The organism is Natronorubrum halalkaliphilum, from assembly GCF_009834785.1.
Lineage (GTDB): Archaea > Halobacteriota > Halobacteria > Halobacteriales > Natrialbaceae > Natronorubrum > Natronorubrum halalkaliphilum.
This window is the reverse complement of the sequence record NZ_WUYX01000027.1, coordinates 81,709-135,670: the sequence shown is the minus strand read 5'-3', so window position 1 is coordinate 135,670 and position 53,962 is coordinate 81,709. Positions and strand designations below refer to the sequence as shown.

66 protein-coding genes and 1 tRNA gene (3 of these 67 only partly in view) are annotated in these 53,962 nt (G+C 61.0%); 10 read left to right on the top strand and 57 right to left on the bottom strand.

Annotated elements, in window-relative coordinates; genetic code table 11:
• Positions 1-3 carry the start of a hypothetical protein gene (locus GS429_RS08525; RefSeq protein WP_160064559.1) on the bottom strand. The gene continues 330 nt to the left of window position 1, outside the view, so only the first 3 of its 333 coding nucleotides appear in the window; its start codon is at positions 1-3; the stop codon falls past the left edge of the window.
• Positions 1-392 carry the 5' portion of a hypothetical protein gene (locus GS429_RS08520; protein WP_160064557.1) on the bottom strand. It extends 1 nt beyond the left edge of the window, so only the first 392 of its 393 coding nucleotides appear in the window; its start codon is at positions 390-392; the stop codon is cut by the window's left edge — 2 of its three bases fall inside, at positions 1-2. Before GS429_RS08520 ends, GS429_RS08525 begins: the two co-directional genes overlap by 4 nt.
• The gene (locus GS429_RS08515; RefSeq protein ID WP_160064555.1) at positions 392-1,150 is read right to left on the bottom strand and encodes a hypothetical protein; all 759 of its coding nucleotides are present in this window, start codon (positions 1,148-1,150) and stop codon (positions 392-394) included. The genes GS429_RS08520 and GS429_RS08515 overlap by 1 nt, the downstream gene beginning before the upstream one ends.
• Entirely contained in the window at positions 1,147-1,542 is a 396-nt protein-coding gene (locus tag GS429_RS08510; protein WP_201293989.1) for a hypothetical protein, read from the bottom strand. The genes GS429_RS08515 and GS429_RS08510 overlap by 4 nt, the downstream gene beginning before the upstream one ends.
• Positions 1,539-2,951 (bottom strand): hypothetical protein, encoded by a 1,413-nt coding sequence (locus GS429_RS21805; protein WP_201293988.1) that lies wholly within the window; start codon positions 2,949-2,951, stop codon positions 1,539-1,541. Before GS429_RS21805 ends, GS429_RS08510 begins: the two co-directional genes overlap by 4 nt.
• Complete coding sequence (locus GS429_RS08500) at positions 2,951-3,172, bottom strand: hypothetical protein (RefSeq protein WP_160064553.1); 222 nt, start codon at positions 3,170-3,172, stop codon at positions 2,951-2,953. Before GS429_RS08500 ends, GS429_RS21805 begins: the two co-directional genes overlap by 1 nt.
• Before the next feature lie 335 nt (positions 3,173-3,507).
• Positions 3,508-3,690: a ribbon-helix-helix domain-containing protein gene (locus GS429_RS08495; RefSeq protein ID WP_235920774.1), complete on the bottom strand. Its 183-nt coding sequence runs from the start codon at positions 3,688-3,690 to the stop codon at positions 3,508-3,510.
• Positions 3,691-3,797: 107 nt separating this feature from the next.
• Here GS429_RS08495 and GS429_RS08490 point away from each other — a divergent pair, with 107 nt between their 5' ends.
• Entirely contained in the window at positions 3,798-3,989 is a 192-nt protein-coding gene (locus GS429_RS08490; RefSeq protein WP_160064549.1) for a plasmid mobilization protein, read from the top strand.
• Here GS429_RS08490 and GS429_RS08485 read toward each other — a convergent pair.
• On the bottom strand, positions 3,986-5,056 hold the full coding sequence (locus tag GS429_RS08485; protein WP_160064547.1) for a Cdc6/Cdc18 family protein: 1,071 nt from the start codon (positions 5,054-5,056) through the stop codon (positions 3,986-3,988). The two genes, GS429_RS08490 and GS429_RS08485, sit on opposite strands and share 4 nt — an antisense overlap.
• Positions 5,057-5,181: 125 nt before the next feature.
• Here GS429_RS08485 and GS429_RS08480 point away from each other — a divergent pair, with 125 nt between their 5' ends.
• Positions 5,182-5,961 (top strand): hypothetical protein, encoded by a 780-nt coding sequence (locus GS429_RS08480; RefSeq protein WP_160064545.1) that lies wholly within the window; start codon positions 5,182-5,184, stop codon positions 5,959-5,961.
• A 19-nt stretch (positions 5,962-5,980) separates the two neighbouring features.
• Here the strand turns inward: GS429_RS08480 and GS429_RS08475 are convergent, their stop codons facing one another.
• From GS429_RS08475 to GS429_RS08455, 5 genes are all read right to left on the bottom strand, one after another.
• Entirely contained in the window at positions 5,981-6,175 is a 195-nt protein-coding gene (locus GS429_RS08475) for a hypothetical protein (RefSeq protein ID WP_160064543.1), read from the bottom strand.
• 111 nt (positions 6,176-6,286) lie between these two features.
• Positions 6,287-6,607 (bottom strand): hypothetical protein, encoded by a 321-nt coding sequence (locus GS429_RS08470; protein ID WP_160064541.1) that lies wholly within the window; start codon positions 6,605-6,607, stop codon positions 6,287-6,289.
• Positions 6,607-7,209, bottom strand: coding sequence for a hypothetical protein (locus GS429_RS08465; RefSeq protein ID WP_160064539.1), 603 nt, complete (start codon positions 7,207-7,209; stop codon positions 6,607-6,609). Before GS429_RS08465 ends, GS429_RS08470 begins: the two co-directional genes overlap by 1 nt.
• Positions 7,209-7,658: a hypothetical protein gene (locus tag GS429_RS08460; RefSeq protein ID WP_160064537.1), complete on the bottom strand. Its 450-nt coding sequence runs from the start codon at positions 7,656-7,658 to the stop codon at positions 7,209-7,211. The genes GS429_RS08465 and GS429_RS08460 overlap by 1 nt, the downstream gene beginning before the upstream one ends.
• A complete protein-coding gene (locus GS429_RS08455) occupies positions 7,655-7,918 on the bottom strand; it encodes a hypothetical protein (protein WP_160064535.1) in 264 nt (87 codons plus the stop codon). Before GS429_RS08455 ends, GS429_RS08460 begins: the two co-directional genes overlap by 4 nt.
• A 164-nt stretch (positions 7,919-8,082) precedes the next feature.
• Here GS429_RS08455 and GS429_RS08450 point away from each other — a divergent pair, with 164 nt between their 5' ends.
• The 5 genes from GS429_RS08450 to GS429_RS08430 all read left to right on the top strand — a co-directional run bounded on the left by GS429_RS08450 (position 8,083) and on the right by GS429_RS08430 (position 11,905).
• A complete protein-coding gene (locus GS429_RS08450; RefSeq protein WP_328821302.1) occupies positions 8,083-8,337 on the top strand; it encodes a MarR family transcriptional regulator in 255 nt (84 codons plus the stop codon).
• Complete coding sequence (locus tag GS429_RS08445) at positions 8,330-8,503, top strand: hypothetical protein (RefSeq protein ID WP_160064533.1); 174 nt, start codon at positions 8,330-8,332, stop codon at positions 8,501-8,503. The genes GS429_RS08450 and GS429_RS08445 overlap by 8 nt, the downstream gene beginning before the upstream one ends.
• Positions 8,496-9,146 carry a J domain-containing protein gene (locus GS429_RS22140; RefSeq protein ID WP_160064531.1) on the top strand — a complete coding sequence of 217 codons (651 nt, stop codon included), beginning with the start codon at positions 8,496-8,498 and terminating at the stop codon, positions 9,144-9,146. The genes GS429_RS08445 and GS429_RS22140 overlap by 8 nt, the downstream gene beginning before the upstream one ends.
• Positions 9,147-10,822: 1,676 nt before the next feature.
• A complete protein-coding gene (locus GS429_RS08435) occupies positions 10,823-11,671 on the top strand; it encodes a hypothetical protein (RefSeq protein ID WP_160064529.1) in 849 nt (282 codons plus the stop codon).
• A 48-nt stretch (positions 11,672-11,719) separates the two neighbouring features.
• The gene (locus tag GS429_RS08430) at positions 11,720-11,905 is read left to right on the top strand and encodes a hypothetical protein (RefSeq protein ID WP_160064527.1); all 186 of its coding nucleotides are present in this window, start codon (positions 11,720-11,722) and stop codon (positions 11,903-11,905) included.
• Between the two features lie 15 nt (positions 11,906-11,920).
• Here the strand turns inward: GS429_RS08430 and GS429_RS08425 are convergent, their stop codons facing one another.
• Positions 11,921-12,904: a hypothetical protein gene (locus GS429_RS08425; protein WP_160064525.1), complete on the bottom strand. Its 984-nt coding sequence runs from the start codon at positions 12,902-12,904 to the stop codon at positions 11,921-11,923.
• Positions 12,905-13,136: 232 nt separating this feature from the next.
• On the opposite strand from GS429_RS08425, the gene GS429_RS08420 reads away from it, so the two are divergent.
• On the top strand, positions 13,137-14,738 hold the full coding sequence (locus tag GS429_RS08420; RefSeq protein ID WP_160064523.1) for a hypothetical protein: 1,602 nt from the start codon (positions 13,137-13,139) through the stop codon (positions 14,736-14,738).
• Between the two features lie 4 nt (positions 14,739-14,742).
• Here GS429_RS08420 and GS429_RS08415 read toward each other — a convergent pair whose 3' ends face one another.
• The 32 genes from GS429_RS08415 to GS429_RS08260 all read right to left on the bottom strand — a co-directional run bounded on the left by GS429_RS08415 (position 14,743) and on the right by GS429_RS08260 (position 41,319).
• Positions 14,743-18,045 carry a hypothetical protein gene (locus tag GS429_RS08415; RefSeq protein ID WP_160064521.1) on the bottom strand — a complete coding sequence of 1,101 codons (3,303 nt, stop codon included), beginning with the start codon at positions 18,043-18,045 and terminating at the stop codon, positions 14,743-14,745.
• Positions 18,046-18,373: 328 nt separating this feature from the next.
• Positions 18,374-19,036: a hypothetical protein gene (locus GS429_RS08410; RefSeq protein ID WP_160064519.1), complete on the bottom strand. Its 663-nt coding sequence runs from the start codon at positions 19,034-19,036 to the stop codon at positions 18,374-18,376.
• 17 nt (positions 19,037-19,053) lie between these two features.
• Positions 19,054-19,593 (bottom strand): hypothetical protein, encoded by a 540-nt coding sequence (locus GS429_RS08405; RefSeq protein WP_160064517.1) that lies wholly within the window; start codon positions 19,591-19,593, stop codon positions 19,054-19,056.
• Positions 19,594-19,598: 5 nt separating this feature from the next.
• A complete protein-coding gene (locus GS429_RS08400) occupies positions 19,599-20,105 on the bottom strand; it encodes a hypothetical protein (protein WP_160064515.1) in 507 nt (168 codons plus the stop codon).
• Positions 20,106-20,108: 3 nt separating this feature from the next.
• Entirely contained in the window at positions 20,109-21,968 is a 1,860-nt protein-coding gene (locus GS429_RS08395; protein WP_201293987.1) for a phage tail tape measure protein, read from the bottom strand.
• Positions 21,969-22,137: 169 nt separating this feature from the next.
• Positions 22,138-22,575, bottom strand: coding sequence for a hypothetical protein (locus GS429_RS08390; RefSeq protein WP_160064511.1), 438 nt, complete (start codon positions 22,573-22,575; stop codon positions 22,138-22,140).
• 2 nt (positions 22,576-22,577) lie between these two features.
• Positions 22,578-23,141: a hypothetical protein gene (locus GS429_RS08385; protein WP_160064509.1), complete on the bottom strand. Its 564-nt coding sequence runs from the start codon at positions 23,139-23,141 to the stop codon at positions 22,578-22,580.
• Between the two features lie 27 nt (positions 23,142-23,168).
• Positions 23,169-23,636 carry a hypothetical protein gene (locus GS429_RS08380; protein WP_160064507.1) on the bottom strand — a complete coding sequence of 156 codons (468 nt, stop codon included), beginning with the start codon at positions 23,634-23,636 and terminating at the stop codon, positions 23,169-23,171.
• Positions 23,633-23,995: an HK97 gp10 family phage protein gene (locus tag GS429_RS08375; RefSeq protein WP_160064505.1), complete on the bottom strand. Its 363-nt coding sequence runs from the start codon at positions 23,993-23,995 to the stop codon at positions 23,633-23,635. Before GS429_RS08375 ends, GS429_RS08380 begins: the two co-directional genes overlap by 4 nt.
• 1 nt (position 23,996) lies before the next feature.
• Positions 23,997-24,413 (bottom strand): hypothetical protein, encoded by a 417-nt coding sequence (locus GS429_RS08370; protein WP_160064503.1) that lies wholly within the window; start codon positions 24,411-24,413, stop codon positions 23,997-23,999.
• Positions 24,414-24,419: 6 nt separating this feature from the next.
• Positions 24,420-24,866 carry a hypothetical protein gene (locus tag GS429_RS08365; protein ID WP_160064501.1) on the bottom strand — a complete coding sequence of 149 codons (447 nt, stop codon included), beginning with the start codon at positions 24,864-24,866 and terminating at the stop codon, positions 24,420-24,422.
• Positions 24,867-24,956: 90 nt separating this feature from the next.
• Positions 24,957-25,118 carry a hypothetical protein gene (locus GS429_RS08360; RefSeq protein ID WP_160064499.1) on the bottom strand — a complete coding sequence of 54 codons (162 nt, stop codon included), beginning with the start codon at positions 25,116-25,118 and terminating at the stop codon, positions 24,957-24,959.
• A gap of 114 nt (positions 25,119-25,232) precedes the next feature.
• Positions 25,233-25,379, bottom strand: a complete 147-nt coding sequence (locus GS429_RS08355; RefSeq protein WP_160064497.1) for a hypothetical protein — start codon at positions 25,377-25,379, stop codon at positions 25,233-25,235.
• Positions 25,376-25,657, bottom strand: coding sequence for a hypothetical protein (locus GS429_RS08350; protein WP_160064495.1), 282 nt, complete (start codon positions 25,655-25,657; stop codon positions 25,376-25,378). The genes GS429_RS08355 and GS429_RS08350 overlap by 4 nt, the downstream gene beginning before the upstream one ends.
• Positions 25,658-25,660: 3 nt before the next feature.
• Positions 25,661-26,083 (bottom strand): hypothetical protein, encoded by a 423-nt coding sequence (locus GS429_RS08345; protein ID WP_160064493.1) that lies wholly within the window; start codon positions 26,081-26,083, stop codon positions 25,661-25,663.
• A 6-nt stretch (positions 26,084-26,089) separates the two neighbouring features.
• Complete coding sequence (locus GS429_RS08340) at positions 26,090-27,271, bottom strand: encapsulin (RefSeq protein ID WP_160064491.1); 1,182 nt, start codon at positions 27,269-27,271, stop codon at positions 26,090-26,092.
• Between the two features lies 1 nt (position 27,272).
• Positions 27,273-27,734, bottom strand: coding sequence for a hypothetical protein (locus GS429_RS08335; protein WP_160064489.1), 462 nt, complete (start codon positions 27,732-27,734; stop codon positions 27,273-27,275).
• Position 27,735: 1 nt separating this feature from the next.
• Entirely contained in the window at positions 27,736-29,451 is a 1,716-nt protein-coding gene (locus GS429_RS08330) for a DUF2213 domain-containing protein (protein ID WP_160064487.1), read from the bottom strand.
• Between the two features lie 2 nt (positions 29,452-29,453).
• Positions 29,454-30,368 carry a hypothetical protein gene (locus tag GS429_RS08325; protein WP_160064485.1) on the bottom strand — a complete coding sequence of 305 codons (915 nt, stop codon included), beginning with the start codon at positions 30,366-30,368 and terminating at the stop codon, positions 29,454-29,456.
• The gene (locus GS429_RS08320) at positions 30,361-31,881 is read right to left on the bottom strand and encodes an anti-CBASS protein Acb1 family protein (protein WP_160064483.1); all 1,521 of its coding nucleotides are present in this window, start codon (positions 31,879-31,881) and stop codon (positions 30,361-30,363) included. The genes GS429_RS08325 and GS429_RS08320 overlap by 8 nt, the downstream gene beginning before the upstream one ends.
• Before the next feature lie 6 nt (positions 31,882-31,887).
• The gene (locus GS429_RS08315) at positions 31,888-33,432 is read right to left on the bottom strand and encodes a hypothetical protein (protein WP_160064481.1); all 1,545 of its coding nucleotides are present in this window, start codon (positions 33,430-33,432) and stop codon (positions 31,888-31,890) included.
• On the bottom strand, positions 33,429-33,995 hold the full coding sequence (locus GS429_RS08310; protein ID WP_160064479.1) for a hypothetical protein: 567 nt from the start codon (positions 33,993-33,995) through the stop codon (positions 33,429-33,431). Before GS429_RS08310 ends, GS429_RS08315 begins: the two co-directional genes overlap by 4 nt.
• Positions 33,992-34,273, bottom strand: a complete 282-nt coding sequence (locus GS429_RS08305) for an HNH endonuclease signature motif containing protein (protein ID WP_160064477.1) — start codon at positions 34,271-34,273, stop codon at positions 33,992-33,994. Before GS429_RS08305 ends, GS429_RS08310 begins: the two co-directional genes overlap by 4 nt.
• Positions 34,273-34,458 carry a hypothetical protein gene (locus GS429_RS08300; RefSeq protein WP_160064475.1) on the bottom strand — a complete coding sequence of 62 codons (186 nt, stop codon included), beginning with the start codon at positions 34,456-34,458 and terminating at the stop codon, positions 34,273-34,275. The genes GS429_RS08305 and GS429_RS08300 overlap by 1 nt, the downstream gene beginning before the upstream one ends.
• 3 nt (positions 34,459-34,461) lie before the next feature.
• Complete coding sequence (locus GS429_RS08295) at positions 34,462-34,713, bottom strand: hypothetical protein (protein WP_235920773.1); 252 nt, start codon at positions 34,711-34,713, stop codon at positions 34,462-34,464.
• A gap of 83 nt (positions 34,714-34,796) precedes the next feature.
• Positions 34,797-35,231 carry a hypothetical protein gene (locus GS429_RS08290; RefSeq protein ID WP_160064471.1) on the bottom strand — a complete coding sequence of 145 codons (435 nt, stop codon included), beginning with the start codon at positions 35,229-35,231 and terminating at the stop codon, positions 34,797-34,799.
• A gap of 6 nt (positions 35,232-35,237) precedes the next feature.
• Positions 35,238-35,783 carry a hypothetical protein gene (locus GS429_RS08285; RefSeq protein ID WP_160064469.1) on the bottom strand — a complete coding sequence of 182 codons (546 nt, stop codon included), beginning with the start codon at positions 35,781-35,783 and terminating at the stop codon, positions 35,238-35,240.
• A 177-nt stretch (positions 35,784-35,960) separates the two neighbouring features.
• Positions 35,961-36,206 carry a MarR family transcriptional regulator gene (locus GS429_RS08280; protein WP_160064467.1) on the bottom strand — a complete coding sequence of 82 codons (246 nt, stop codon included), beginning with the start codon at positions 36,204-36,206 and terminating at the stop codon, positions 35,961-35,963.
• Positions 36,207-36,281: 75 nt separating this feature from the next.
• Positions 36,282-39,818, bottom strand: coding sequence for a hypothetical protein (locus GS429_RS08275; protein WP_328821301.1), 3,537 nt, complete (start codon positions 39,816-39,818; stop codon positions 36,282-36,284).
• Positions 39,815-40,045: a hypothetical protein gene (locus tag GS429_RS08270; RefSeq protein ID WP_160064465.1), complete on the bottom strand. Its 231-nt coding sequence runs from the start codon at positions 40,043-40,045 to the stop codon at positions 39,815-39,817. The genes GS429_RS08275 and GS429_RS08270 overlap by 4 nt, the downstream gene beginning before the upstream one ends.
• 135 nt (positions 40,046-40,180) lie before the next feature.
• Positions 40,181-40,254 (bottom strand) — tRNA-Thr (locus GS429_RS08265).
• Between the two features lie 84 nt (positions 40,255-40,338).
• The gene (locus GS429_RS08260) at positions 40,339-41,319 is read right to left on the bottom strand and encodes a class I SAM-dependent methyltransferase (RefSeq protein ID WP_160064463.1); all 981 of its coding nucleotides are present in this window, start codon (positions 41,317-41,319) and stop codon (positions 40,339-40,341) included.
• A 200-nt stretch (positions 41,320-41,519) separates the two neighbouring features.
• On the opposite strand from GS429_RS08260, the gene GS429_RS08255 reads away from it, so the two are divergent.
• Complete coding sequence (locus GS429_RS08255; RefSeq protein WP_160064461.1) at positions 41,520-41,999, top strand: Rieske (2Fe-2S) protein; 480 nt, start codon at positions 41,520-41,522, stop codon at positions 41,997-41,999.
• Positions 42,000-42,039: 40 nt separating this feature from the next.
• Here the strand turns inward: GS429_RS08255 and GS429_RS08250 are convergent, their stop codons facing one another.
• From GS429_RS08250 to GS429_RS08230, 5 genes are all read right to left on the bottom strand, one after another.
• A complete protein-coding gene (locus tag GS429_RS08250; protein ID WP_328821309.1) occupies positions 42,040-44,055 on the bottom strand; it encodes an MEDS domain-containing protein in 2,016 nt (671 codons plus the stop codon).
• A 673-nt stretch (positions 44,056-44,728) separates the two neighbouring features.
• On the bottom strand, positions 44,729-45,694 hold the full coding sequence (locus tag GS429_RS08245) for a metal ABC transporter permease (RefSeq protein ID WP_160064459.1): 966 nt from the start codon (positions 45,692-45,694) through the stop codon (positions 44,729-44,731).
• 2 nt (positions 45,695-45,696) lie between these two features.
• Complete coding sequence (locus GS429_RS08240; protein ID WP_201293986.1) at positions 45,697-46,449, bottom strand: metal ABC transporter ATP-binding protein; 753 nt, start codon at positions 46,447-46,449, stop codon at positions 45,697-45,699.
• Between the two features lie 56 nt (positions 46,450-46,505).
• Positions 46,506-47,486, bottom strand: a complete 981-nt coding sequence (locus tag GS429_RS08235) for a metal ABC transporter substrate-binding protein (RefSeq protein ID WP_235920772.1) — start codon at positions 47,484-47,486, stop codon at positions 46,506-46,508.
• Positions 47,487-47,600: 114 nt separating this feature from the next.
• Positions 47,601-48,272: a metal-dependent transcriptional regulator gene (locus tag GS429_RS08230; RefSeq protein ID WP_160064455.1), complete on the bottom strand. Its 672-nt coding sequence runs from the start codon at positions 48,270-48,272 to the stop codon at positions 47,601-47,603.
• 210 nt (positions 48,273-48,482) lie between these two features.
• On the opposite strand from GS429_RS08230, the gene dph5 reads away from it, so the two are divergent.
• Positions 48,483-49,295 carry a diphthine synthase gene (gene dph5 / locus GS429_RS08225; protein WP_160064453.1) on the top strand — a complete coding sequence of 271 codons (813 nt, stop codon included), beginning with the start codon at positions 48,483-48,485 and terminating at the stop codon, positions 49,293-49,295.
• 20 nt (positions 49,296-49,315) lie between these two features.
• Here the strand turns inward: dph5 and GS429_RS08220 are convergent, their stop codons facing one another.
• The 6 genes from GS429_RS08220 to leuC form a co-directional block, all read right to left on the bottom strand.
• Positions 49,316-50,404: an alpha/beta hydrolase gene (locus tag GS429_RS08220; protein WP_160064451.1), complete on the bottom strand. Its 1,089-nt coding sequence runs from the start codon at positions 50,402-50,404 to the stop codon at positions 49,316-49,318.
• Positions 50,405-50,563: 159 nt separating this feature from the next.
• Positions 50,564-51,547 carry an isocitrate/isopropylmalate dehydrogenase family protein gene (locus GS429_RS08215; protein WP_160064449.1) on the bottom strand — a complete coding sequence of 328 codons (984 nt, stop codon included), beginning with the start codon at positions 51,545-51,547 and terminating at the stop codon, positions 50,564-50,566.
• Positions 51,548-51,619: 72 nt separating this feature from the next.
• Positions 51,620-51,835: a hypothetical protein gene (locus tag GS429_RS08210; RefSeq protein WP_160064447.1), complete on the bottom strand. Its 216-nt coding sequence runs from the start codon at positions 51,833-51,835 to the stop codon at positions 51,620-51,622.
• A 13-nt stretch (positions 51,836-51,848) separates the two neighbouring features.
• Positions 51,849-52,580 carry a hypothetical protein gene (locus tag GS429_RS08205; RefSeq protein WP_160064445.1) on the bottom strand — a complete coding sequence of 244 codons (732 nt, stop codon included), beginning with the start codon at positions 52,578-52,580 and terminating at the stop codon, positions 51,849-51,851.
• A gap of 201 nt (positions 52,581-52,781) precedes the next feature.
• On the bottom strand, positions 52,782-53,438 hold the full coding sequence (gene leuD, locus GS429_RS08200) for a 3-isopropylmalate dehydratase small subunit (protein ID WP_160064443.1): 657 nt from the start codon (positions 53,436-53,438) through the stop codon (positions 52,782-52,784).
• A protein-coding gene (gene leuC / locus GS429_RS08195; RefSeq protein WP_160064441.1) for a 3-isopropylmalate dehydratase large subunit crosses the window boundary here: on the bottom strand, positions 53,435-53,962 show its final stretch. 894 nt of this gene lie beyond the right edge of the window; only the last 528 of its 1,422 coding nucleotides appear in the window; its start codon lies off the right edge, out of view — the gene reads right to left on this strand; its stop codon occupies positions 53,435-53,437. Before leuC ends, leuD begins: the two co-directional genes overlap by 4 nt.

The following is a 53,962-nucleotide window of genomic DNA, read 5'->3' as shown; positions in this document are numbered from 1 at the left end:
CATGCGACCACCCCGTAGGCGAGCGTAAGCGTCGCCCAGAAGACGAGCGCGACCAGGCCAAGCAGCGCGATCGTCTGCAGTGGGCTCAGTCGAGCTCGCTCGGCGAGGCGGCCGTCGTAGTACTCGTCGCAGGTCTCGGGAGAGACACGCCCGTCGCCGCCGCAGTGATCGCACACCGTGTTTCCGCTGTGGAAGCACTCGCCGTTCGCGTGGCACAGATCATCGATGCAGTCGATGAACTCGCCGCGTCCGTCGCAGCTGGGGCAGTGGATGCCGTCGGTGCGGGCCCGAATCTCGAGGGCTCGGTCGCAGTCCTCACAGAGGGTCTCGCCGTGGCGGACGTCATCGAGATCGTCGCCGCAGCGCGAGCAGCGTTCGTCCCATCCCGACATCAGTCGTCACCTCGCGCTGGAACATCGCGAACGTCTCCGTAGCACCCGAGCGCCACTGTGATCGTGCGGGCGCGTCCACGGGAGACACCGAGTTCCTCGCTGACATCGCCGAGCGTCTCGTGCTCGGCGACAGCTTGCTCGACATCGGCCGCCGTGACGCCGTCGGGGAGGTCGACTGGATCTGCATCGCCTTCCTCGCAACTTTTCGGTCCGTGCCCCTGGAGCGCCTTCCGGCTCTCGAACGTCTGGCCACATCCATCGCAGCGGACGTCGTCCTCGTCGTCGCTGTCCTCGAGCGCATCGACCGTGACGTCTTCGGCGGTATCGCTCTGGGCGTTGTCACCGCTGTTGGGTTCGTGGACGCCGTGTTTTTTCATGCGCCGAAAGACAGCGGTGTAGCCGATCTCGAATCGCTCAGCAGCAGTGCTGATGTTGCCGTCCGCCTCGTCGTAGGCCCGTTGGAGATCCTCGGTCGACGTGTGATCGAGGACGTCGTCGACATCGTCCTCGGGGTCTTCGTCCTCAAGGTCGGTGGCCGACTCGACGGGCGTCTGTGCTCGCTCAACATCGTTCGAGATCTCGGACATCGTCTCGACGAGATCCAGTTCGGCCTCATTCGGAACGGTCACCGCTAGCTGCCCTCGGATCGCATCTTCGTCGACGTCGAGCAGCTGCGCACTGTCGACATCGATCGGCGTCTCCTGGAGCGTGTTGACGACGTCGGCGAGTCGTCGGAGTGCGTCAGCGTTGACGGTCATCGCGAATCAACCTCCTCGCGATCGTGGACCTCCCCACAGACGCCACACGAGACGCCGTCGACATCGCGCTCGTTACTGATAGCCGAGTGTCCGCACGGGAGCAGTGCGTTGTCGTCACCCTCCTCGAGGACAGTCTGGATGCGGCCGTAGGCATCGCGATCGGTCTGCCAGATGCAACGGCGTTTACTCCACTCTTCGCACTTGATACGGTCGACCCGCTGGACGATGCCCCTGTTTTGGAGACCAACAAGGCGGTTCGCGAGTTCGTCCGAGATTGCTTTTGAACGCCACTGCTCACCAGGCTCGGGAAGGTCCTGAAGGAGCGTCGCGTTGCGGCGGATATACGGCACCTGTGACTGGGGTTGTCCCTCTCGGGGGACGCCAGTACTCACGCTTGGTCACCCCCTTCTGTTCGCGTGGGGTTCTCAGAATCTGAGTCTGGGTCAGTGGCCGCGTCTTGTGACCGCTCGTCTGCATTCTCTAACTGCGGGATGATCCGTTGGGCCGCCGCATTCGCCTCATGCTCAACGATTCCTCGGTCGAATACACCGTTCTCGAGTTGTTCGTTCGCCGTCTCTGCGAAGTGGTCAGAAACAGGCATCCCACAGGTGTGATGGACCCATTCGCTGTCCTCTCGAGCAACCCGCTCCGTGTCATCCCCGCAGTACTCGCACTCGAACATCGGGATCTCTACCGTAATGCTCGCCCCGAGTTGGCTCGGCATCACGTCGCTCTTGTCGCGGTCAGTACCGTCCACAGACTGACCGCCGTCGGTCACGACCGGCTGCACCAGATACGAGATCTCGGTGTTAGTCTCCCGGGCGTACTCGATCTCCGATTGCGTGGAGTCGCCGATGTAGCCGGCGACGTTGATGACGTGGATACGGTCGGCAAGGTCGATCTTCCGCTTATGGAGCGCGTCGAGCATCTGCTTCTCACCTTCGCTGAACGACACGCCGTCAGCATGGCCGAAGACGCCGCAGGAGAGGACGATCTTGCCCTCCATCGTGAGGCGCTCGTTCGCCTCGCGGTAGGTCTCTTTGAACCGCGTCGAGCCACACAGGCATACGACCTCGGGATGCTCAGTATCGCTGCTGGAGTTTACGCGCCCACCGTCTGTCGCGACCGCCCGCTCGAGATCGATGTCGTGCATTTCCTTACGAGCGTGGCGCTCCATCTCATCGGAGACGTCGACGAGGTCGTCATTGCTGTAGGACCAGGAACAGTCCTCGCAGTTCGCGCGGTGCAGCGGACGTCCGCCGTCGGTGACCAGCTGGCCGTCGCGACGATCGTGAACGCGCTCGAGGACGTCGTCGCGACGGTGCTCGACGCGGTGGGCCGTCGCCGCCGTGGCGACCGCCGCGCGTGTCGTGTCGCCGGCCTCGACGAGAACCGCGGCCTCGCGAACTGCACGCTCGAGGCGATCAGTCTCGGACCGACCACCGTCGGCTCGCAGTTCCGACGCGCGCTCGAACGTCGCATCGTCTGGGACGGTCTCTGCTCGTGTTCCCTCGAGGCGGGCCACGCATCCCTGACAGACAGGGACTTCCGCGTACCGGTCAGGGACGTACCGGAGGTCCTCGGAGCTCCACTCGAGCGGCGTCGGGATCTCATCGTCGCAGGCACACGTGTGCACGCCGGCGTCGAAATCTGTCGAGGCGTGCCAGAGTTCGCGATCGTCGCCGAGGACCCAGTGGTTGACATCCTGATCAGCTGGAGATCCGTGGCGATCCTCGAGATCGTCGAGTTTGCACTGCTGGCAGAGCCACGACTGGTTGCCGCAGGTAGAGCAGGAGGACATTACGGACGCACCTCCGCGATATCCTGCGTGCGGATCCAGGCGTCGCCGTTGCTCGGGTTCTCGAGGATATAATAGCCAGTCTCATCGACACTGGCCTGACAATCGGCGTTGGTCTCGTCCTCGATCGTTTCAAGGGCGCTATGAACGACGTCGTCCGTCTCGGCGAGGTTGGTACTGTTCGTTCCGTTACCGTCTTCTGTATGGTTGTCGTCTGTGTACATGGTTACGGATGTACCGGGGCGGGAATCTGCCCCGGGATGGTTGTCGTCTGTGACCCGCGGAGAGCCGGAGTGCGGAAGTTGGTACCTTGGCGCGCTTCGGCAGTAGCCGCGAGTGGCTGGTTCTGATGTTGGTCACGAAACCCTACTAAAGTACCCCGCGTCGTTTCGAAACAGCGTGCACGAGGTAATTGCTGCTTATCCGCTGTGCTACCGGCTATAGCCGCCGCGTAACAATATCGTGGGATAGCGTACGTGACCATGCGAGCAGGTGTTTCTGACTTCGAGTCGGGTGCTGATGACACCCGACTCACTGCAGTTTGGTTGGTAGCCTGTGCTCAGAGTCCGTTGACTTCGACAGTGTAGGACTCAGGCGCTTCCCACTCATCATCGTCTTCTGCCTGAAAGCGGGCAACAAGAGCCTCGCGCACGTACCGACTCCGGTTGGAATCAGCTTCTTCGACCCGCTCTTCAAGATCTTCCAACATTTCATCGGGCATGCTGAACGTCGGGTGCGCCATGGTACTACCATAGTAGTTCACCACCATAATAGTACCGAACCCGACTGTGTTAGAATGGTACTGTAGAATGGTACATTCTTATGGTGGTGTAGTAGAATGGTGGTACCATGACCGGGAAACGCGACAAGCAGATCTCCACCTACGTTACGGAGGAGGAAAAGCAGGAGATTCGTGTGCTCGCGGCCAAACAGGGCTACTCGGGAATCTCTGACTGGCTTCGTGAACTTGCGCTGGAAGAACTCGAGGAGGCTGGCGAAGAGGGAAACTCGACTAACGCAGCCGTCGCGACGGCTGACTAATCCAGTTCTGCAGTTTGTCTCAGTTCGAACTCTACAGGCGCTTCTAATTCCGAATCAACTGCTTCGTAGACCTTCGCGTTTGTTTCACCTGGCATTCGGATCAGGTCGTAATCCTCCATCTTCGAGAGGTAGTTACATGCCTGTCTCCAGCTGACCGGGTCTTTACTGCGGCCGTCGAAGATTGCCTCCTGGTGCTCGAGATACGCATCTTTCATCTCGCCGCCGCTAGCCGGGCCGGCGCGTCGAACGAGTTCGTATAATCGCTGATACGGCACAGGGAGACTCAGTAGGTTATCCTTCCGGATCTTCATTTTCGCACGCGAAAACGCATCGCGGACGTCGGCCTCGTGGAAGTATTCGTGGCGACGTTCCTCAGCCAACTCGGCAGCAGCGAGCACAGACTTGATCGCCCACCGGGCCACTCCACCGGTCTCGTCTGCGATCCACTCGAGTTGCCCCTCTCGGACTGGGTCACCGATCAGCCCGTGTTCGACCCGCGGTTCAAGGATATCGACGAGCTCCGGAACGTGGTATTTCCGATAGTTGATCTGACTATCCCCTCGGAAGCACGGCCGGATCTCGCGTTCGACTCGCGAGAGCCACTCCGTTTCAGAGTGCGTGATCGCGATGACCGAGAGTAACTCGACCGAGAGCAGATCATCGAGGACGTCCAGATCTGGGATGACGTCGGCCTCGTCCAGCACGATGATGAAGGGCTCGTCGACGATCTCCTCAAGGACCGAGACGAGTTCGTCGCGAGGAGAATTGCGCTGAACAACAGTCCCTGTTGGATGTTTTTCGACGGCCTCGTGGATGATGCCATTTGCCGTCTCCCCCGAGCACTCGACCAACGCAGAACTGACAGCGGCGCGCTTCCGGAGATCGCGGAGCATCCAGCGAGCGGTTGCAGTCTTTCCAACACCAGAGGGTCCGTGAATCAGGACGTCGTCAGCACGTTCCCCGCGTGTTGCGGGCTCGAGCAGTCGAGAAAGCGAGTTGAGTTCTTCATTCCGATGGAGGATGTCGGTTTGATAATCGTCGTCAAACACCCAGATATCTGCAATCATGGACGACTATTCCCTTTGGTGATATAATAGAATGATGGGCGGCGTTTCGAAACAGTGCAGTGGCCGTTTCCGATACTTCCGATAGTGCCGAAACACGTATCAACCAACCGTCCAATTTAGGTGATATGAATCGGAGAAAACTCCTCCTCGCGAGTGGCGTCACGCTATCGACTGCGCTAGCCGGCTGTGCCGGTGACGCAGACGACGAAGAGAACGGAGGCGGCACCGGCAACGGCGACGACGGTAACGGCGGCGACGATCCGAACGGCAACGGAAACGGAGACGAGAGCACCAGCGAAGACGAACCAGAACCCGACGAAGACGAAAACGGAGACGAAGAGGAATCGGAGACTGCGGATCAACCGGAGACGCAGACGTTCTCCGGGACCGGCGCCACAGTCGAAGAGGTTGCGATCGAGGGTGGACTGACCGTCGTCGACGCCGAGCACACCGGCGAGTCGAACTTCCAAGTCCGCATCTACGAGGGCGACGGCGACGAGTTCGGCGCCGGCTTCGTCAACGCGATCGGCGACTACGAGGGGGCGAGCGCAGATCTCCTCGAGGGCGGCACGCAGACGATGGATGTCGAAGCCGACGGCGAGTGGCGCCTCGAGGTCAGCCAGCCGCGAGCCACCGAAGCCGAGGCCGACGAGCTCCCGCAGACGATGAGCGGCGACACACCGGACGTGATCGGACCGATCAACTTCTCCGGCCGCCACACTGCGTACGGTGAGCACGACGGCGAATCGAACTTCCAGGTCCGTGTCTACCCCGAAGATGGGATGTTTGGTGAGGGCGTGTTCAACGAAATCGACGAGTACGAGGGCGAGACGACGTTCAACCACGACGGCGTCGGCTGGGTCGACGTCGAAGCCGACGGCACCTGGACCGTCGAGATGGAATAGCTACGAAAAGGGGCTGCTTCTACTCGCCGATCGCGACGCCACCTGTACACTCGAGGGCGACCTCGTCGACGGACTCGCACCCGGTCTCGCGCCATTGGCACCCATTCCACTCGAGGGTGACCCGCAGCCACCCGCCGTCGGATCGGGGTCGGAACGACACCTTGCGCAGCGGACCGCCGGCCGGCTGGTAACGGATATCGATCGCGTCAGTCATCGCCATCCTCTAGGTACTCGGCGATCTCGAGACAGCGCTCGAAAAGATCGTCACTGGTCAGCGGCCGTTCGAACGTTAGCGTGACCTCGATCTCGTCACCACTCGCTGCCATCAGGCCCACCTCGGTTCACCGGAAACATGCTCTCCGAGCTCACCGGCGACGTCCTCCTGGTCGACGATCGGAGGGACCGGCCGGGCGCCCGTCGCGAACGCGACGCGCTTGATGTGCTTGCACTCCCGATCGCGGAAGCGGTGGTCCGGGCACTCGCAGGTCATCAATCGTGCGTCGACGAGATACTCTGAACCAGACTCGGAGACGGCCAGGTACTGACCATCACATCCACGAACACGACCGATGTCCTCGATGACGGTCAGGTATTCGGTCAGTGCACGGCGGTCGACGCCGTCGGTTTGCTGCTCAACCGCCGCCATCACTCCGACACCTCCTCGAGCAGCTCTCCGACGTAGTGCTCGAGCTCGTCGCGTTTGGAATGCCGGATCGTGAGCTCGGCGAGTCGTGTGCCCGGCCCCCAGAGTGGCGATGTCTTGAGATCCTTGGCGAAATCGAGCGTCATCTCGTCGACGTCCCTCCCAGACGGGTTCTGGGCGTAGGATTCGAATCGGTGATCTGGCGCTTCAAAATTGTCGGCCACCTCACCGTCGACGATCGTCTCGGCGACGCCGATGAACGCCTGGGCGCGGCCGTCGACCTGGACGTCCCACTGCTCGAGTTGGTCGTCACTGATCACGTAGCGGAGGCTGCCGTCCTCGTGGTCCTCGAGCACCTCGCGGATCGCGTTGCGCTTCCAGTTCCGCAGGTCGCGAAACGCCCAGAACGTCGCGAAGCCGTCGAGTGTCTCGAGCCGTCGCGAGATCGACACCTCACCCTCGGTACGCTCGGTGACGTCACCGTGGTCGCGAACGACGGTCACGGGTCCGGATCCCTCAACGAGGAACGACCGCGGCAGTGCCGTCACGTCGACGGCCTCGCCATCGATTGCATCCGCGACGTCGGTGTCGGCTGCTTCGGACATCACTCCTCACCTCCCTCGGTGTCGTCGCGATCGTGGACGCGGGAGACGACCTCGAGTCGGCTTCGTGGGTAGGGGTAGCGTCGCAGGTCTGCCAGGTCCTTGTCCGTCCGATTCGCGAAGACGATTTGGTAGACGCGCTCCTGGGGGTCGCAGTTGTTGTATTCAGCGACGGTCTCGTCGTACTCGGGGACAGAGTACTCGCCTGCAAGATCGTCGCACTCCCGGATCACGACCATCGTCGCGTCCGGCTCGTCAGCGTCCTGAACGTGATCGCCGACGTCCAGTGGCTCGACGTCATCCGCGGGTTCGCCACCGTCGGTCGCGACCACTATTTGGGTCTGCGGTTCGACTGTCACTTGAGCGCGTTTCTGCTCAAGGAGTTCGGCCTGGGTATTGGCCTCTTCGTCGCACAGGTCGGCACCGAGGTCGGTGGCGGTAATGATTGTCATCGGCCGACCTCCGCGGCGTCGAACTCCTCGCGGTGGTGGACCATGCCGACATCATGGCCGCGGCGTGCGAGCTCCGACCGGATCGCATCCCAGTCGTTGACGTCGACGAAGCCGACGAGGCGACGTCCGACCTGGGTCGTCCGACCGAGCGTCTCGCGGTACTCGCGGGTTGGCTCGTAGACGAGCGTGCCGCCGGCGGCGTTCTCGAGTTCGTAGGGCTGTGCTTCCGAAACCGTTTCGTTCCGCTGGGTTGTAGCCATATTCGCTCTCTCCATAGAGCACGAGAGGTCGGTGCTGTAACACCGGCCTCAGATTTTCCGAGGCGCCCCGTGCTCATCCTATAATAATACAGCCGGCTACTTAACCCTTAGGGTCTATGGGTTATGGCATAAGGGTTAAGTCCAAAGCCATTGTCCCTTTAGACGTGAGCGTAACAACTACCAACCAAGGTTCAATGCTCGACTCAGAAGACCTTGGTCCGGCCGACGAGAAGTTGCTCGATATGCTCAACGAGGGACGCGTGACGGCACCATACGCCTCTGAAAAGACCGGATACAGTCTGCAGTACGTCCGTGACCGGCTTGGGCGACTCGTTGAGCACGGGAATGCGCGAAAAGTGTATGAAGGCCTCTACGAGCTCGTCGAGGACCCCCGAGAGGAGCGTGATCCCGATGAGTGAAGGCCTCCACCTTGACGGAGATGACATCCAGAAGATCGAGCAGGCGATGGAGGATGCAGGGTTTGATGCGACGGTCGTTGGAGACGGGCCATCAGACTACGTCAGTTCGACATCGAAACCGGCTGCAAAAGTAACCCTCCACGTGGAGCGTGATTCCGATGAGTAGCCAGCAGTACGCCGACGGCGGCTCGCGACTTCAGTGGCCCGACGGCTACGAACGTACGCCCGCGACCGACCGCGAGGCCTACCCCGGCAACATCTCGTTGACCCATCGCAAGGCCTTCGAGTCGATCGTCGAGGAACTCGAGCGCTGGGGAAAGACCGACGTCGAGATCGAGACCGCGGGAACACACTACGCGAACGATTCGAACATTCCGCACAAGTCCGCCGACCCGGACGACGTCGGCGTCGTGGCTTACTACCGCGACCTCGAGGAGCACTCGAGCGAACAGTCGGCGATCGCCTGCGACCGCTGGGAGAGCCAGCGCGAGAACGCCCGCGCGATCTCGCTGTGGGTTCGCCGGGTTCGACTCGCTGATCGATGTGGCGTCGAGACCGCGCGGGACATCGACGAAGTCGCCCAGCTGCCGCCCGCCGACGAGGAGGCGATCGCCGCGCCACCGGCCTCGAGCAGCGACGAACTCGACCAAGAGCCCCACGAGATTCTCGAGATCTCACCGGATGCTTCGGACGACGTCGTCACGGCGGTCGCCCGCCGGAAGGCCTCGGACGTCCACCCCGACGGCGACGATCCCGATGTCGAGGCGTACAAACGGATTCAGAAGGCGAAAAGACTTCTTCTTCGATAAATACCTGTTCTATATCCTAACATACAGCATATATATCAAGAGAGCGGGCATAGTACCAGAGATAGCCATTGTGATTTTAAACAGTCTGGTTTGTCCATCGTATGTGTTTAATATAACGTCATGATGGCTACGAAAGGCGGCTGCAAAAAATACCCCCGGTACGACTATAATTATCGATAGGAAGACACCATCTTCATACGTAAAGGAGTCAGATAATAATGAAAAAATAGGAGATAAAATTGCGAATGGTGTGTGAGATAGCAAGAAATCAAACAAGTATATTATGGGTTCATACCGCGGAATATCTGTTGAAAATTGAGTGGTTGAGTCAGCAATGGCTAAAATATTTGTCACTGGGAAATAGAATACTAGTCCACGCAGGTACCAACGATAGCTTCTCTCTAATTGATTTATATCTCTGAGTGGTGGCCGCGTCTTCAGATTACCACCACTTCCATTAGTGTTTGAAGAAGTCCATGGGTGTGATAGTACCGAGATACATACGCCCAAAAATTTCACGCCGTACATTAGAAGCAGTCCAAATAGCAGGGGGGCCAAAATGAGAACCCAAGTCGTGAGGAAAGTCCCAAAAATAGAACCGATTTGGTGATGAGGTCCTGGAACGTAAATGAAAACGAAAGGTGGAATTGCCAAGACAATGCATATCCAACCTAAATATGAAAATGCTGTCCACAGTTTTAGGACTCTTTCATACCGGCCAACTATATCACGGAACCACCTAATCCATATCGGCGGGTCAGTTCGCAATACCCGCCACATCAACTTAACATCCATATCTGAATCTGACCAATCAACCGTCTATTAAGAAGGATTATTTATATAATTGGCCTTGGTCGTAGACCCGTCTCAATCTCTAACCATCTTTCTGTTCTCCAGAATCAAATTCTTCTATCTACTCCTCGAGTTCCGATATCCGCTTTGTCTGAGCGAGCGCGACGCAGAGCAGTAACGGCTCTATCGTCGTAACTGGCCTGAGCCGGCGTTTCTCTCGCGCTACTCTTCATAAGGAGCGACGGCCCGACCAGTTCGACCAAGTCGGTGCAGTAAGAACGATTTGATATGACTACTAAGGATTCGACCGAGGTCCGAACGTGGATCTGTCCCTCACCAGACTGCTCGTACACAACTGGTGGCGCTGGAGAGCTCGCTGAACACGTCAACACCGAGCACCCTGGTGAGTATCGGCGGGATGACTGGCCGGATACTCCTGCCGGTCAGGAAAAGCAAACTTCAGACGAAAGCGACGACATCGACGAGTAGGCAGCCGTTTTCATTCAAAGATGGGGCACGCAGACTAAAAGAGATCCCCTCTTAGACGGCCAACACGTTTAATCGAGGCCAATCGAATGAGGTAACCAGCGGGGGGTGGAGGATCATTGTCGTTGCCGACGAGGATCCGTCCAACTTGAGACATTCGGAAACGCCACCTCGCTATTGATCGAGATCGTTCCAACGTTGACCTATCGAGCTGAAACGTGATCTCGGTCGCCCCTCCGATTGACACACCACCATTGGATGGGGAGCTCCAACGTCGGCCACTGGCCGACGTTTCTCGTGTCACAATTATATGAAGGAGATACATCGGCATCCCAGGATTCTATTCGTAAGATGGGTTACCGCAACAATTATTGTAAATGGTAACTGGTTCAAGGAGTATGGCAGACACAGTGGTCAGAGATCGGTTTACGTTCAACGCCTACGATCTGTTTGCTAATTTTATTCCTGGAACCATCCTGGTCTTCGGTATGGGATTGCCATTTTTTAGTTCGCAAGGGTTCATTCCTAACCTGAGTTTAATGGAGGCAATACTGGTAGCAATCCTATCATTCGCTGCCGGCTTGGCAACTCAATCAGTTGGATCTACTATGTCAGGCCGCAAAGTGTTTGGTTGGCTTCCCTGGAGTAAACGGACTCCGCCCTTTAATGAGAAGATGGAAGCGATGCTTGAGGCAGACACACGCGATCCTGATTTTTCAAATGTCGACTGGGCAACTCGGGAGTTATGCATCGAAATTTTCAGTCTGAACTGTGACGGGAACGACAATATTGAGCAGGTTTTCAAATCCATGTTGGCTTATCTTGAATCGTCAAAATGGAGTAGGGGGTTGCGTATTCAGTCGCTCCATCTTGCGAGCCGTGGTTTATATATCGTTACCCTATCTCTTTTTATCTACTATGGGACATTTGCTTTCGGGCTTTTCATTCCTGTTGGTGAGACATTATTCGTATATACCGGACCCCTTTCTGAGGTACATTTCACTCTTTTGAGTATTGGAATGATATCTCTTTCATATGTGTTTTTCCAGCGAGCAAGGCATTTCGAATCTGACGTTGCTGTTTATATTCTCTCTGAATTTTTCATGTCTCAATATAATTGGGATCAGTTAGATATCTCGGATTTAGAAGGGGTTGAAGTGAATACGGAAGACGGGCGGGCAGCGACACCCATTGAGCAGGAACAAAAAGACGATTCTGGAGAGAGCGACGAACCAGCAGTTGAGTAGTTGTTTTCATGCCATCCTTTAAATAAGAAGCCGCGGCCAGACACTTCGATGTCCGCAGAACAACGTCGAGACGACTTGTTGACTGCCGTTGCACTGACCGAATTCTCAGTCCACTACGAGGACGTCGATCCCGAACTCTCGCGAAGAGCCCGGATGCTCGCCGCCGATCGCCTCCTGGACTACGATCTCGAACCTGAGGAAATCCCAGTGGAACTCGAGATCGGGGCCGAGTGACATGCATCAATTCGATTAATCAGTGAGAACTCGTAGTGCTGCCAGCAATCCAACGCCTGTGGCTACGATCCCGAAACCTGGCGTAGCATCATTGCCACCGTCTCCAGCAACAATCGCCGGAGGTGCTGTTTCATTACCTGACTCGTTCAATACCATGGGGTCGTCTATTTCCTCTGGTTCTTCTGGCTCTTCCTCGAGGAAATCGTAGTCGAGCTGCTCCTGATCTTCGATGAGGTTCGTGAGTTCACCCGCGCCACTACGACCGAGCATCTCGATGAGGTCTCTAGAATTGTCTCTCAGGATCGATTTGGTCCTCCGGATGATCGTATCGATAACGCCAACGATGGTGCCGCGAATAGCCCAGTGTACTTCACTGAGGATAAGGGCGTATCCACGGAGTCCGAGAACTCCTCGAAAACGTACCAACCCCGTATTCGCTACATATCGGGTCCCGCTGAATGACAGCTGATACACAGTCGTAGACTGCAGGAGGTAGAGCTCACAACAGAAGAGAAGCACAGAGATCATCAGTTCCTCTTCGGCCTCTTGGGTGTCAACACCCTCTTCGCGTGCTATCTGATATTCATTTCCGGCCTCTATTAGATTCTGTCCCGATGCGATAATCGGGAGGTGGGAGTTCAGTTTGCCTGTCGTAACGTTGATATCGTCGATATAGCTGGTCGGAAGGCTTGTGCCGAGTTCCTGATTCAATAATTGAGCGAGATGCTGTAGTCGATATGTCTGTCGGTGTCCGTCATCGATTTCCTCTTCTAACTTCTCGAGATTGAACTCACCTTCCGCATCAAGCTGAGATGCGAATTCTACGAGGGCTTCAGGAGCCTCTGCTGTAGTCTCGTAGATCTCCTCCCCAAAACCAGATATGAACTCTTCGACCTCACTGAGTTGATCGTCCTCTTCCGCACTCACCGTTGTGACCCCACCAGCAAGGAAGAGAGAGGAGCCCAGACCAGTTATGACAGACCGCCTGCTTGTCACCATACGGTTATTATATCCTTACTTGAATATAAATCTAGCAGGCACTATTTGCACAGTCTTCTGGCTCCGCTGGATTGCACGGTAGTCGGCCGTCGATCACCACCTAAGCTACGACGTCGAACTCGAACAGGTCGCTAACGAACTCGAGATCGGCAACAATCTGCGAGAGTAGCCCCGACTCGAATATTTCCGTCAGTCAATCATATTTATCAGTATATGTGAGGATAGCGTCCGTATGCAAAGGACGCGCGTCGCGATCGCCTTAGCGGTGATCGTCTGTTTCCTCGCTGCTGCATCAGCCGGTGTTGCTGGTACGACCACCAATGGCTCTGACTGGAACAGTACGGATGCAGAACCGCTTGTCGACGATGGAGAGTACTGGAAAGGGGATGTCCTCTACAACGAGACCTTGTTTGGACCGAACGAGACGGTTACGATCACCAATCTGGTTGGAGAAGGGCAAGATGAGGTAAACACAACTGGGGACGGAGAACTCTGGATCGATACCAGGGCGCTCAATCTATCAGAAGAGGGGGTTTACTCCGTTGAAGGAAACGACGTCACGGTCAACTTCTTCTATTCGGTCGAGGAGATCTCGATCAGGGGTGCCGATACAAGATACGTTTCCGACGGCGGAGATTCCATCGAATACGACCTTTCCGTATCTTCAAACCGTGATTCAACAGACGCTATTTTTGATGCTGATCAGGACCTGTTAGATACGCTGCTGAGTGATGCAAACACCACTGAACTCGAGGATGGAACCGTTCGCGTCGACGAGTTCGGAGGTGTTTCTGAGTCAATTTTGATCGACGACTTGGACGCACCGCAGTATTACCTCGAGGTGGAGTCTGCTGATGGGATCGCATCTGAATCGGCACTACTGGATGTAGCAGATCCCAACGAAACGACGTATCGTGTTGATCGCGAAGATGTCGTGCTTGATACCGGTGACACGTTCTGGGAGGGTCATACTGCCCACTACACAATCAATGAAGTGACCAACAGTTCCGAAGTCATCAATCCAGATGGCGAGGTAGTAACCGCGTTCCGGGAAGGAACTGAAAACGCCACTGTTAGCATAGCTAACACGCCTGGGATCACAACGAACGAATCTGAGAGTGAGTTAAACGCGTGGGAGTTGAGGAGCATATATAGTAATGAATCTGAAACCCTGTTCTACAGCCAGCAGCAGCACCTCTCCTCGTCGGTAACGAAAGATCATCTCGGAGCCGATGGAGAGACCGAATTGACAGTGGAGTCCAACCGGGATGGATACGATCTGAATCTCTGGGCGGACGGGCTCTCAGCTGAGGAACTGTTGAACGCGATGCCGAACGCGACTGAACAGGACGGTAATATCGTCATTGAAAACGCGAGTGCGGAGGAATCGATGGCCCTTGAGTTCGACGGCATTGACGCTGATGGTGGGAACCATACGATCTACACGACACCGGTGGATATCTCGGGGGCAGTGTCCACTACGATCACCCTCGAGGCTCCTGACGAGGAGGATGAAGAGGAAGAAGAGGATGACGGCGGTAACGGAGGCGGTGGATTCGTACCACCGTCGCCTGGTGATGGGCCAGATGACGAGGACGATACAGACGAAACCGAAGAAGACGAAGGTGAAGAAGAGAAAGTGGAGACTGAAGACGACGAGAATGCCTCCGTTGAGGAGAATGACGACGAAGACCAGGACGAAACCGAGATAGAAGAAGAAGATTCTGACGAGGACGGAGATGCCGATCAGGACGATGATGCTCAGCCAGCTTTCGGTGCTGTCGCTGCAATCCTCGCGCTGCTGCTTGTGGGACTGGTCCTTCGATCTCCCTAATCAGTCACCGGATCGCACTTCGCGTCCGACGGACGTCTCTCGAGACCGTCCTCACGACTGTTGAGATATCGGTTCTCGATTCAAAATGTAGTTCGCCGCTTGGATCCTGCCCATCAGAGAAGTCGATCGACTCGAGCGGAAGGACCGGTGGCTCTTCTCCAGGGCGAGCGATATCAGGAACCGGGTAGCTCTTCCCCGGGTCAATTGCCTTCGGGACGATCGGGATGGATGCCTCGCGCTCGTCCTCGCGAACGCGATTGGCGAGCTCCCGCGTCGCAATCTGCCGGAGGTCCTCCGGGTTATCGATGTCTGGCTCGATCTCCGAATCCTCGATTTCGGCTTCTTCCTCGGAGAATCCGAGGTCGATGAGCCGCTGTATTTCCTCCTCGGCACGCGCCTCGGCAACGAGGTACTCCTCGTTGTCCTCGTCATACGCGCCGTATATCGTGATGACATTCGCATAATCCCGCATCTCGAAGCCATCCGAAACGCCCTCGAGCGTGGTCCAGTCGACATCCTCCTCAACGATTCCACCTCGAGGGAACGAAGTAACGAGGAACTCCTCGTCATCGTACTCGGCGACCCATCGATACCCGGCCTCGTCGTGCAAGTCTTGCTGAATTTCGAAGTCGCTTCCGACGAACTCTCGATCGTTGAAAATCCCGAGATCGTTCGTCGTTATCTCGAGCTCATATGAGGAGATTGCTTGGCTGTTGTACCCGTATCTCGGAGTCGCATCCTGCGGGTTTCCCTCGATCGGATATGCACCGAGAGTCAACCTCGATCGCACGAGCGATCCGAACGTGTTACCGAAACTCCCCGACACCGAGTTGGTGCCGTCTGCCCCGATCGGGTAACTGTCGCCGCCGTTGTTACTGAGTTCTACGGAGAAGTTGTCATTTATACCAGTAGCCGAGACAACAAGATCCGCGGCTGTCGTGTTATACGGGTCATCATGAATGGCACTTTCAAATGTGTACTCTGGTGGATAGAGGTACGGTCTATCGAAGTAACCACCAGGCTCGTGGAGTTCGTCATCGAAGTCATCCGAATTGTGATATCGTCTATCGTATATGACGACCACGTCAACAACATACTGACCATCACTGCTATCTTGATACTCAAGGAGGAACGAGCCCCCATCACTATCGTCACCACCCCGAATGTCGTATAAATTAGATAGATGCCACCACGACGGTTGGTCGTTGCTCCCCACCCCAATACCTTGGTAGAGGTCCGTCCCATCAAAGCGAACTCTCACATCCCGATTCCCAGAGAAGATCCCTTCTCGAAGAGAAATATGTAGGTGTTCTGCAGGGATCGTGTAGTCAAAATCAACGGTTGGGACTGTATTAGGGCCGTCTGCCTCCCCACCAGAGTATTGATCATCACTATAACCGCCTTCTAAGTCGAGCACATAACACGTCTGAAGGAGTTCAATCGTGCCGTCTGAAATGTCCACAGGGAGTGTTTCGCGGTCGGCCTCGTCCCAGTTGAATAAGTTCTCAAGGTCGGCTGTCGACGAGGCGCTTTGCACGATCTTTCCCTCGTCGACGACGTTCGGATCGGGTTCATGCACGACGGCCTCGAACGGCGTCTCCTCAGCCCAGTATTCCTCGAGCGCGTTGGCGGCGGCCTCGCCCTGATAGTGCTTTTGTGCCGACCCCTGGTCGAGTTTGTACTCGACCGACTCGCCTCGGAGTGTCGTCAAGTCGGATCCCTTATCGTGGTTGACGGTGTCAAGCCGGCCGCGGTATATGAGCTCACTGTCGCCCGACTGCGTCTCGTACACGACGAACATCTCGGCAAGACGCCAATCCTCGAGCTCGCGTGTTAACGGAACGTAACACTCCCACTCGTCGATATCAGTATGTGTTCCCGGGAGGCTCGGATCGATCACATCATCGGGACCGAGGACGGCCGTGTGTTCGCTGTCGGGATCGCGATCACCGCCTCGAGTCAAGTAAATTGTGTACCCGGGACCGAGCGGCTCGAAGCGATCGAGGTATGCATCGCCGAGGACGAGATCCTCGTCAACGAGCGCCCCGTCCGCATCGAGTGCCTCGAGGCGGAGTGTTTCGCCCTCGTAGTCATCGCTGATATCGAACGTCAGAGTCTGGCACCGCCCAGAATCGATATCGATGTCTTCCTCACCGATCGTCTCGCCGCCGGCGTCGATGAGGACGATCGTCCCCGACGACGGCCAGTCGGTCCCGCCCGTGTTCGACGCGATCGCCCGGACTCGGATCTCACCGCGACCAATTGCTGTCCGATAGCCGGAAATCTCGATAAAGGCGTCCCCGTCGCCGCCGTCAGGGACATCGGCCTCGACGTCGGCAGGCCCGAGTTCGAATCCGGCGTCTTCGATCGCACTGACTGGGTGTGCATATAGCGCCGGTGAAAGGTCGTGCGCCTCGTCCTCGTAGTACGCTGCAAACGTCAGGCCAGTCATTTCGAAGTTACCAGAGGCGTTGATCCGGCCGATGATCGAGCCGGAGTCGCCGGGTGCGACGTTGGTCAGGTACTTGTCCACGCCGGTAACGGTGACTGAGCCGTGATCGTACTCGACGTCGATCGTGACGTCCGTCGCCTCGAGGAGACCGCTCGAGAGGCCGGTACGGACGCCGGTTTTGAGGAACCGCTCGTCGAAATTTGACTCACCAAACGAGTCGACCTCCTTCATTCCGAATAGGTAGCGACCCACCTCGACGTCCTCTTCGAGCGTGACGAATCCGAAGTCGAGGTTCTCATCATCGGGTCCGTCCGGATCGATATCGCCGAGCGACGTCACCTCTCCAACGCGATAGTCCTCCAGTTCGAGGTCATCATCCTCGGCGACGTCCTCGAGGACGTCCGCCGGCTGGAACACCTCGCGGCCGGTACAGTCGGTTTCGTCGTCGCACAGGACGTGGTTGTTCGAGATGAAGCCGACCTCGCCGTCGAGTTCGACGACGGCACCGGCGGTTCCCCACGGATCGCCTTCACCGTCACCGATTTCGACACCGCCGGCGAACGGGCGAATCTCCTCGTCACGGTTGCCCCGCGGCTCGTAGTTTTCATAATCGCCGGTCGCGATCGGCTCGGCGCCCTCTGGCTGGACGTCGACGGCCGTCCCGTCGAACTCGTCGGGGAGGACGTCCTCGTCGTTGAGTTCCCTCTCCGGGACCTTTTCGTCGACGTACGCCACGACGACGATGTCGCCCGTGTACTCGCCGCCTGACTTCTCTCGTCCGATTCCGTGGCCGATCACATTCGGGAACTCGAGCAGCTGGTCGCGTCGCTCTCGAGGGATGTCTATGTCGTCCATAAGTAGCGTCGTCAGTCGTCAGTCGGCTCGTCGAGTTCTGGTTCCGTGGTCGTTGACCACTCTTTTTCGACGACGACGTCGAACGTGTCGAGAATCGCCGTTTCAATGCCGTCTAATACGCTTTCGTCGGGGCTGGTACCGTAAACAGTAAGCTCGAAATACTCGCGGTGCCCGGGCACGCGTTTGGCGATATCTCGCCATGAATCAATTTCATCGGACGGCTCGACGTTCTCCCGTAGTACCTCCGCGATAGCCGAGCTTGAGACGGTTCGAGGGAGTTTGTGTGATACGCTCGGGACAAATCGGATTGTTGTTTCAGATGTCATTGTTATTCACGAGTCGGGATGATTGATTGGCGAGCCCCGGCGAGTCTAAAATCGGGATGATGGCCGTCTTCGACCGTCATTAAACCGAATAGGTTATCGCGGGCGTTCCAAAGGTCCGTATTACCCGTCCCAGTTGCGTAAGAATCGAACACTCCATCATGTTTGTAGGAGGCGCGGAAACGGCCCTCGTCGAAATTCATTTCAATACGAGCGTTCCAAGCACGACGACGGTTGCCGGAATCAATATGACTTGCATCTAACGTATGGGACACCTCGCCCGCCTCGATTACTTCGCCGGTTGTTAGGTTGATTCCATACGAGTGTGAGTCAGTCGGATCGCTAATATCTAATGCACCGACATACATATCATGGAATACCTCCTGATCGTCCTCTTGGAACGAGACTCCCGATTGACTCCCGACAAAATCTATCACGCAAATATTAGCATCCATACTAAAAGTCGGTCTGTAATGCCTGAGGGCCGCATAATCTCCCGGGTCGCCGGGGGATGTTTGAAGAGCGGTGTGGCTGGTTGATGCACTCGCGGTCCCGGTTGTTTCGACCTCGATTTGGTCCGGTATCTGTCGAGGGAACCAGAAGGTTTTCCCTATGTGTCCACTTTCGTACCGCACATCTTGTCGATTCGCTCCCGGTTGTAGTGTCATTTTTATATCACCTTGTGTTAGTTTCCGTCTTCGTAGTAATATCGTTGCTCTTCCTCGACCCAAACGAACCCGCCCTGACGCATTTGGTCGGCTGACGCCTCGGCGTCCTCGAGCGTCTCGTAAACGGGTGGTTCCCACTCGTCCTCGCCGCGGACGGTCCCGCCCGCAACGGTCCCAGCGTCCTCGACGTTGTAGCCGTCCATATCGAGGTCGGCGGTCGCCGGGTTGCTCATTCCGTCCCAGTCACCGTCGGGTGGCTCTGTGACCCGAAGTCGGCCGTCCGAGTCGACCTCGAGGCCGCCGCCATCGAACTGTCGGATCGTCCCGCCGGCGACGACGTCACCGCCGACTCGGAACACGACGAGATCGTCTGCCTCGACGTTCTCGGATTCAAGGACCTCGGCCGTCACCGACTGGACCTCGAGGTCGCTCGAGCCGCCGAACAGCATTTGCTGTAGTTTCTTGAAGTTCTCCCGATACTGACTCGCCCAGTCGGTCGGAATGCCGATAGCGGGCAAGTTCAGGCCGTTCGCTGTAGTTTCGTCTTCTGTTGGCATGGTTCTTATATTACGGATGAACCGAGCTCGTCGAGGAGTTCCTCACGATCGTCGTACTCGTCGCCGTCGGCGATCACGAACAACTCGAGCTCGAGTTCTCTCGCGTTGCGTTTACTCGCTGGTCTCGAGAAGTCGTCACCACCGATGACAGCTGCCCAAAACGGATCGGCGTCACTTTCCTCATCGGCTGGTTTGACGAGGATAATCTGCGATTCGACCGGCGCGTGATCCGGAAGGCGCTCACGCACCCACGGGACGCCGCGGTCAGTCGTCCCGGTGTTGATCGAGGCGCTCGCGAACGTCAGTCGGTCGCGAACAGCCCGGAACGAACCGATCGCATCGCCGTGAATCAGGCCGTCGTTGTGCTCGACGCCGTCAGTGTGCTCGGTCCCTCTTCCATTGAAGAAGAACCGGAGCGTGATCTTGTCCCCCCGCGTCAGGAGCGGCGTTTCATCCGTGAGTCCGCTCGCGACGTTTTCGCCGATCGCCCAGTGAATTGTCTCGTCTGTCATCGGTCAGTTCCTCGCTTGTCGGCCAGCTTTGCGTAGTCGTGCCTCGAACAAGTCGTTGAAGCGTCGGTTGTTGATCTCGAGTTCGCCCTCGATATCGAGTTCGAGTGTCTCCAGGAGCATGGCGATCCGCTCGAGGAGCTCCTCGGTGCGACTGGTATCGCGACCCCCCGATGGCGACGAACCCGATCCCGTTGCGTTCGACGGGACATCATCGACTGACTCGACTGTCGAGCCGATACCGTCAGCAAGCGCGTCCGAATTTTTCTCAGAACTCGACCCGATCGTCTCGGGGACTGCTTTGCCAGCGTCTGTGAGTCTCGAGAACTCTCCTTTCTCGGCGTCCGAACTCGGGAGGTAATCGCTGGCGGCGTCGGTCATGCTGTCGACGGCGCCGGTAACATCGGGGATGTTGTCGCGGATGCCGTCGGCGAACCCGTCAGTAAACGACCCCGCAGCGTCGCGAGCATCGCTCGCTCCGGGGAGTGCGTCCATGATCTCGTCGCGCTTGTTCCAGACGATACCTGCCGGATGCCAACTGCGGAAGATGTCGAGCGCGAGGCCGGTTGCCTCGTCGATATCACTCGGAATCGCCTCGCGGACATCTCGCATGGGGGAGAGCATTTCCTCTTTAGCGTTCGATAGCGTCTCTCCGGGTGACCAGTCAGTGAGAATGTAGTCGGCCGTGTCGATCGCCCACTCGACGCCGTCGACGAGCCACTCGAGGCCGTCCATGATCGCAGCGGTTGCAGTCTCGGTCTTGCCCTGGACACCTCCGATATCCCTGGACCACGCGGCATATAACGCCGCGCCCGCCGCCGCGAGCCCGAGCACGACTGCCGTGATCGGGGCAGCCGCAGCGGAGACGGTTGCGAACGAGGGCGCAACGGTACCGACGTTAACCGCCGACATGCCCATCAGTGCGATACCAGCGGCCTGTGCAGCTGGCATCAACGACTCGAGCGGTCCAAGATAACCCGATGCCGAAAGCTTCGCGTCCGCAAACGATGCCCGGAGTTCGTCCATCGTCGACACGTTGTCGTTCGCCGCCTCGGCATGGTCTTTGGTCATCCCTTCGGCATCCTCGAGAGCGCCGTGTTGGTCCTCGAGTTCCTCGCTCGTCAGCCCGAGCGAGTCCATCAACTCCTCCTGGTCGCCGTCGGCATCGTTGGTCGCCTGTCGGAACTCCGACATCGCGGTCCGGGAGTCCATCCCCTTCTCCTCGAGCGCGCCCATGATGGCTGCAGTGTCGTCGACGCCCATCTCCATCTCCTGGAGTTCGGGACCCAACTTCGTCGTCATCTGCGAGAACTCGTCCAACTCCATCGTCGTGTTCTCGGCGATGTGCGTGAACGTATCCGCGTGTTCGCCGACATCTTCGACGTCTTCACCCATCGCGCGGAGTGCTGGGCCGACGGCGTCGGTCACGGAGTCGGCGGTGTTGCCGGTCGCGTCGCCAATCTCGTCCATCTGCAGCGCCAGATCCTCCATATCATCGGCGGAGTCGACGCCCATAGACGCGAGCGAGTCCATCGTGCCCTCGGCTTCGTCGAGGCTGAACGTCGCGTCGCTCATGTCTGTCGCGAGATCTCGAGCCGCGTCGCTGGTGATCCCCATCGTCTCGGCGGTCCGATCGAGCCCCTCTCGGGTTTCACGCGTCGAGTCGAGAATGCCCTGGCCTGCGGTTGCGAGGCCAGCAAGCGCTCCGCCAGCGGCCATTCCTGCCGGCTCAACGTCCCACAACGACTCGGACATGTCTCCGGTCGCACCACCGACATCCTCGCTGGCGTCGGCGGCGTCGCTGGCGCCGGAAACATAGTCGCTGGCGTCGAGAGCCATTTGGCTGGTCAAGTGTTCGAATGTCATGAGTACCGATCTCTAACCTGCTGGTGACTCTGGCCGATTTCTTCCCGCTGTTTTCGATACCAAAAGAGCCACCAGCGCTGTTCTTGCTGGTCGAACTGAGCCCACTCTGTGAGTGTCCAGTCTTGGAGTGTGCAGAGCTCCCCGATCCGTTGGCCTATCGGGGACTCTGCTACTTTTTTGACTCATCCTCTGAGAGTGGCCGACCCTCAGTGTTGACGAACGTCAGTACGGCGATGATGCGCGGGATTGAGAAGTTTCGCTCCCACCAGTCGAGATCGAGTTCATCGGGCTTGGAGAAGTCGGCGGCGACCGCGTACATGCGATCGAGCGCTTCGTCGAACTCCGCCTCGATGTTCTCCTCGTCGATGTTCTCGAGATGCTCCTGGCAGAGCGAGGCGAACTGCGAGGCCTCCCGACCGAAGGGGCGGAACTCGACTGTCTCGTCACCGATCGGGACGTCGATCGACTCTTCGGCCAGCTGGCGCTCGAGGCGCTGCTGCAGCGAGTAGGTCTCGGCGAGGTCTTCGCGACGCTCGGCTTCGCGCTCGTCGCGCTGCTCGATTGTCTCGGCGACAGCACCAGCGTTCGCGAGCGTAGCGCCCGCCATCGTCACTCACCTCCGTCTGGGTAGTAGTCGATGTAGATGGGCGAGCCCTCGACCCACCACGTCCAGGAGACGGTCGGCGGCGTCTCGCTTGGATCGATCTCTGGGCTGGTGAGCTTCAGGTCGTCGAACCGGTGACAAAGCTCAGAGTCCTCGAGGAGATCGATCTCGTCGCCGGCCTTCAGCTGGGCGAGGACGTCGTCCTTGAAGTACGCCATGCCGATCCACTCGTCGTCTTCGAAACCCACGCGACGGTCCTCGGTGTCGAACGAGATCGCCATGCCGTCATCGTCGTCGACGACGACGCCGATCTTCTCGAGTCCACTGGTGTCCGCGGCGATCGCCGAGGAGACCTCGACGTCGACGGTGTTGTTCGTCCGGTAGCGTCGCGTCCGTCGCGCACCGCCGGGGTTGAAGTCGTCGTCACCTTCGTCGACGTCGACCGAGAGGTCGTCTTTCTCCTGCAGCGCAAGGCCGGTGTACTGGGGGTCTGTGCCACTTTCGTCCGCGTGAAAGACGAGGACTTGCGAGCCCTCGACTTCCAGATCGCTGGTGATGTCGGTTGTCATAAATGGTGTCGTGTCTGCTGTCAGTCGTCAGGCGATGCGCCGGATCTCGAACGTCTTGCCGGCGACAAAGCGGTTGATCGAGTCGTCGAACGTCGGGTCGGTCCCGCCGGTCTCCCCGTCCCAGTACCACCCTTCTATCCGATCGTTTCCGACCGACGCGATCGCGCCCAGGACGTCGTCGGGCCAGGTCGTCGGCTGCCGGCGACCGACGCTGGGCCGGTATTCGAAGCCGACCTGGACGTTGAACGTCGCCTCGGTCCGCAGATTGCGTGGCTCCTCGAGGTCGGTCCGAACCATGACGTGAACGACGACGTCCGGCGGGTCCGGTGCGCCGTCGTCTTCGTGCCAGGTCCGGGCGACGGTCGCCGGCACGATCACGTCCGAGGCGTCGTCGACGTCGGCCTGCTCGAGGAGGTCGGCCAGCTGATCGTCGGCTACGAGGCGTCCGAGGATCATCTCGCGGACGGCGCGGAGTCGAGGCCGGTGGTCGCTCACCGGTCCATCGCCTCCTCGTGCATTGCTTCGAGAGCGTCGCGGATCGTGTCCTTCTCTTCGCGCAACGACGGCGCAAGAAACGGCTGGGTGAACTCGACGATGCCAGCGTACTCGGCCTCGTCGTTACCCCACTCGATTACGACCTCGGTCTCGCTGACCTGCTCGATCTCGATGTCCATCGTCCCGGCGAGTTGGCCGGTATCCTTCGGTGCATTCGTGACGATCGTGCCGAGGATCGCGACGCCGGCAACGCCAGCGTACTCTTCCATCGCGGACTCGAGACGCGGTTCCATGTCCCGGAACCACTCCGCCATGTCGTCCATCGTGACGTCGGACGTCCACTGAAACTCGGCGTTCATCTTAGGCAGTCTCCAGTTCGATGTGCGTCGCGGTTGGTCGCGACCGCCGCCCGTACGCGGGCAGCGGTGAGCCGACGATCTCGAGGTCATCGTAGGTCTCGTAACCGTCAGCAATCGGCTCGAGGGTGACGGTGTCGCCGGCCTGTAGTTCGTTCAGGAGCTCGGGCCGACCGACGATCGCCGGGTTGTCGATGACCTCTTCGCCGGCTTCGGTGCGGGTGAGTTCGGTCCCGTCCGCGTGATAGCGGACCGGTGCGTCCTCGACGACGATCTGATCGTCCTCGAGGGGCTGCCCGTAGCCGTCGACACAAACGCCATCGTCGCACTCGTAGCCGTCCGGGCAGTCGCCATCGCTGTCGCACTCAACGACAGCGAAGCGACTCGCGGTGAGCCGATGCGTCGGCCGGAGTCGTGTCATGGTGAGTTAGCGACTGGAGCCGCGAGCGTCGGGCGTCCGCATCAGCGGCGGGTTCTTCCCGACGTTCTGCAGGGTGTTCGAGGTGTCCTTCGCGATCGCCTCTTTGCCCAGCTGTGTCGACCGGTAGTACTCGGCCGATCGATTCGGACCGGCGAACGTTGTCGACGAGCCGTCGCTGTGGGTCTCGCCCATCGTCTGCCGGACCTCCTCGATCGGCGTGTTCAGAAGGTGATGGCCAGCGAGCAGTCGTTCGATGATCTCGAGGCGCTGCTCGGACATCCCGGTGTCCGCGAGAAGTTCATCGACGTCGAGGTGCGCTGGCTGCAGGCCGATGATCTCGACCTGTTCGTCCGAGAGCTCCTCGATCGGGTACTCCTGTGGCTCGAGTTGCATCCTGACGTGCTCGACGCTGGTCCGGTAGTCAGAGTCGTCGACGTCGGTGTCGTCACTCATCGAAGTAGCCCTCCTCGACCTGTTTCGAGAGAAGCGTCCACATCATCCCCTCCTGAACATCGTCGTCGTAGACGTCGACCTGGTCGCCACTCATACGTAGACCTCCACGGGCAACTCGCCGCGTTCGTGCGCCTTTTGAACATCTTCAGCAGTGACGTTTTGACCGCCACCCCCGTGCGGATCGTCTCCGAACCGGAGTGCTGTCATCAGTACCCGGTAGTCGAATCGATCCCAGTCGATGTTGTCACTCATGGTCAAGCACCCGGACAGCTGCCGGGAGGTCCCTCGGTGTCTCTTGCTCTGGCTCTGTTGGCTGACCGTAGTAGATGAGGTTGTAACGGGCTTCGAGTGGAGTGACACCATCGGTCATCGAATGATCCCCTCCGCGTGGCAGTGGCCTTCAATCGGGCCGAACACTCCTCGAGCCCCCGACGTGTCGCGGAACCGGAGCGTCGGGAGTCCGTAGTGGTCGCAGATCCAGGACGGGATTTCGACTTCGATGCTGCCGTTCATCGGTCAACCTCGTACTCGAGCCCTTCGACCAGGACGTGCTCGTCGACCACATAGACGCGGCTGTTTACGTTGATCAGCCAACGCCCGTCGGCGATCTCCTCGAGCGGTTCGTAGATGACCACCAGCTTGTCTGAATGGTCCCGGTAGAGTTCCGACCGTGGCCGCATCCGCCCGAGGACGTCAACCGGGAGCATGAACCGCTCAAAGTCGGTCGTGCCCCCCATCGGACGCTCTTTGTGCAGCGACGGGTCGTAGTCGTGAAGACGTTCGGCGCTCATCGGTCAGTCCTCGTTGTCCTCGGGGTCGTCGCGACGGGCTTTGGCAGCCTCGATCACCTTTTCCGAGCGCTCGACGTCTTTGATCTCCTCGAGGACGTCGTCGACCACGCCGGACTCGACCGTCTCGACGCGGTCCTGGTACCCGTCGTGATCGTCGAACCAGGCGTCCTCGTCGAACGCGACACCATCCGGTTCAGGAGTGATGCCGTCGTCGGTGACCTCCACGCCGTCGGTGTCCTCGAGGATCTCCTCGAACTCGTCAGCCGTCTCGGCTTCTTGGACGATGTCGTCTTCGACGCGTTCGATCTGGTTGCCGTAGGCCCGGAGTTCGGAGTCGGTCGGCTCGAACGTCTCACCGGGCGCGATCTCCTCACCCGTGTCGTGGCGTTTGAGTCGCGTCGACGACGTCCAGCGGTGTGTCGTCACGAGTGATCACCCGTCGATGCCGGTTCCGACGGCGATCCCGTAGATCTCGTCGTACGTTGCCTTGATGCGCGGGATGCGCATGCCGAGGTGTCGGTACTCGGTGGCGAGCCCGAGGTCGATCTCGCCGGACATCGTCGTCGGTGCCTGACCGTCGGCGAGGTCGACGACGTCGGTGTTCTGGATGACCATCACACACTCGTCGGGATCGAGCGCACCGGACATCCGGAAGTCGATCCACGGGTAGTCCTGCTGCAGGCGCTGGAGCAGGTTCATGTTCCCGTCGCCCTGTGGGTCGGGCTGCAGGGTCAGGTTGCCCCACTGCGCAGTGGGGTAGTAGAGCCAGACGCCCTCCTGCTGTGGGTTGTAACCGCGGTTGCGGTCTTCGGTCTGGGCGTTCAGTTCGGACTGAAGCTCTTGGATGGTCTCGACGACGTTCGACGCTTCGGCCCAGTCGCCGAAGCCACTCTCCTCGAGCTTGTAGTCGGTCGTGAGGTAGCCGTCGACGCTGTAGAGCGAGCCCTGGATCTCGATCTCGGTGTTCCAGCCCTCGAAGGCCAGCTCCTCCATCGAGTCCGCGAGCTCCTCACCGGCTTCCTCGGCGGCCTCGGTCTCGGCATCCTCGCCGAAGTTCTGCGAGTTGATGAGCTCGCGTTCATCGATCTCCCAGGTGACGTAGTCGTACGGCAGGGGGACGCCCTCGCGGAACTTGACCGGCTGGTCGTCGTGGGCCTGCGACCGGAGGTTCATCCCGCGCTCGGCGTCGAACGCATCCGAGCGGACCTGGTACAGCGAGACCAGCCGCGCCGGGGAGACGTCGCGATCGAAGCCGGCGTCGATGAGGTCCTCGACGGCGGTCTTCGCGATGCGCGCCTCGGTGACCTCGAGGTCGTCGCGATCCTCCCACTCGTCGTAGTCCAGGCGCTGGGCGTTGGCGCTGATGCCGCCCATCGCGCCCTTTCGGTAGCCCTGCTGGAGGCCGTTCGCTGCGGCCTGCCAGAGTTCCTTCTGCTGCTCGACGCCCGCCGGGCCGTACTCTTCTTTGGCGGTCTGGAGCGTCTTCTGGTACATCCGCTGCTGCAGCTGCTGCTTTGCGTTCTCGTCGTTCGTGAAGAGAATGCGTCGCTGCAGCCCCGACAGATCGTCGTTGTCGCTGTCGGGCATCGTTCGGTTTGCCGAGATTCCTGCCATCTTAGATCACCTCGTATTCGAAGCGGTCGTCAGCCTGTGCGTCCTCGAGGGCGACCGCGAGTTTGGCGCCCTCGTCCTCGTCGACGTGCTCCCGGAACGTGCCGTCGCCGTTGGAGACGACCGGCTCGCCCTCGCTGATCGCGTCGCCGGCGAGGCCGTTCTCGTCGCCTTCGCCCGGTCGGAGGACGTACGCACGGATCTCGTCGCCGGGTTCGGTGATGTCGACGTCCTTCGGTTCTTCGCGCGGCGTGTCGCTGCCGGTCTTCTTCTCGATCGCGATGCGAACGGACACGTTCTCGCCGTCGCCTCTCTGCGGGGCGACCAGCGGCGTGCCGTCGTCGTCGACGCCGGTGACCTCGAGGAGCATCCCCGGCGTGACCGCCACGGCTTCGGCGAGGCGGTACGTGCGTTCGATTGCCGAGTCGATCTCGCGTCGGCTGCCGACCTTGTGACTTCGCGACATCTCAGTTCACCTCCAGGTCCGGCATGTCGTCAGTGTCGACGTCGCCGTCACCGCCAGCGTTGCCGGTCGCACCGAACGCACCCGTGCCGCTGGTTGCAGGCGCACCGCCGGTCTGCGTGGCGCCGCGTTCCTTGCGCTCGAGTTCCTTCTCGGGGAGGTCGGCGATCCAGTCGACGTCCTCCGAGTCGTACTCGGCGCTGTTCGCGACGATGTTCTTTGCGCGCTCCTCGCGCTCGAGTTCGTTCGCGGTTGCTTCGACCTGGTCACCGATCGCGTCCTCGGTGACGAAGCCCTGCTCGCGAAGGGTTTCGCCGAGTTCCTGGGGCGTCATGTCGCCGATCGTCCCGCCCCCAGTATCGTCGACGTCGTCGGCGTCGTCCGCGGTCGGGTCGTCGTCCTGTCCGTCTTCGGGGTCGTCGTCATCGCCACCATCGGCGTTCCCGACGATGTTCTTGTGCGTCGTCTCGAGGCAGGTGTCACCCATGCCCTCGAGCGAGTCGCGCTTGATGTTGCTGTTCGCCGTGATCTCTTCGATGAGGTCGTCTCGGTCCATGTTTGCTGTGTGGTAGGTGTCGCTGTTCGATTCGGGCTCGTCGTCCTCCCATCGCAGTTGGTCGCTCATCTCGTCGACAGCCGAGTCGACGTGAGCGGTCAGCGTGCCGCCGATGGCACCCATGATCTCTTCGACGTCGTCGCCGTCGTACTCGTCTTCGAGGTTCTCGCGAACCTCTGCCATCAGCTCGTCAACTTGCGGCTCTATCGTGCCACCAACGACGCCCATGATCTCTGCGACAGATTGGCCCTCGAACGTCGTGTTCGCGGTTCCGTTCATCTCATGGTCTGTATCGTCATCCACAGGGGATTCCGAGGACTCGCCCTCGGTTGCCGCCCCCGTCGTTTCCGTGCTGTTCGCTGCAGGGTCCTTCGGACCAGCAGCCGAGCCCACCAGCGACGCGAGGCCGCTGAAGAGCTGTCGGACGCCGGCCATCTGTGATCCGTTGTCCATCGTCCGTTGGCCCTCGCCCTGCCCGGTCTGGGGACTTACGGGGTCATCGCTTCCGGCGGAGATCGCGCCGACGTCAGGATAGTCAGCCACGTTCGCCGCCACGCCGGGGGCGATCCCGCAGCCGTCCTCGACCGAGCAGACCCCACGACCGTTGGGGACCAGCGCGACCGAGTCCGGCGCCGCGATCGCCTTCGCGTTCGTCCGGTGCTCACCGTCGTACTCGCCTGGCGGGAGTTCGGCGTGGAGGTACTGCGAGGAAACCTCGAGACCGCGGCCGGCTTCGATGTCGTCGACGATGTCGGCCGCCTCGCCACCCATCTCTCGAGCCTCGTCGGCGTTGATCGCGATGTCGGCACGAACGTACTCGCCGTCGAAGCGATCGTTCTCTACGGTGCCGACGCCGAGCGTCTCCTGGACGTCTTCGTTGGCCGCAAGGACGATGTCGTCTTCCGGTCGCTCGGGGTCGTGCCATGAAAACTCGGAGTGGTTTCGGGGGTGGTTCACGGTCGGCGTCGTGCCGTCCCACCCGGTACAGCCGTGCGTGTTCTCCATCTCGGTACTGGCAGCGACCCACTCGCGCGGGACGTAGCCCGTCGCGAGCTCCATCGGCTTGACGATCGGGACGCCCGTGGCGACGTAGTACTGGTCACCGTTGCGCGTCTCCTCGACGATCTCGACCTCTTCGCCGTTCGCAGTGATGTATCTCGTCATGATTACAGATCCTCCAGGGTGCGGACGTCGGTCACCCGCCATCTACATCGGCAGTAGTCGTGCGTATCGTTCGGGATGTGGAACTCCTGAGCATCCTCGAGCGTCCAGTCTCGCCGGGCGAGCTCCTGGCAGAATTCGCAGACAGCGTCATCCCCTGCCGTAACGAACTCTGGTTCGACGTTGAGTTCGATCTCGACGTCGTCGGGGACGCGCTCGTAGCTCGAGAGTTGACCCGTCGTGTTGTACTGGTTGACGACCTCGCCAGCGACGTCGGCCGTCGCGTTGGACTTGTAGACCTCGCCGCGCTCGACGATGTCCGAAACCAGCTGTGTCCGCGAGACCTCGAGTCCACCGTCGGTGATGATCTGGCGAGTGTCACCGCGGAAGTCGTCCATCTCATCACGGATACGGCCGGCGAGCGCGACCACACCGAGGCCGATCGCCTCCTGGACGTTGTCCTGGGCGAGTGTCTCGTCGGCGTCACCGATATCGACGCCGGCGTCGCGAAGCTCGCGATGGGCGTCCCGAGCCCCGCGTTCGACAGCATGCTCGAGGTGTCGTTCGGCTTTCTCCTCGAACTCGCTCGTGAACACCGTCGACTCGATCTGCTCATCGAGCCAGTCGGAGAATCGGCGTGCCTTGTCGGCGTCGGAGAGCCCGGACCACTCCGAGTAGGAGCTGTCGCCCATCCCGAAGGCGTCCTCGTCGAGGATCTTCTCGCGAACCGCGGCGTCGACCTCGCCGATCCGGCCACGGATCCATCGCGAGAGTTCCCTAACGTCGGTCGTCGTGTGGGTCGGATCCTCCCGGCCGGACTCTTCGACCGCGTACTCGTTCGCGGTGACCGACGGGAGATTGCAGGCATGACACCCACAGCCAGCGTCGTGCCGGTCGAGTGCCGGATGGAGGCTACCCATCGTCCACCTCCTGGCCGCCGTCGGCAGCGGCCTCGTAACCAGCCGTGATCTCGTCGACACTGCGAGCGTTCGCGCCGACGGCGTCCTGGTCCTCGAGGTCGGCGACCATGTCGGCCTCCGTCTCGATCTCGTCGGGGAGCTCACCCTCGCGGATGTAGTCGACGACGACCTGCCGACCGAGGTCGAGCAGCGGATCGTCGGAGATGTTCCGCAGCGCCTCGCCGCGCTTGGCCTCGAGTTCGGCCTGCTCGCTCTCGGAGAGTACCCGCAGCGCCTCGCCTTCGATGTCGAACGCGCCGTTGTTCGGCGGGGTAATCAGGCCATTATTGACGAACCACATGATATGCGGCCTGGCGTTCAGCGGGAACGCGTATTCGGTGCGGCGTTCCTTGATCAGGCCGAAGTATGCCTGTGTGTCCTCTTCTGCGCTCGCGAGCGCTCCCGCGGGATCGCCTTCGAAAACCCGCTTCGGGATGCCCGTGTCGGTCGCGAGTGCCGACAGCTGTGGTTCGAAAACGTTCGAAACCTCCGCGATCTGTCCGCCGAGTTCCGTGATGTCACCGGTCGTCTCAAAGATTGGTTTGAGGCCCTGGAACCACTCCTGGACCTCCTCGTCGTGTTGTTCCCAGAACTGCTCGCTCGTGACGTCGACGTCGTTGGGATCGTGCGAGACGGCCAATCCCTTGTCCGCGCCGCGGTACGCGAGCTCGGCGACCGAACCCAGCACCTTCAAGATATCGCGGAGGATGTTGAACGAGCCCTCGAGGCGGGGCGGCGCGAAAAAGTCGTGGTCTAACCGACGCCCGGCGGGGACCGCCACTGTTCGCGAGTGATGCACCTTCCAGACGCGATCGGTCTGTGAGTTGTCGGTATCCCCCTCGCTCGAGAAGTCGATCGAGTAGCGAACGGGAAGCCCCCACCGACCCTCGCCAGCGTGTTCCTCGGTGCCCCACTGAATCGCGTCGACGGACATCTCCGAGAACAGCTTGTGCTGGACGACGTTGTCGAGGCCGTCCGCGGTGAACTGCATCGGATCGATCGGCTCGGCCAACCTGTCTTCGTCGACGGTGCCGTCCTCGTCGAGACAGTCGGTCGTGACGAACACCGAGAGTCCGTAGCGGCCGATCCCTGCGAGTCGGTCGACGCGTTCCATTTTCGACGGCAGCCGTAGGTTGCGGAACAGTCGCTCGACGTCCTGCTCGAAATCGGTTTCGTCGTCGGGGTCGTCGACGATAATCGGCTCGTCGCGCCACGTCGTGAAGGCTGGCCGATCGATAATCGGCCCGGCGAAGGGGTGCGTTCGGTAGAGCGCGTAGAACTGATCGACCGTCGGGCGGCGGGTCCAGTCAAACGTATCGAAGATATCCCGATCCTGGGTTGAGTGTCCGAGTACACTGGCGACACTCGCACGCATCATACTCGAGGCCGTTACCGCCTCCTGTGCGTTCGCGGTGACGTCCTGGTCGTCGCTCTTTGTGCTCGAGGCGTCGGGGTTAGCATCTGTATCTGTCATAAAAAGCTACCTCCAGGGGAGCGAATCGAGCTTGTCGTCCTCCTCGTCAGGGATCAGCCCCTTCGCCATCAGCACGGCCTGGATCGCCGCGTCGAGGTGGTCCGGCGAGTGGCCGAGTCGGTCCTTGATCTCCGATTTCGAATCGGCGACGTAGACCTGATCCTCGCGGTTCTTGATGTAGCGTTCCTCGAGGGTAATTTCGCGAGCGGCGATTTTCAGCTCCTTCCGAAGCCGAGTATCCGAGAACTCTCCACCCCGCTCGAGCCAGTTCCCGAGCTCGCATAGGCCCTCAGTCCATCGGTCCTTGTACTCCTGCGGTTGGGCCGCTTTGGCCCCGGACTTGAACCGGTCGACCTCGGGATATCGAGCGGCGGTGTCGTCGGCCTTTCCTGACCCCTCGCCGACGGCGTCGATCGCGATCGGCGCCGTGGGCTCGGCGTCGAGGAGTTCCCACATCCGATTGAACTGAACGCGGTGGTCGGTGCCGGGCTCGGAGTAAGCGACCTCAAGGACGTACTCCCGTTCGTCGATCTGGACAGTCCGGTCACCGCTGCGGGCGACGTCGATCCCGGTCCCACGTCGAGTGCCAGCCTCGAGATCTTGCTCGCGTTCGACGTAACCGGCTTTGACGAGGTCGAGGTCGAAGGGGCGGTTCTTCGCCGCGCCGGCCGGCGGCATGATCCCAGCGAAGCGGCGATACCATCGCGAGGCGAGATCTTTGCGGAACGCTTCGGTCCCGCGGGTGGACATCGCTCGAGCGTCCTCGTAACCTGGCCAGGACTCGCCGTTCAGTGCCTCCCATTTCTTCTTGAGCTTTTTCAGGCCGGTCAGCCCTGGGATCCACTCGCCGCCGCGACGGTCGAGCTCGACCTGGACGTTGTGCGAGTCGAACGTCGAGTAGGTCAGCTTCTCGGGCTCGATCCCGACCTCGCCCATGTTCGCGACTGCGTTCGTCTCGTCCTCCGGTGGATTGCTGATGACGACCATGCGGTCGTTGTCGTCGGAGATGAGCGAGTCCATCGAGTCGAGCGTGTCCAGGTCGACGTCTTTCTTGTCGGCCTCGTCGACGATGACGAGGACGTGGTCGTTGTGGACTCCCTCAAGCTCGCCGGGGTCCTCTGGGGAGATGACCTCAAACTGCCACGTCGGCTCACCGTCGACGTCGATGTGCGGGTTCGGTGACCACTTCCACGTTGCCGCCGGCCAGTACGGCGTTTGCTCGTTGAAGGGCGACGACTTGTGGAGCTCTTCGGCGTCGGCACAGAACGTCCGCTTGAGCTTTCCGTAAGTCCCGGAGGTGACGACGACGCTCGAGGGGTAGTGGCGGCGGTTGAACGTCAACGCGAGCGCGACGATCCCGAAGGTCTTCCCGAAACCGTTGCCACCCTCGAGGTGCGTGTACTGGTTCTCGGCGACATGCTCGAGGATCTCCCGCTGCTCCGGAGAGAGCGTGATCCCGAACCAGTCCTCGGCAGCCTGCCAATACTTCTCTCGACCAGTGTAGTTCTCAGGAAGATGGTCGCGGACGTAGTCGGGGGTTGTCGCGCTCATTCGTCTCCCTCCTGTGCGGAATCCTTCCAGAGGTCGATCGAACCAGAGTGGTTGACGTCAATCTCTTCGTTCGGGAAGATCCCCGCCTTGTCGCAGATCGATTCGTAGCGGCGCATGAACCGTTCGTCACCGGTCCGGTCGTACTGAATCAGACAGAGGCTGGCTGCCGTCTGAGCAACCTGTTTCGCATCCTTCGGATCTCCGAGTGCCCGACGAGCCTCGTCGAACGCCTCCTGCTCGCCGTCGGTCAGGTGGCGGGTGAAGTGCTTGCGGTAGCCACCGTGATCGACCGCGTTGTCGTTCCCCTCAGTGGCCCCTTGGCCTTTATCACCGGAGTTCCCGCCGCCGTGATGATTGCACCGGCGACCGTCGCTGACACCCTGGTCGGTCGCCTTGCCGGCTCGAGCCCCACAGTAGCCGACAAACACCGAGTCCCCGTCGCGTTTTTCCGTGCGTTTTCCGCGGCACTTCGAATCGGCAGCGATCTTCGGGACATCCTCACTCAGCTGACCGACTAGTTCGTCTTCGTCGACGTCGTCGATCGTCGGAAGATCCTGGCTCATGATGGACCTCCGGTCGCTGGCTTCGGCGCGTCGACGTCACGCGGCGCCGGCGCCTCGAGGTGGGAGGGGAGTCGCCGGTTCCCGTGTTCGCCGTCCTGGTGGCAGTCACGACAGAGGCCGATCAGATTGTCCGGGTCGTTGTTGTTGCGCCGGCGGTCCTGGTGATGGAGTTCGATCCCGTCGACGGCGTCGCGAGGACGTCCACATCCAGGGCAGCGGTAAGACGATCCATCGCGATCGCGCCAGTAGAGGTCACGGCCGGGTTGGCGTTCGTCCATCACTCGAGCACCTCCCGCGTGCAATCGCCACACAACGTGACGGTGTCGCCCTCGTCGAACCCCATATCGGAGAGGTAGCCGCCGAGACTGGACGTCCGGAAGAACTCGGGAGAGAACTGACAGAGCAGCGCCGGCGCTGGGCGGCATGTCGATCCGCAACCGTCACAGCCTGCAGTGTATCCCATTGGTCAGTCCTCGTGATCGTCGTCTCGGGGCTGGCCGCCGTCGGTCGAGATCGTGACGCCGTCGAGGACGCGCTCGACCTCGATATCCCACATCCGACCGAGGACCAGGAACGCGACTGCGGTCGTCCCGAGTTGGAGCTCCCAGGGCGGGGGTTCTGCCTCGGGGAAGAACATCGGGCCGAGGACGATCGCCGCCCAGACGCCGAAGAGGATCAGCGTCGCGGCGGTTCGCTCAAGTGAGTCTTTGTCGGGCATTAGCGCTCTCCCCAGGCAGATGAATTCGATCTTCGCGCGGTGCAGCGGGTCGTCGGTGTTCGGTTTGACAGACATGGCATCGCTCACGTCTCCAGTGCGTCAACGTCGATCCCGCAACCCTCCAGGAGGACACGGAGTTCGCGCTCGTTGTGCCAGGTCAGTCCCTCCTCGTCGACGTGAGCGCTCTTCTCTTCCCAGCGGTTGGCCTCGACGTGGCCGTTGATCTCGAGATCGCCGTCGACGGGGCGAGCGCGGAGGTGGTCCTCCATGGGTGTGCCGTCGACGGCGAAACCGGCGGGACGGCGCATGTTGAAGACCTCACCGCGGAGTTTGAGCGACCAACCGCTGGCATCCTCGAAGTGGTGTCGACGCAGCTGCTTCTCGAGGACGTCGACGTCGATCGCGAGGGTGACGGTGTCGGCGTGATCAGGCCAGTCCTCGACGGCGTAGTTGTCGCGAAACCAGCGTTTGGCCGTCTTCCAGTGGCCGAACGGAACTCGCTGGAGGATCTCGAGCATCGAAAATCAGCCTCGCTTAACCGCGAGTTTCACACTCCGGCGGAAGATCTCGGTGTCATAGCCCTGGGCGTCTTCGTGTTCCTTGAACAACCGCACTGCACGACGGAGTACCGACTCGCCGAACCCGACGTCGGCCTCCTCGAGGCGCTGAGCGAGTGGCGTCGTCAGCCGGACCGCCTGAATCTTCGACAGCGTGTCGTCGTCGGCCCAGCATCCGACCCGTGCACAGGAGCGGCAGGTCGTCCGGGCGATCGACGTCCGCTGCTGGCTAGGGCGCGGCGTGCCGTCGCCGGGATCCCCTCGCTGGGGCGACCCGGTCGCACCGTCGACGGAAGTCTGGATTTGCTGGTCTGGCTCGATCGTCGCTTGGGGAGTTCGGTGGTGTTCCGCGACGTCGTGGTCGTCAACGCCGCCGTTAAACGTCGCCTCCTCGATTTCTTTGATCCGCTCGAAGCAGCCGTTGCAGACGCGAGGGTTGTGCCAGACGAGCCGATCGAACGCCCGCTGTGGCGAGACGTGGTCGTCCGTGGATGGGGTGCTGGTTGTACTCATGGTCTGGAGAAAAGCATCGCTGCAGGGCGGACGGGTTCATCGTCGACGACCCAACGTCGTCGACTCGGCGCCCCTGTAGCGATCGTATTGTATTCTTAGATGTCACTCGAGTTGATAAGGGTCCGCGCAAGCGCCATAATGGCGACTACCTGTCTGAGAAACACGATTTCGAGGCGCTCAAGAGATTTCGCTAAATTCGACCTGAACAAAACGGAGGTCTTCGGCGTCGCGATCGCGACGGATCACGCCGGCACCCTCGAGTCGATCGAGTGCCCGATCGAGCGTGCGCTCGGCGAGGTCGGTCCGCTCCTGGAGCTCGCACCGGGTCGCCGCTCCGTCCTCGGCCTCCAGGGCGAACACGATGTACTTCGCGCTCGGCGGGAGATCCTCGTCGACGTCGGTTGTGATCTGGGGGAGGCTCATGGGCTTTGTTTCGTGGAGAGTGCCGCAGCTGGTCGACAGCGGGCGAACGAGCGCTCGAGACGGCTGTTTACGATGTCAGTCACTTGGATCAGGCGGTGATCGCCAGTCCCAGACCTCCGTTGGAGTCTCACTGGAACCGTCACTCACCCCCTGATCGACGTCACCCCGCGTTGTGGGGTCTCGGATCGCCAACGACCACCTACTAGAGTCCCCGTAGGGGGTAGTTGGTGATTCCTGCAGATCTACAAACCCAGACGAAGGTGTCCCTGACTCGCTGTAGAGCGTCGCTCCGTGGGATCCAACACCCTCGGAAACGTGGACCGCCGGCTCGCCGAACTCGTTATCGGATAACCGCTCGAGCGTCTGGCGAACATGCTCTTTGCTGCAGCCGACCGACTCGGCGATCTCCCGTGCCGACTTCGAGCGCTTACTCGAGCGGAGCTCCTCGACGATCTCTTCCTGGAGGTCGGTGAAGACCCACTCCACTCCAGGCGTCTGGACGTCGGCGAAGCCGGGCGGCATCGCATCGGTCCGAACGAACACCGTCGCGTTGACGTCGGGGTCGGACGGATCACGTGCGTACCGACCGGCCGCCTGAGCGATGTGGTTCTCTCGAACCGAAGCGAGGATCTCGGCAGCAGAGTCGGCATCCTCACCCTCGAACCCACGGCCGCGGGCCCGGTACTCGTCGCCGGCGTCGTCGACAGCAGTCTCGACCTCGGCCTCGAGGTCGAGTTCAGCGAGGAGATCGAGGACGTAGTCGTCGCCGGGATCCATGCAGCCGTTGACGAGACCGACGCGTTCGTGCTCGAAGTCGTTGCGCGACTTCTCTTCGCCGAAGTGCATCAACTCGGGGCGGTGAACGCCGGCGTTTTCCATGAGCTCCTCGAGACGATCCTCAACCTGTCCCGTCGTAATCGCAGTTCGGAACTGCACTCCGTACTCGTCGACGAGCTGGTCAAGGAGCACCTCGAGCTTGTCTTCGTTGAGCCACTCAAGCGCCTTATCACCCGATAGCGGGCGCGTCGCGTCGCCGACCTGAACGACGCGAAGCCCGCGCTCGTATCGCCGCCACAACTGTCGCTCTTCGGGCTCGAGCACTTGCTTGGTCTTGATCCACGGGGTAGTGTTCGCCTGCCACAGCGGCACCGCGGGGTGGGCATCGAGACCGACGAGCGACCGAGCAGAGCTGAAGTCCGGCGTGACGCGGACCGATCGGACGTCATTGCTCTCGTCGAGGACGATCGAGACCCACTCGCGGTTCCACTCGTCGGAATCGTGAGCGCCGGCCTCGAGGCGCGGCGGTTCATGGCCGGTCTTGCCGAACCGGCGGCCGTTTGCACGGTCCTCGGCACGGAAGATAGCCCTCGCGAGGGCTGGTGCAAGCGTGTGGGCATCGGGATCTTCGAAGTACCAGTCACGGTCGGGCTCGGTATAGAGGACGTCCTCGAGAGCGTCGCGTTCCTTCGCAGCGTCGCCCTGGTAATCGTCGTGCAGTGAGAGTTGGATGAACGCTTCCCATGTGCTGACGGGCGCGTCGATCTCCCGCAGGTAGGCCCCGACAGCGTCACGGATTCGATCAGTCGATAGCCGGTCCTCTTCGTAACTGGGCTCTTCGTCGACGACGATGTTGTTGTGCATCCGCAGCCCCGGAGCGTACGCGAAGTTGTGCGTCGCGATGACGAGTGGCCAGTACTCGAGCTCTCCATCGGGACCGTCACGGAACGTTTCCCACTGAGAGATCGCCGTGCATTCACCCTCTTCTTTGCAGGGGAGCGTCACTCCCTGGTCATTGTTCTCCTCGAGGTAGCGGTGGGCCGCCGAGAAGGCCATACCCTTCCCGTCGCACTGCGCGTCGAGCCACTCGCTGGCGGGCTCGCCGTTGATCGAGATCTCGTCATCGTGCTCGCCCGCAGCGACCGGGCAGGCCTCGTGCCGACCGAAGAGAACGTGATACTGACCGCCGTGCTCTTCGGCGACGTCGACGGCCTCGTCGCGAGCGTCGCGTGTCTCGAGTAAGTGGACAACCGGTCGGTCGCCGGTGATCTCCTCGCGAGCGCCCCAGCGCGTCGACGCGATCGTGTATGACTTCCCGAGCGACGTCGGCGCATCGACAATCCGGTCGTCCTCGTTCCGAATGACCTCAGCGATCGTGTCGGAGAGCTCTTCGCGAGCGTCGTCCGTCGACGGCCACTCGAGACCGCGCTTCTTCGCAAAGCGTCCCCGTTCAGCAGGTTCGAGCGCGTCCAGCTGACCGATCGGGAGTGCCGAAACGGCACGTCCATCGTCTGATCCCTTATAAGCGTCGTCCGATTCGTACTCCGGGATATCGAAGCCGAGGTCCCGAAGGCGTTCGACACCGCGCCACCACGTCTCGCCGTCGACAGGACGGGCGTTCGCGGGTCGAATCTCGCTAGCGTCGATCGCAGCCATCGTGACCACGCCACCGTAGCCGCCGAGTTCGCCGGTGTCCTGCCAGCGCTCGTTGTTACAGATGTTCGCCGTCCCGCCGTCGTTCAGACTGCCCCAGGTCGGCCAGAACGCACGCTCGCCGCCACTCGTCGAGGCGCTGTCGTTCCAGCGCTGGACGATCGTCTGATCGGCAACTCGCTGGGCGTCGAGCTGATCGATCGCCGCAAAGACGTCACGGATGTCGTCGGTCGTCTCGCTGCTCGACGTCGTGGTTGGCTCGTAGTCATCGAGGTCGTAGTCTTCGCGATCGACGGAGACGTCGTCTTCGTCGCGGTCGCGACCCCCCTGTCCGAACTGGCCGGTCGCTTCGCAGAGTGGTTCGAGAACGTCGGCGTTCCACTTGCGAACCTCGGTTGGTGTTCCGGGGACGTGGTCGCCGGTCATCACGCAGACGCGCTTGCCAGGGTAGATCTCGATCGATGGGAGGTCGCCCTCGATCGAGCCCCACGGATCCTCGTCGAGTCGCCAGCTGGCCTGCTTGAGGTCGAGGTCCTCGAAGTCACCGCGGTAGATCGCGTGGACACCCTTGCCCGATGTCGAGATGTCACAGTAGGTCGCACCCAGGTGCTCTAGGATCGCGATGAACGCCGGGTGGACGTCGCCGGTCTCGGGATCGCGGACGTCGTCGCCGTCGACGTAGACGTAGGGATCGTCCTCGCGTTGTAGGAACGACCGGCCGTCGAGGCGGGGATCGATCTCGGCCATCGCGACGGTCTCACCGTCGACGTAGTGGCCGCGGTAGCCCCACTTCCAGCGAGCGTCGCACTCACACGTCGCAGCAGTGTCGTGGCCGTCTTTCGAGCACTCCGCGGGAGCATCCTGATCTCCCCACGGCGCGAAGGGTTTCTTCTCGACGTGGCCCATCCACTGCTCGCGCTCGAGGAGTTCGTCGGGCCACACTCCCGACGCCGGCGTCGCGAAGTCGGCGTCCGCCCAGCTGGCCCAAGGCGGTTCGCGACTGAGGTCCTCCGATGTCGAGTCTGTCGACTCGGGTTCAGTTGGACTCTCGCCGTCGACGATCGCTTCGGCGGCCTCGAGGTAGCTGGGGTCGGCGTCGGCAAGCCAGAGCAGGCGCTTCGCCCCAGCGTTCGGGTGGTTCTCGGCTGCGAGTTCGAGGCGTTCCAGAACCTTGTCCCTCACGCTGACCACCCCCAGTCTTCGAGCGTCGTCTGGCCGTCGACGTCGGGACGTTCGACTGTTTCGGGTTCCTCGGGGACCGGGACGTTCTCAGTCCGCTCCTCGCCGACGTCTTCTGGCTCAGTCGCGTACTCGACCCGGTCGGCCTGCTCGTCAAGCTCGGGCCGCTCGGTGATGTACTGGATGCTAGCGTCGATCGAGCCGCCGCGGGCTTCGCGACGGCCGATCATGCCGCGAACACCCCGTTATCTATCGCGACACTCGGTTCATTACCACTCTCTGGAGTATTCGGAGTGTGTGAAAACCCACAGTGGGCGTCGGGTTGCCCCGACCCTAAGCTATGGGATTGTAAGGAAATTGGTAGGAGCCGGTGGAGGGATTTGAACCCTCGACCTAATCCTTACGAAGGATTCGCTCTGCCAGTCTGAGCTACACCGGCGCGTGCACTCATTCGTAGGACCGATAGCAGCAATAAGGGTTGCGAATCGAGTCGGTCGTGTGAGGCCATTACGTGGTCGCCGGGTTATTGCTCGAGTCGAACGTCCAGACAGACGTTCAGTTCGTGTGGCGCGTACGAACGGACGACGCGCCGCGTGTCGACGCTGACGTCGTACTCGGGTTCGGCCGCCTCGCGAATCGCGCGCTCGCCGGGTCCGAACGGGTCGTCCTCATGCTGGATATCGTAGTAGTGAATCGTACAGTCGTCGCCGGCGAGGGTGACGGCGGCCTCGAGGAACGCGTCGGCGCTGTGGGGGAGGTTCATGACGAGGCGGTCGGCCCAGTCGGCGTACTCGTCGGCGACTTCGGTGACGTCCGCGCAGATCGCGGTCACCCGATCCTCGACGCCGTTCCGGCGCGCGTTCTCGCGCAGGTACTCGATGGCGTCCTCGTTGACGTCGACGCCGATAACGTCCGCGCCGCGTTTCGCGAAGGGGATAACGAACGGGCCGACGCCGGCGAACATGTCTAGCGCATGCTCTCCCGCCTGTACTTGTTCGGCGACTCGGTGACGTTCGGTCGCCAGCCGCGGTGAGAAGTACACCTCGGCGAGATCCAGCACGAACCCACAGCCGTACTCGCGGTGGACCACTTCGGTGTCTTCGCCCGCGAGCAGGTCCCAGTCGCGGACCCGGGTCTCCCCTTTCACCTTGGACTGCTTGTTCAGCACGGTCTCGAGGGGCAGATCCGACTCGAGGACCGCGTCGGCGATTTCGCGAGCGCGCTCGTCGTCGTCTTCGTCGAGCAACGCCGCCTCGCCGAGGCGCTCGTAGGACGGTTCGTATCCGAGCAGGTCCGCAGGCGCGGTCTGAGTCTCGCGTTCCTCGAGCGGGCGGGTGACGACCTCGAACTCCTCGGGAACCGCCTCGGGGTCGGTGACGGGGAGGTAGAGACTGCCGTCCGCGACCGTGAGTTCGTACGCGTCGTCGATCAGGTCCGCGTCCGCCAGTTCGCGACGCGTCGCTTCGCCACTCTCGCGCGCGACGCGGACGCACGGCACTTCCATACCCGGACGAAGCCGACGGGATGCCGTAACGGTGACGTTTCGTGCCGACGCTCGCGGAGAGTGGGTGCGTTCGACGCATACGAAATGCTCGACTCGCCACGAGAGCGATAGCAACGAGAGGTCCTTCTCGAGGATAGCGTGCACGCCGGACCGTCGAGAACTAGTACTGTTTTCAGCCCGCCGACCATAGTAATCGCCGTATGCAGCTACTGACGACCGTAGAGACGGTCCACGAGAAACGCTCGTGGCTGTTCACCGTCCGGGACCAGTACGGCGAGAAGGAAGAGGTCATTCTCGTCCCCTGTGATGACAGCGTCGAGTCCGACTCGACTGGCAGTCGGCCTGCTGCCGATGGCGGCGTGGAAGCGTGGATCAACCGCTGTACGCACGAATCGCAGCGGTTCGATACGGGTCGCGGCGCACCGATGCGCGACGGACAGCTCATCTGTCCGCGCCACGGGTCGATGTTCGATTCGTGTACGGGCTACTGTGACAACGGCGAAGCCGCGGACACGACACTGCCGTCGGTCGAGATTAGGGTGAGCGGCAACGACGGGAGCGTCTATCTCGTCGACGACGACCTGACGTTCGTCGGTGAGGGCGGTATCGAGGAAAACGAGGACGACGAAGACGGAGACGGTGACGATAGTCCCGCGTCGACGTCCCACATCGGTTTTTGAGCCGACACCGGTACTCCGGTCTCGAGCCGGTAACCGAGCGTCACGCCTCCGATTCGGCCGCGGCGGGAAGCGTCAGCGAGAACGTCGATCCCTCGCCGGGTTCGGAGTTAACCCAGATATCGCCGCCGTGACGCTCGACGATGCGCTGGCAGAGCGCGAGCCCGATCCCGGTCCCGTCGTACTCCTCGCGGCTGTACAGCCGATCGAAGATAGTGAAGACCCGCTCCTGATCGTCCGGCTCGATGCCGATTCCGTCGTCGGTGACCGAGATCACCCACTCGTTGCGCCGTCGCTCCGCGTCGACGTGTACCCGGGGCGGGCCGTCGGTGTAGGTGATCGCGTTGTCGACCAAATTCTGGAAGACCTGCCGGAGCTGGCTTCGGTCGCCCTCCACGCGGGGAAGATCGGCGATCGTCACCTCCGCGTCGGTCTCCTCGAGCTGGAGCTGCAGGTCCTCGAGCACGTCGTCGAGGACGGTGTCCAGTTCCACCGGTTCGAACGGATCCCCCCGCGTTTCGATCCGCGAGTACGTCAGCAACGCGTCGATCATCTCGCGCATGCGCTCGGCGCCGTCGACCGCGAACGCGAGGAACTCCTCGCCGTCCGCGTCGAAGGCGTCACCGTATCGGTTCTCGAGGAGTTGGAGGTAGCTCGTGACCATCCGCAGGGGTTCCTGTAAGTCGTGGCTGGCCGCGTAGGCGAACTGCTCGAGCCGTTCGTTGGATTCCTCGAGGGCTCGTTCGCGGTGCCGGCGCTCGATCTCGTAGCTGATCCACTCGCCGACGAGTTCGAGGAACGTCCGCTCAGTGGCGGAGAACTCGCGATCCCGCGGCTCCCTGGCGCCGACCCACAGCGTTCCGTAGGGTCTGGTGCCGTCGGTCACCTTCGTCCCGAGGTAACAGGCCAGTCCCTGATCTCGGTGGATCGGGTCGTCCTCCCAGTCGGTGCCGCGGACGTCCGCCATGCCGACCGGTTCGTCCGCGGCGAGCACCGCCCGACAGTAACAGCCCTCGCCGGGGTCCGTCCACAGCACGTCGTCGCCGTTGCCGTTTGTGTCTGCATCCGCGCCCGTATCCGTGCCTGCACCCGTATCCGCACCCGCGTTCCCGCCACCGTACCCGACGGCGAACTCGTTTCGGAACCGGTCGTCCCGCGACGGTAGGTGTGTCAACCCGCCCGCGTCGAGATCCAGCCAGTCGCAGGTCAGTTCGAGCAGCGACTCGAGTTTTCCCTCGAACTCGCGGTCGGCATCCGAGGTGATCCGGTGGCTCTCGCGAAGGAAGCGCTCGCGCTGCTGGAGTGCGACTTTCGCGTCCGTCTGGTCGCGGAGCGTCCCCATCAGGCGATCGACCTCGTGGGCGGACTTCTCCGGCCCGAAGAACTCCTCCGGTGGCGTGTAGTAGACGTTGTGGCTGACGCGGTCGTCGTGGATGAGCAGCGGATGGGTGCTGATGACGTCGCGGATGACCTCGGAGGGGAATCGACGGCGGTCGTACTGACAGAGCGCGATGCCGTCGACCTCGTCGAAGAGGTAGTTGGCCTTGGCTTCGCACCTGATTAGTTCCTCACCTTCGGGGTCCTCGCGGAGAACGCCGCTCATCTCGCCGGTCACACGCAGGGCGTCGTAGGGCCCCTCCTCGGTCGCCTCCTCGATGGCTCCGCCGAGGAAGTCAAGCGTCTCCTCCGCGTCGAACGTCCCGTTCCGGAGGTAAGTCTCGTCCTCGTCGTGGATCGAGAGCTGGCCCGACTCGAGGGCGGCGTCGACATCGATCCCGCCGTCTCGCATCGCCGCCAGCACCGCTGTCCGGGTGTTGTGATGGGTGATGTAGAGGCAGCGCTCGTTGCGCTCGAGCCCCTGCCGGATGAACGGTACGGCGGCCGCGAACTGCTCGGCCTGGGACTCGTAGATGAGCGCGAAGTGGTCGTTCGCGTGGTCGTGGTCTTCGATCCGTTCGGCCGGACCGCGAAACTCCGGGCTCGATCGGAGCGCCTCGAGGCCCGTCTCGAGGGTTACCGACTCGTCGCCGGACTCGTCCGGAGACGCGTGCTTACTCACGTTTCTCCACCGGATCCCGTCCGGATCCCATCGGGCGGTCACCGAGAGGCGCTCGTCCGCGACGACCGTGTCGCGGAGCGGCGTTCGCCGTTCCGTCCGCGTTCGTTGACTCGGTCGGTACCGTCGAAGTCCCACTCATATATCCGACAGAGACCGGCCATCGTCAAAAGAGCGTCGTGGCCACCGTTCGCACGGAGGCGAACCCGTTCGCGTGGGCGTCTCGGAGTCCCACACCGGCCGCTCGGTCGAACGGAAGCGAACGCGAGTCCGGAAAATTCCGTGCAGGTGAGTCGGGTGACGACGGACTCGAAGGAGGAGAGAGCGTCGTCGAACCCGACGCTCGGCCGGCGGCAAATCGGCGGCGTTGAAACGCCTGCCGTCAAATGAGCGACGAGAGCGCGACTGACCACGAACGCTCCCGGTCACGCGGGAGCATCACCTGACACTGCAGCGCTCCGGAAAGCCGGAACGCGAGTCGATTCCACACTCCGGCTATCCGGAGTGGAGTCGCTTCTACACTCTCTCACCTATTAAAATTAGAATAAGAAAACATCAATTTTAGAACCTTCTATTCCAAATACGGCTGCCGGAACGGGACCACCAACAGTCGACTCGAGAAGCACGAGACGCGGCAATTAATCGAGTCAACAGAACCGAGACCGGTCTCAGAGGACTAACGGCCGCCCCGCACGAGCGAACCGAGATACAGGAAGATAGCGGTGATAATAATCATCGGTCCAGTCGCGATGCCCAGATCATACGAGATGAGAATACCGACGAGAACGGCGATCTGGCCGAAAACAACCGAGAGAATGAGTCCGCGGTTGAAGCTGTCGGTGATCTGCATCGCCGCGGCAACCGGGATGACGAGCATTCCGGCGACGAGAATCGCACCGAGGATTTGCATCGCCGCGACGACGACCAGCGCGGTCAGGACGATCAACAGCGTGTCGTAGAACCAGACGTTGATCCGCGCGAGTCGTGCCGCCTCGCGGTCGAACGTGATGAACTTTAGCTGTTTGTGGGTCAGTCCGATGGTAAGGCCGACCAGTAACGTGAGCCCAACCATCAGTTGAACGTTCTCGAAGGGAACGAACAAAATGTCGCCGAACAGGTAGCTCTCGACGGTTGCGCTGAATACGACGCCGTAGGAGATCACCGCGATCCCGACGGCGAACCCGCCGGTAAGCATAATTGCAATCGGGATATCCGCATACCCGTCCGTATTCACTGCGATGTACTGCATGCCGAGTGCAGCGATGGCCGCGACGACCATCGCCCACGCGAGTGGGTAGTCTAACGCCGGAACGGACGCACCGACGAACAATCCGATCGCGACGCCGCCAAACGCCGTATGTGCGAGGGCCTCACCGATGAGCGCCATCTGGCGGTTGACGAGGTACGCGCCGACGACCGGCGCCGTAAAGCCAATCAGTACGCCCGCGGTGAACCCGTGCCGGATAAAGGAACTCGTGACCAGCCAGTGCCCGCCGAATATCGTTTCCATTCCGCCCCAGAACAGATCGAAAAGCGGCGGGAAAATCCAGAGGATAAACGCGCCGAACGCGAGTAACACGATCGGGATCCCAGCTGCCGTAAGCGCGAGTTCTCGCCGCTGTTGGCTCCGTTCGACCGCCATCGTCAGTCACCCCCCGCGACCCGTCTCGAGCTGACCGCTCTGGCCGAGCTAAACGCCCGCTCGAGCGCACCGCTCTCGAGGAACGTTGCCGTTTCACTGTGCTCGTACAACTCACCGTCCAGACAGGCCATCGTGTCCGCGTACTCGCTGACGGCGTTGATGTCGTGTTCGATCAGGACGATCGTGATACCGTCCTCGTTGAGTTCGGTGAGGAGATCGTAGAACTGATCGACGACGTCGGCGTCGACGCCGACGGTCGGTTCGTCGAGTGCGAGCAGATCGGCTTCCGACGCCAGCGCACGGGCAATGTACGTTCGCTGTCGCTGCCCTCCCGACAGGTTGCTGATCCGTCGATCGGCGAACTCGTCTACACCGACTTTCGCCATCGCCTCGTCGATGATTGTGTGATCGTCCGTCGTGAGACGTCTGAGCCCTGCGTGTGGATATCGTCCCATCTCCACGACCTCACGGACGGTAACCGGCATCATCGAGTCGGCGTCGGTCGACTGTTGAGAGACGTATCCCAGCCGCGTTCCTTCGGCAAACTCCTCGACCGGTGTACCGAACAACTCGGCGCGGCCGGAGTCCGGCGACTGTAATCCGAGCATGATCTCCAACAGCGTCGTCTTGCCCGATCCGTTCGGGCCGACCAACCCCAGAAACTCACCGTCCTCGATCGACATGGAAACATCTCTCAGCACTGGGTGGTAACCGTAGGCGAAGCTAACGTTCTCGACGGAAATAGCAGGTGTCATTATAATTGTGGTTATCGAAGGGGTACTGTCGTTATGTGATTGTAGTGCTCCGAATCTTATTCGGCCTGTAAGGCCGTTTCGAGCGACGGGAGGTTGATTTCGTAGAAGTGATCCATGTAGCCCCAGTCCGGCTCCATCGAGATTCCAGTGTCGAGTTCAGGGGCACCATCGATCTGTGTCTCAACCGGTGTGAGCGGTAGTATCTCGGCGTCCGTCTCCTCGGCCAGCGACTCGGCGAGCTGTGCCGGTTCGCCCACGTCGTAGAGGACGTGTTCGATGCCTCGTTCGTCCATGAGGCCTTCGATTTCCTCGACCTCGTCAGGACTCGCCGAGTCGTCCGGCGAGGTTCCGACGGGTGACTCAACCTGGATATCGTACTGTTGGTACCACCACTGGAAGGAGTCGTGCGTCGCGACGACGATCGTGTCGAGCGCTGCTCGATCGACGACGTCCTGCATCTCCCCGTGCAGTTCCTGGAGTTCCTCGTTGAACGCTTCCGCGTTGTCCCGGTAGTACGCTTCGTTGTCGGGATCCATATCGACGATCCCGTCGGCGATATTGTCGACGCCACGCTGACAGTAGACCGGATCCATCCACCAGTGTTCGTCGTTGTCTTCGGCGGGGCTATCGAAGAATTCGATCCCCTCGGAGGCATCGATCACGTGTATATCATCGTCCGCTTCGAGCTGTTCGGCAGCGTCGTCCTGCCACGCAGCGAAATCGCGCATATAGACGAATCCGCCGGCGTGATCGATGTCTTCGACCGTCGCCGGTTCGGGATTCCAGTCGTGGCCGTGTTCACCGACGGGGACGATGTCGAACGATTCGAGTGTTTCCTCTTCGCCCACAATCTGCCGGGTGAAATCCCAAAGCGCCGGCATCGACGCAATGACGGTGTTCCTGCCGACGTCGAGTTCCGGATCATCGTCGCCGCTGAGACAACCGGCCAGCCCAGTGACGAGTGCCCCACCGCTCAGGAGGGTAAAATCTCTGCGTGATAGTGCATCAGTACGTCGTCTCGAATCCTCTGTCATCATCGATATCTTTCGGTAGGCAGTATAAGAGTTTTATGACTAAAATAAATTAATTAGACTAGTCTAATTCAGTTCCGAGGATCTCGTCAGTGAGATCTTCCGTACAATGCCGTGACACTACTTCGTGACGACTCGAGCGCCGATACGGCGTGCGACGTGGGTCGGTAACGCAACGGACGTCTCCGTGGTTGACGGGACGACAGTCACCAGATCAATAGACGACACCTCGTCGACAACGAGTTGCGTTCCCGGACCGATTCGGTGTCGAGACAGATAGTCGCGAACGTCCGGATCTCGATGTGGTACCTGCTCGACAGTCACCGTATCACCGGGTTCGTACTCGGTGAGCGCTGTATACGGCGACTTCTCGGGCATCTTCAGGTCCGAATCGGGGATGAGATCGCCGTGTGGATCCGTCACCGGTTCACCGAGAAACGTCGCGAGTCGTCGCGTAAACTCGTCGCTGACGTAGTGCTCGAGACAGTCGGCCTCGTCGTGGACCGCCGACCACGAGTAGTCGAGATGCTCCATCAGAAACGTCTCTAACAATCGGTGGTTTCTGACAAGTTGCAGGACGGTTTCCGTGCCGCGATCGGTCAGTTCGACGCCCTTGTAGGGCGTGTAGTCGACGAGTTCACGCTCGTCGAGCGAGTCGAGCATACTCGTCACGGTGGGCGAGGTTACGTCGAGTGCCGTACTGATATCGCCCGTACGGACGGGACGGCCGTTCTCGTCCTCGAGATGATAAATCGTTTTGAGGTAGTCCTCCGCGATCGGACTGAGATCCATCGTCCGTGAGTTTGATCAGGGCACTAAATACGTTTTCCGGAAGTATATATATAGTTAGACTAGTCTAACTCTCGATCAACAGAAAACGTTGTGTATCCGATTCCGCTATCGCGACCACCCGATAGCAGCGGTGAATGGGGGATCCACCGCAACTCCCACTCGCCGGAGTTGACTCGAAACCTTATAGCGACGTCTCGAACTACCATTCCCATGCTCACCTTCATCGGTCTCGGTCTCTACGACGAGCGGTCGATCACTGTCGAGGGACGGGAGACTCTCCGGAACGCCGACCGCGCTTACGCCGAGTTCTACACCAGCACGCTGATCGGAACGACCGTCGACGACCTCGAGGACACCCACGATATCGATATCGAGGTCCGCGATCGCGCGGGCGTCGAACAACACCCCGAGGACATCCTTACAGCCGCCGAGAGCGAGGATGTCGCCTTCCTGACCGCCGGCGATACGATGATTTCGACCACCCACGTCGACCTCCGACTGCGGGCCCACGAGCGCGGCATCGAGACGCGCGTGATCCACGGCGTCACCGCTCAGACGGCGACCAGCGCCCTCACCGGCCTCCAGAACTACCGTTTCGGCAAAGCGACGACGCTTCCGTTCCCCTACGCCCACGGAGCCGACGGACTCCCGGCGAGCGTGACGGAGACCATCGACGCCAACCGCGAGGACGGCCTGCACACCGTGGTCTATCTCGATATCAAGGTGGACAACGAAGCCGCGACGAATCGCCTCGAGACGGACGAAACGCTCGAGGAGTACATGACCGCCGACACCGGTGCCGAACTCCTCGCCGAGGAGTATCCGGACCTCGTTGGCGTCGTCGTCGCCCGCGCCGGCAGTCCGGACCCGCTCGTCGAAGCCGCGCCGATGGGCGACCTCGCCGAACGAAAGTTCGGCGATCCGTTACACCTGCTCGTCGTGCCCGGCGACTGTCACCTCCTCGAGGCCGACGCGCTGGTCGAACTCGCGGGTGCCGACCGAGCGGATCTGGACGTCGTCTGAGCGCCGGACTCGAGCGTCGCTTACTCGAGAACCCCCTCGAGTTCGTCGAGGAAGTCCCCCGGGACCTCGAGGTGTGGCGTGTGGCCGGTATTACCGAAGACGACCTCCTCGAACTCGCCGCCGGAATCCGCGTACGCTTCGAGGACCGCGCGGGTCTGGTCGACCATCGGCTGGGGCGGGAAGACGTCCTCGCCGGGCCAGCCCGGAACTTCGCCCATTCGACCGAGCGTTCCGACGTCGAAGAACGACTCGTTGGAGACGATCTGGTCGGAGTCGCCACGGATCCAGAGCACGGGCGGTTTTGCGTCCGGGTCGATCTCGGTGATCTCCTCGAGCGAACAGTACTTCGGCGAGACGGCGTTGTTCACGCCGTGTTCGCCGGGCGCAACGCCGGGCCAGTTCTCGCTCGGCATCGAGTCACCCGGATAGTTCTCGTCGCCGGTTTCGGTGTCGAGCATCCCCGTCAGGTACGATTCCTCGCGCTCCTCGTCGAACTCGTGGGTGGGGTCGACGTAGTAGGTTCGCAGGATCTTTCGGGGCGATGCCTGCCCGCCCTCGCTGCGGTCGCGATCCGCGAGTCCGCCCACGAACTCGTCGTTGCCGAGTCCGCCGCCGGAGCCGGCGTAGTCGTCGAAACAGGGCGTCCCCTCCTCGTCTTTCGTCCCTCCGAAGCCGTACGGTGAGAGAGGGTTGATCAGCACGAGCGAATCGACCGCGTCGGGGTTGTCGATCGCGTATCGCATCACGACCCCGCCACCGTTCGACCAGCCGACGAGCGTGAGCGGGTCGGTCCCGTCGAGTTCGGCGATCAGCGCACGAAGGTCGGCCTCGAAATCACCCAACCCGTTCGTCGCGTCGACGGGTTTCGTCTCCGAATCGCCGTACCCTCGCAGGTCCGGCGCGATGGCGCGATAGCCGGCCGGGAGGTCCACCATCACGTCTTCGAAAAACCGGGACGACGAGACGTTGCCGTGAACGAAGACGACCGTCCCGTCAGCATCTCCCTCCCGGGTCTCATCATCCGTCTCGAGGTAATGCGTCTCGAGGCGGTCGGTGTCGACGGTTCGTGATCGGATGCCGGCGAGGGTGTCGTCTCGAGTGCGAGTCATGGCCGGCGATACCACGCGGTCCGTGTTAATTTTCCGGCCGGCACGGACGGTGTGCGAGATTCGGCGTTCGAGGTTCGAGGTTCGAGATTCGAGACTTGAGACTCCACCGATACCCGGCACGGGGATAGTCGACCACACACCGACGGAAAACGAAGCGAACTACAGCCGCTCGATGATCGCCTCGGGCACGTCCTCGGTCGAGGCGTCACCGCCCAGATCCGCGGTTCGCGGCCCTTCCTCGAGCGTCACCTCGACGGCCTCGTTGACCCTCTCGCTTTCGTCTTCGTATCCGAGGTACTCGAGCAGCATGGCCGCCGAGATGATCGTCGCCGCGGGGTTCGCGATGCCCTCGCCGGCGATATCGGGTGCGGTGCCGTGGACGGGTTCGAACAGGGCGCGTTCCGGGCCGACGTTGGCGCTTGGCAAGAGCCCGAGGCCGCCGACGAGGCCCGCGGCCAGATCCGAGAGGACGTCGCCGGCGAGGTTCGGACACGCGACGACGTCGAACTGCTCGGGCTCGAGACAGACCCGCGTCGCGAAGGCGTCCATCAGCACCTCGTCGGTGTCGACGCCGCGGTCGTCGGCGACCGATTTGACGGTGTCGCGGAACAGGCCGTCCGTCTCGCGCATGACGTTTGCCTTGTGAACGATCGTGAACCCGTCGTGGTCGTCGGCGTCCGAAACGTAGTCGCAGGCGAACTCGGCGAGGGTTTCCGAGGCCGACTCGGTGACGACGCGGGTGAGCGTCGAAACGTCCTGGGTCAGTCGATCCTCAAGACCGGCGTAGACGCCTTCGGTGTTCTCGCGGAGGAAGACCAGATCCGTCTCGGGACGCACGGCGTCGATCCCCGGATAGGCCTTCGCGGGCCGAATGTTGACGAACGAGCCGACGGCCTCCCGAAGCGGCAGAATGACGTCCGCCGCGCTGTCGCCGGCAGCCCCGAACAGCGTCGCGTCGGCCGACGCCGCGAGGTCGTACGTCTCCTGTGGCAGCGCCTCGCCCGTCTCCTCGAGGACGGCGTCGCCCGCGTCCGCTTCGACGAACTCGAAGTCGATGTCGAGGGCCTCGAGGACCTCGACCGCGGCGGGGATAACTTCCTGTCCGATTCCGTCGCCCGGAATGACGGCGATTTCGTGAGTCATTGTCTCACCGGACGCAGCGGGGCTGGAAAACCGTTCGGTTTCGTACGATATGTGGCCGGCGTCGTCGCCCGTTCACACGTGGTGATACCCACCGGTCACGGTCGGGTCGCCGTCCTCGAGGACGATGCGGTCGGTCGTCTCGTAGTCGTCGTGCCACAGCGGAACGCGGTGGTCGCCGTTCGTGGCGACGAGGGGACCAAAGGGCGCGAGCGGCGGCGTCTCAAGCGTGGCCGCGTCGGACCCAGTCCGTGCCGGTTCGAGCAGGACCTCGCCGAGTTCTGCGAACAAGACGGGATCGGAGTCAGAGTGTTTCTTGCCCGATCTCGGATGTCACCGCTTGGAGACCCTCTTCAACGTCGGAGAACTCTGCTGTCGATTCGAAATGGAGTGTGTCTGGTCGTGACAGGCCGGTCCGCGAAGAAATCCAACCGATTGCCTTTCCGATTCGACCTTGCTCCGACTCGTACCAGTGTAGTTCGATTACCAATTGTTCTGGACACGGTTCAACCGATGCGAGTCGAGAGAGGTCGTGGCAAACGTTTCCAAGACAGAGGGACGGTGGAGAGATGCTACAGTCCACACCGGTATCTTCCCACTCCGCTATTGGACGGTTCGGAAGAACCACTGCCGGTTCACCGTTGATGGCGTTCTGAACAGCGTTGACAATTCCAGTAGACGATGTATCACTAATCGTGAACTTTTCGTGCTCAGGAACGTATCGAAGACACGTTTCTGCGTCACGTACAAGTTCGACGTTCCTCACGCCGTAAACACGAGCAGTCCCAGTCATCTCCAGAAGTGACTGGATCGCTTCTAGTGAACTAGTAGACACGTCTGCTTCGTATCTCACAGCATCAGTGTGACCGGTTCGTGAAATCCTATCATCTAACTGTTGAATGACTGAAGGGTAGTCGTCAATAACCGTCTCTGTCTCGATCAATAGAACTAGCTGGTCTGTGGAGGACGACGCGGCCTGGATGGCCTTGAATAGTATTGCATCATGACGTGGCGTACCCTCTATTGGATAGCTCACAATGAGAGTGTGGGTGGGATTATACTGAGTCACGGTCTCTATTAGACAGGGATTCCGACCGGGGGCTTAACAGTTAGTCCTTCCAGAATGTAGGCGAGTACCTTTACAATTCACGGTATGAGAGCAACAAAGTGCGACACAAAAGCGACAGATGGAAAACAAACCGCCGATTCGCTCGGTTTCGAGGTCGTCGACTCGAGCCTACTCGGCGTCGGGAATCGCCGCGTCGTCGACGTACGGCAGTTCTTCCGCCTTCTTCCGCACTTCGCCCGCGTTTGACTTCATCAGCGCCGTCGTGTCCCAAACGCCCTCGACCAAGGCCTTGCGCTGGGCCTCGTCGACGGTGACGTCGACGGTGGTGTCGCCGTATGTGACGGTTTCTGCGTCGACGTCGATGTCGATGTCGCCGTCGGGGTTCGCGTCGACCCACTCCTGGAGTTCCTGAATCGTCTCGCTGTCAGCAGTGACGGTCGGAATACCGAGGGCCAGACAGTTCCCCGCGAAAATCTCGGCGAAGCTCTCGCCGATCACCGCGTCGATCCCCCAGCGCATCAGCGCCTGAGGGGCGTGCTCGCGCGAGGAGCCACAGCCGAAGTTGCTGTTGACAACCATCACCGACGAATCCTGGAATCGGTCTTCGTTGAACGGATGCTCCTTCTGGTTGTCGTCGTCATCGAACCGCAGGTCGAAGAACGCGAACTCGCCTAACCCGTCGAAGGTGACAACCTTCATGAACCGTGCCGGGATGATCTGGTCGGTGTCGATATCGTTGCCCCGAATCGGGACGCCCGAACCGGAGACGGAATCGACTTCCGGAATCTCGACCTCACCGCCGTCGGTTCGGACCTCCCGGATCATGCGGTCGTCACCTCCTTCAATTCGCGCACGTCAGTCACTTCCCCGGTGATCGCCGCCGCGGCGACCATCTGCGGGTTCATCAGGATGGTGCGCCCGTCCTTGCTCCCCTGCCGGCCGACGAAGTTCCGGTTCGAGGAGGAAGCGCAGGCCTCGTCGCCCTCGAGTTGGTCTTCGTTCATACCGAGACACATCGAACAGCCGGCGTTTCGCCAGTCGAAGCCGGCGTCTTCGAAGATGTCTTTGAGGCCTTCGGCCTCCGCGGCCTCCTGGACGCGCTGGCTGCCGGGGACGACCATCGCGCGGACGTCGTCGTGAACCTGGCGGCCCTGGACGATCTCCGCCGCACGTCGCAGATCCGGCAGGCGGGCGTTCGTACAGGAGCCGAGGAACGTGACGTCGATCTCGTAGCCGTCCATCGTCTCCCCAGGGTCGACGCGCATGTGCTCCTGGGCGCGCCGGGCGGTGTCCCGTTTGTCCTCGGGGAGGTCCTCGGGTGCCGGAATCTCCTCCGCGATGCCGATCCC

What these genes read in the sequence shown, in the direction of transcription:
- GS429_RS08365 (WP_160064501.1), bottom strand. Translation starts at nt 24,866, where the DNA reads ATGAGTGACGACACCGACGTCGACGACTCTGACTACCGGACCAGCGTC.
- GS429_RS08445 (WP_160064533.1), top strand. Translation starts at nt 8,330, where the DNA reads ATGAGTGAAGGCCTCCACCTTGACGGAGATGACATCCAGAAGATCGAG.
- GS429_RS08255 (WP_160064461.1), top strand. Translation starts at nt 41,520, where the DNA reads ATGCAGCTACTGACGACCGTAGAGACGGTCCACGAGAAACGCTCGTGG.
- GS429_RS08375 (WP_160064505.1), bottom strand. Translation starts at nt 23,995, where the DNA reads ATGAACGCCGAGTTTCAGTGGACGTCCGACGTCACGATGGACGACATG.
- GS429_RS08245 (WP_160064459.1), bottom strand. Translation starts at nt 45,694, where the DNA reads ATGGCGGTCGAACGGAGCCAACAGCGGCGAGAACTCGCGCTTACGGCA.
- GS429_RS08495 (WP_235920774.1), bottom strand. Translation starts at nt 3,690, where the DNA reads ATGGCGCACCCGACGTTCAGCATGCCCGATGAAATGTTGGAAGATCTT.
- dph5 (WP_160064453.1), top strand. Translation starts at nt 48,483, where the DNA reads ATGCTCACCTTCATCGGTCTCGGTCTCTACGACGAGCGGTCGATCACT.
- GS429_RS22140 (WP_160064531.1), top strand. Translation starts at nt 8,496, where the DNA reads ATGAGTAGCCAGCAGTACGCCGACGGCGGCTCGCGACTTCAGTGGCCC.
- GS429_RS08315 (WP_160064481.1), bottom strand. Translation starts at nt 33,432, where the DNA reads ATGAGCGCGACAACCCCCGACTACGTCCGCGACCATCTTCCTGAGAAC.
- GS429_RS08480 (WP_160064545.1), top strand. Translation starts at nt 5,182, where the DNA reads ATGAATCGGAGAAAACTCCTCCTCGCGAGTGGCGTCACGCTATCGACT.
- GS429_RS08405 (WP_160064517.1), bottom strand. Translation starts at nt 19,593, where the DNA reads ATGCCAACAGAAGACGAAACTACAGCGAACGGCCTGAACTTGCCCGCT.
- GS429_RS08385 (WP_160064509.1), bottom strand. Translation starts at nt 23,141, where the DNA reads ATGACAACCGACATCACCAGCGATCTGGAAGTCGAGGGCTCGCAAGTC.
- GS429_RS08295 (WP_235920773.1), bottom strand. Translation starts at nt 34,713, where the DNA reads ATGCCCGACAAAGACTCACTTGAGCGAACCGCCGCGACGCTGATCCTC.
- GS429_RS08515 (WP_160064555.1), bottom strand. Translation starts at nt 1,150, where the DNA reads ATGACCGTCAACGCTGACGCACTCCGACGACTCGCCGACGTCGTCAAC.
- GS429_RS08335 (WP_160064489.1), bottom strand. Translation starts at nt 27,734, where the DNA reads ATGTCGCGAAGTCACAAGGTCGGCAGCCGACGCGAGATCGACTCGGCA.
- GS429_RS08395 (WP_201293987.1), bottom strand. Translation starts at nt 21,968, where the DNA reads ATGACATTCGAACACTTGACCAGCCAAATGGCTCTCGACGCCAGCGAC.
- GS429_RS08460 (WP_160064537.1), bottom strand. Translation starts at nt 7,658, where the DNA reads ATGACAATCATTACCGCCACCGACCTCGGTGCCGACCTGTGCGACGAA.
- GS429_RS08290 (WP_160064471.1), bottom strand. Translation starts at nt 35,231, where the DNA reads ATGCTCGAGATCCTCCAGCGAGTTCCGTTCGGCCACTGGAAGACGGCC.
- GS429_RS08340 (WP_160064491.1), bottom strand. Translation starts at nt 27,271, where the DNA reads ATGGCAGGAATCTCGGCAAACCGAACGATGCCCGACAGCGACAACGAC.
- GS429_RS08420 (WP_160064523.1), top strand. Translation starts at nt 13,137, where the DNA reads ATGCAAAGGACGCGCGTCGCGATCGCCTTAGCGGTGATCGTCTGTTTC.
- GS429_RS08330 (WP_160064487.1), bottom strand. Translation starts at nt 29,451, where the DNA reads ATGACGAGATACATCACTGCGAACGGCGAAGAGGTCGAGATCGTCGAG.
- GS429_RS08310 (WP_160064479.1), bottom strand. Translation starts at nt 33,995, where the DNA reads ATGAGCCAGGATCTTCCGACGATCGACGACGTCGACGAAGACGAACTA.
- GS429_RS08230 (WP_160064455.1), bottom strand. Translation starts at nt 48,272, where the DNA reads ATGGATCTCAGTCCGATCGCGGAGGACTACCTCAAAACGATTTATCAT.
- GS429_RS08410 (WP_160064519.1), bottom strand. Translation starts at nt 19,036, where the DNA reads ATGACACTACAACCGGGAGCGAATCGACAAGATGTGCGGTACGAAAGT.
- GS429_RS08360 (WP_160064499.1), bottom strand. Translation starts at nt 25,118, where the DNA reads ATGAGTGACAACATCGACTGGGATCGATTCGACTACCGGGTACTGATG.
- GS429_RS08490 (WP_160064549.1), top strand. Translation starts at nt 3,798, where the DNA reads ATGACCGGGAAACGCGACAAGCAGATCTCCACCTACGTTACGGAGGAG.
- GS429_RS08220 (WP_160064451.1), bottom strand. Translation starts at nt 50,404, where the DNA reads ATGACTCGCACTCGAGACGACACCCTCGCCGGCATCCGATCACGAACC.
- GS429_RS08435 (WP_160064529.1), top strand. Translation starts at nt 10,823, where the DNA reads ATGGCAGACACAGTGGTCAGAGATCGGTTTACGTTCAACGCCTACGAT.
- GS429_RS08500 (WP_160064553.1), bottom strand. Translation starts at nt 3,172, where the DNA reads ATGTACACAGACGACAACCATACAGAAGACGGTAACGGAACGAACAGT.
- GS429_RS08325 (WP_160064485.1), bottom strand. Translation starts at nt 30,368, where the DNA reads ATGGGTAGCCTCCATCCGGCACTCGACCGGCACGACGCTGGCTGTGGG.
- GS429_RS08415 (WP_160064521.1), bottom strand. Translation starts at nt 18,045, where the DNA reads ATGGACGACATAGACATCCCTCGAGAGCGACGCGACCAGCTGCTCGAG.
- GS429_RS08455 (WP_160064535.1), bottom strand. Translation starts at nt 7,918, where the DNA reads ATGGCTACAACCCAGCGGAACGAAACGGTTTCGGAAGCACAGCCCTAC.
- GS429_RS08235 (WP_235920772.1), bottom strand. Translation starts at nt 47,486, where the DNA reads ATGATGACAGAGGATTCGAGACGACGTACTGATGCACTATCACGCAGA.
- GS429_RS08215 (WP_160064449.1), bottom strand. Translation starts at nt 51,547, where the DNA reads ATGACTCACGAAATCGCCGTCATTCCGGGCGACGGAATCGGACAGGAA.
- GS429_RS08425 (WP_160064525.1), bottom strand. Translation starts at nt 12,904, where the DNA reads ATGGTGACAAGCAGGCGGTCTGTCATAACTGGTCTGGGCTCCTCTCTC.
- GS429_RS08280 (WP_160064467.1), bottom strand. Translation starts at nt 36,206, where the DNA reads ATGAGCCTCCCCCAGATCACAACCGACGTCGACGAGGATCTCCCGCCG.
- GS429_RS08470 (WP_160064541.1), bottom strand. Translation starts at nt 6,607, where the DNA reads ATGGCGGCGGTTGAGCAGCAAACCGACGGCGTCGACCGCCGTGCACTG.
- GS429_RS08270 (WP_160064465.1), bottom strand. Translation starts at nt 40,045, where the DNA reads ATGATCGGCCGTCGCGAAGCCCGCGGCGGCTCGATCGACGCTAGCATC.
- GS429_RS08355 (WP_160064497.1), bottom strand. Translation starts at nt 25,379, where the DNA reads ATGAACGGCAGCATCGAAGTCGAAATCCCGTCCTGGATCTGCGACCAC.
- leuD (WP_160064443.1), bottom strand. Translation starts at nt 53,438, where the DNA reads ATGATCCGGGAGGTCCGAACCGACGGCGGTGAGGTCGAGATTCCGGAA.
- GS429_RS08350 (WP_160064495.1), bottom strand. Translation starts at nt 25,657, where the DNA reads ATGAGCGCCGAACGTCTTCACGACTACGACCCGTCGCTGCACAAAGAG.
- GS429_RS08300 (WP_160064475.1), bottom strand. Translation starts at nt 34,458, where the DNA reads ATGGGATACACTGCAGGCTGTGACGGTTGCGGATCGACATGCCGCCCA.
- GS429_RS08260 (WP_160064463.1), bottom strand. Translation starts at nt 41,319, where the DNA reads ATGGAAGTGCCGTGCGTCCGCGTCGCGCGCGAGAGTGGCGAAGCGACG.
- GS429_RS08390 (WP_160064511.1), bottom strand. Translation starts at nt 22,575, where the DNA reads ATGGCGGGCGCTACGCTCGCGAACGCTGGTGCTGTCGCCGAGACAATC.
- GS429_RS08485 (WP_160064547.1), bottom strand. Translation starts at nt 5,056, where the DNA reads ATGATTGCAGATATCTGGGTGTTTGACGACGATTATCAAACCGACATC.
- GS429_RS21805 (WP_201293988.1), bottom strand. Translation starts at nt 2,951, where the DNA reads ATGTCCTCCTGCTCTACCTGCGGCAACCAGTCGTGGCTCTGCCAGCAG.
- GS429_RS08400 (WP_160064515.1), bottom strand. Translation starts at nt 20,105, where the DNA reads ATGACAGACGAGACAATTCACTGGGCGATCGGCGAAAACGTCGCGAGC.
- GS429_RS08465 (WP_160064539.1), bottom strand. Translation starts at nt 7,209, where the DNA reads ATGTCCGAAGCAGCCGACACCGACGTCGCGGATGCAATCGATGGCGAG.
- GS429_RS08430 (WP_160064527.1), top strand. Translation starts at nt 11,720, where the DNA reads ATGTCCGCAGAACAACGTCGAGACGACTTGTTGACTGCCGTTGCACTG.
- GS429_RS08240 (WP_201293986.1), bottom strand. Translation starts at nt 46,449, where the DNA reads ATGACACCTGCTATTTCCGTCGAGAACGTTAGCTTCGCCTACGGTTAC.
- GS429_RS08285 (WP_160064469.1), bottom strand. Translation starts at nt 35,783, where the DNA reads ATGAGTACAACCAGCACCCCATCCACGGACGACCACGTCTCGCCACAG.
- GS429_RS08370 (WP_160064503.1), bottom strand. Translation starts at nt 24,413, where the DNA reads ATGACACGACTCCGGCCGACGCATCGGCTCACCGCGAGTCGCTTCGCT.
- GS429_RS08320 (WP_160064483.1), bottom strand. Translation starts at nt 31,881, where the DNA reads ATGACAGATACAGATGCTAACCCCGACGCCTCGAGCACAAAGAGCGAC.
- GS429_RS08305 (WP_160064477.1), bottom strand. Translation starts at nt 34,273, where the DNA reads ATGGACGAACGCCAACCCGGCCGTGACCTCTACTGGCGCGATCGCGAT.
- GS429_RS08475 (WP_160064543.1), bottom strand. Translation starts at nt 6,175, where the DNA reads ATGACTGACGCGATCGATATCCGTTACCAGCCGGCCGGCGGTCCGCTG.